The organism is Erwinia sp. PPS120 (assembly GCF_047918655.1).
GTDB classification, from domain to species: Bacteria; Pseudomonadota; Gammaproteobacteria; order Enterobacterales; family Enterobacteriaceae; genus Erwinia; species Erwinia tasmaniensis_A.
In genome coordinates this window covers 1-54,251 of the sequence record NZ_JBLREF010000016.1, presented here as the reverse complement: position 1 = coordinate 54,251, position 54,251 = coordinate 1, and the positions used below count along the sequence as shown (strand labels likewise).

44 protein-coding genes and 3 pseudogenes are annotated in these 54,251 nt (G+C 56.0%); 27 read left to right on the top strand and 20 right to left on the bottom strand.

Features of this window, described 5'->3' with window-relative positions; all coding sequences use genetic code 11:
* Positions 1-49: 49 nt before the first annotated feature.
* Positions 50-247: pseudogene (asr, locus tag ACLRGG_RS11225) on the bottom strand (acid resistance repetitive basic protein Asr); the annotation flags it as partial.
* A 281-nt stretch (positions 248-528) separates the two neighbouring features.
* On the opposite strand from asr, the pseudogene ACLRGG_RS11220 reads away from it, so the two are divergent.
* Both ACLRGG_RS11220 and ACLRGG_RS11215 read left to right on the top strand, forming a co-directional pair.
* Positions 529-1,065 (top strand): annotated as a pseudogene (locus tag ACLRGG_RS11220) (transposase family protein); the annotation flags it as partial.
* Positions 1,066-1,412: 347 nt separating this feature from the next.
* Positions 1,413-2,183 carry an N-acetylmuramoyl-L-alanine amidase gene (locus ACLRGG_RS11215; protein ID WP_416249851.1) on the top strand — a complete coding sequence of 257 codons (771 nt, stop codon included), beginning with the start codon at positions 1,413-1,415 and terminating at the stop codon, positions 2,181-2,183.
* A gap of 315 nt (positions 2,184-2,498) precedes the next feature.
* Here ACLRGG_RS11215 and ACLRGG_RS11210 read toward each other — a convergent pair whose 3' ends face one another.
* Genes ACLRGG_RS11210 through rstA form a run of 3 tightly spaced genes read right to left on the bottom strand, consistent with a single transcriptional unit; the run spans position 2,499 to position 6,043 of the window.
* Positions 2,499-3,989: a carboxypeptidase M32 gene (locus tag ACLRGG_RS11210; protein WP_416249850.1), complete on the bottom strand. Its 1,491-nt coding sequence runs from the start codon at positions 3,987-3,989 to the stop codon at positions 2,499-2,501.
* Between the two features lie 27 nt (positions 3,990-4,016).
* The gene (gene rstB / locus ACLRGG_RS11205; RefSeq protein ID WP_416249849.1) at positions 4,017-5,318 is read right to left on the bottom strand and encodes a two-component system sensor histidine kinase RstB; all 1,302 of its coding nucleotides are present in this window, start codon (positions 5,316-5,318) and stop codon (positions 4,017-4,019) included.
* On the bottom strand, positions 5,315-6,043 hold the full coding sequence (gene rstA / locus ACLRGG_RS11200) for a two-component system response regulator RstA (protein ID WP_416249848.1): 729 nt from the start codon (positions 6,041-6,043) through the stop codon (positions 5,315-5,317). Before rstA ends, rstB begins: the two co-directional genes overlap by 4 nt.
* 177 nt (positions 6,044-6,220) lie before the next feature.
* Between rstA and ACLRGG_RS11195 the strand changes: the two genes are divergently transcribed.
* Positions 6,221-6,634 (top strand): hypothetical protein, encoded by a 414-nt coding sequence (locus ACLRGG_RS11195; protein WP_416249847.1) that lies wholly within the window; start codon positions 6,221-6,223, stop codon positions 6,632-6,634.
* Here the strand turns inward: ACLRGG_RS11195 and ACLRGG_RS11190 are convergent.
* Positions 6,631-8,022 carry a basic amino acid/polyamine antiporter gene (locus ACLRGG_RS11190; RefSeq protein WP_416249846.1) on the bottom strand — a complete coding sequence of 464 codons (1,392 nt, stop codon included), beginning with the start codon at positions 8,020-8,022 and terminating at the stop codon, positions 6,631-6,633. The genes ACLRGG_RS11195 and ACLRGG_RS11190 overlap by 4 nt on opposite strands.
* A gap of 234 nt (positions 8,023-8,256) precedes the next feature.
* Positions 8,257-9,207 carry a DUF1471 family protein YdgH gene (gene ydgH / locus ACLRGG_RS11185; RefSeq protein ID WP_416249845.1) on the bottom strand — a complete coding sequence of 317 codons (951 nt, stop codon included), beginning with the start codon at positions 9,205-9,207 and terminating at the stop codon, positions 8,257-8,259.
* A gap of 520 nt (positions 9,208-9,727) precedes the next feature.
* On the opposite strand from ydgH, the gene pntA reads away from it, so the two are divergent.
* The gene (gene pntA, locus ACLRGG_RS11180) at positions 9,728-11,263 is read left to right on the top strand and encodes a Re/Si-specific NAD(P)(+) transhydrogenase subunit alpha (protein ID WP_416249844.1); all 1,536 of its coding nucleotides are present in this window, start codon (positions 9,728-9,730) and stop codon (positions 11,261-11,263) included.
* 10 nt (positions 11,264-11,273) lie between these two features.
* Entirely contained in the window at positions 11,274-12,662 is a 1,389-nt protein-coding gene (pntB, locus tag ACLRGG_RS11175) for a Re/Si-specific NAD(P)(+) transhydrogenase subunit beta (RefSeq protein ID WP_416249843.1), read from the top strand.
* A 203-nt stretch (positions 12,663-12,865) separates the two neighbouring features.
* On the opposite strand, the gene uspE is transcribed toward pntB, so the two are convergent.
* The 5 genes from uspE to dalD all read right to left on the bottom strand — a co-directional run bounded on the left by uspE (position 12,866) and on the right by dalD (position 19,125).
* Positions 12,866-13,816 (bottom strand): universal stress protein UspE, encoded by a 951-nt coding sequence (gene uspE / locus ACLRGG_RS11170; protein ID WP_416249842.1) that lies wholly within the window; start codon positions 13,814-13,816, stop codon positions 12,866-12,868.
* A 181-nt stretch (positions 13,817-13,997) separates the two neighbouring features.
* The gene (gene fnr, locus ACLRGG_RS11165) at positions 13,998-14,753 is read right to left on the bottom strand and encodes a fumarate/nitrate reduction transcriptional regulator Fnr (RefSeq protein ID WP_067701719.1); all 756 of its coding nucleotides are present in this window, start codon (positions 14,751-14,753) and stop codon (positions 13,998-14,000) included.
* A 153-nt stretch (positions 14,754-14,906) separates the two neighbouring features.
* The gene (locus ACLRGG_RS11160; RefSeq protein ID WP_416249841.1) at positions 14,907-16,196 is read right to left on the bottom strand and encodes an MFS transporter; all 1,290 of its coding nucleotides are present in this window, start codon (positions 16,194-16,196) and stop codon (positions 14,907-14,909) included.
* Between the two features lie 54 nt (positions 16,197-16,250).
* Positions 16,251-17,720, bottom strand: a complete 1,470-nt coding sequence (xylB, locus tag ACLRGG_RS11155; RefSeq protein ID WP_416249840.1) for a xylulokinase — start codon at positions 17,718-17,720, stop codon at positions 16,251-16,253.
* Positions 17,704-19,125 (bottom strand): D-arabinitol 4-dehydrogenase, encoded by a 1,422-nt coding sequence (dalD, locus tag ACLRGG_RS11150; protein WP_416249839.1) that lies wholly within the window; start codon positions 19,123-19,125, stop codon positions 17,704-17,706. Before dalD ends, xylB begins: the two co-directional genes overlap by 17 nt.
* A gap of 173 nt (positions 19,126-19,298) precedes the next feature.
* Here dalD and ACLRGG_RS11145 point away from each other — a divergent pair, with 173 nt between their 5' ends.
* From ACLRGG_RS11145 to ACLRGG_RS11120, 6 genes are all read left to right on the top strand, one after another.
* Positions 19,299-20,282 (top strand): sugar-binding transcriptional regulator, encoded by a 984-nt coding sequence (locus ACLRGG_RS11145; protein ID WP_416249838.1) that lies wholly within the window; start codon positions 19,299-19,301, stop codon positions 20,280-20,282.
* Positions 20,283-20,354: 72 nt separating this feature from the next.
* On the top strand, positions 20,355-20,921 hold the full coding sequence (smrA, locus tag ACLRGG_RS11140) for a DNA endonuclease SmrA (protein WP_416249837.1): 567 nt from the start codon (positions 20,355-20,357) through the stop codon (positions 20,919-20,921).
* Positions 20,922-21,116: 195 nt separating this feature from the next.
* Positions 21,117-22,439 carry an MFS transporter gene (locus ACLRGG_RS11135; RefSeq protein WP_416249836.1) on the top strand — a complete coding sequence of 441 codons (1,323 nt, stop codon included), beginning with the start codon at positions 21,117-21,119 and terminating at the stop codon, positions 22,437-22,439.
* A 91-nt stretch (positions 22,440-22,530) separates the two neighbouring features.
* Positions 22,531-23,904 (top strand): 2-oxoadipate dioxygenase/decarboxylase HglS, encoded by a 1,374-nt coding sequence (gene hglS, locus ACLRGG_RS11130; RefSeq protein ID WP_416249835.1) that lies wholly within the window; start codon positions 22,531-22,533, stop codon positions 23,902-23,904.
* A gap of 112 nt (positions 23,905-24,016) precedes the next feature.
* Entirely contained in the window at positions 24,017-25,549 is a 1,533-nt protein-coding gene (locus ACLRGG_RS11125; protein ID WP_416249834.1) for a carboxylesterase/lipase family protein, read from the top strand.
* A gap of 229 nt (positions 25,550-25,778) precedes the next feature.
* A complete protein-coding gene (locus ACLRGG_RS11120; protein ID WP_416249833.1) occupies positions 25,779-27,437 on the top strand; it encodes a methyl-accepting chemotaxis protein in 1,659 nt (552 codons plus the stop codon).
* Here ACLRGG_RS11120 and ACLRGG_RS11115 read toward each other — a convergent pair.
* Complete coding sequence (locus tag ACLRGG_RS11115) at positions 27,434-28,285, bottom strand: LysR substrate-binding domain-containing protein (RefSeq protein ID WP_416249832.1); 852 nt, start codon at positions 28,283-28,285, stop codon at positions 27,434-27,436. The genes ACLRGG_RS11120 and ACLRGG_RS11115 overlap by 4 nt on opposite strands.
* A gap of 117 nt (positions 28,286-28,402) precedes the next feature.
* On the opposite strand from ACLRGG_RS11115, the gene ACLRGG_RS11110 reads away from it, so the two are divergent.
* Positions 28,403-29,572 carry a methionine aminotransferase gene (locus ACLRGG_RS11110; RefSeq protein ID WP_416249831.1) on the top strand — a complete coding sequence of 390 codons (1,170 nt, stop codon included), beginning with the start codon at positions 28,403-28,405 and terminating at the stop codon, positions 29,570-29,572.
* A 22-nt stretch (positions 29,573-29,594) separates the two neighbouring features.
* On the top strand, positions 29,595-30,368 hold the full coding sequence (locus ACLRGG_RS11105; RefSeq protein ID WP_416249830.1) for a transporter substrate-binding domain-containing protein: 774 nt from the start codon (positions 29,595-29,597) through the stop codon (positions 30,366-30,368).
* Between the two features lie 47 nt (positions 30,369-30,415).
* Here ACLRGG_RS11105 and pepT read toward each other — a convergent pair whose 3' ends face one another.
* A complete protein-coding gene (gene pepT, locus ACLRGG_RS11100) occupies positions 30,416-31,654 on the bottom strand; it encodes a peptidase T (RefSeq protein ID WP_416249829.1) in 1,239 nt (412 codons plus the stop codon).
* Positions 31,655-31,704: 50 nt separating this feature from the next.
* Positions 31,705-31,884, bottom strand: a complete 180-nt coding sequence (locus tag ACLRGG_RS11095; RefSeq protein ID WP_416249828.1) for a GDFGVC terminal motif YodC-like protein — start codon at positions 31,882-31,884, stop codon at positions 31,705-31,707.
* Between the two features lie 144 nt (positions 31,885-32,028).
* On the opposite strand from ACLRGG_RS11095, the gene ACLRGG_RS11090 reads away from it, so the two are divergent.
* The 3 genes from ACLRGG_RS11090 (at position 32,029) to ACLRGG_RS11080 (ending at position 35,528) form a co-directional block, all read left to right on the top strand.
* Complete coding sequence (locus tag ACLRGG_RS11090) at positions 32,029-32,457, top strand: OsmC family protein (RefSeq protein WP_067701772.1); 429 nt, start codon at positions 32,029-32,031, stop codon at positions 32,455-32,457.
* 172 nt (positions 32,458-32,629) lie between these two features.
* Positions 32,630-33,874 (top strand): aromatic amino acid transporter, encoded by a 1,245-nt coding sequence (locus ACLRGG_RS11085; protein WP_416249827.1) that lies wholly within the window; start codon positions 32,630-32,632, stop codon positions 33,872-33,874.
* Positions 33,875-33,935: 61 nt separating this feature from the next.
* On the top strand, positions 33,936-35,528 hold the full coding sequence (locus tag ACLRGG_RS11080) for an ABC transporter substrate-binding protein (protein WP_416249826.1): 1,593 nt from the start codon (positions 33,936-33,938) through the stop codon (positions 35,526-35,528).
* Positions 35,529-35,803: 275 nt separating this feature from the next.
* On the opposite strand, the gene ACLRGG_RS11075 is transcribed toward ACLRGG_RS11080, so the two are convergent.
* Together ACLRGG_RS11075 and ACLRGG_RS11070 are read right to left on the bottom strand one after the other, a co-directional pair.
* The gene (locus ACLRGG_RS11075; protein WP_416249824.1) at positions 35,804-36,988 is read right to left on the bottom strand and encodes a sugar transporter; all 1,185 of its coding nucleotides are present in this window, start codon (positions 36,986-36,988) and stop codon (positions 35,804-35,806) included.
* A gap of 389 nt (positions 36,989-37,377) precedes the next feature.
* Entirely contained in the window at positions 37,378-38,313 is a 936-nt protein-coding gene (locus tag ACLRGG_RS11070; protein WP_416249823.1) for a VirK/YbjX family protein, read from the bottom strand.
* Positions 38,314-38,581: 268 nt separating this feature from the next.
* Here ACLRGG_RS11070 and ACLRGG_RS11065 point away from each other — a divergent pair, with 268 nt between their 5' ends.
* From ACLRGG_RS11065 to ACLRGG_RS11055, 3 genes are all read left to right on the top strand, one after another.
* Positions 38,582-39,463 (top strand): NAD(P)-dependent oxidoreductase, encoded by an 882-nt coding sequence (locus tag ACLRGG_RS11065; protein WP_416249822.1) that lies wholly within the window; start codon positions 38,582-38,584, stop codon positions 39,461-39,463.
* A gap of 177 nt (positions 39,464-39,640) precedes the next feature.
* A complete protein-coding gene (locus ACLRGG_RS11060) occupies positions 39,641-40,123 on the top strand; it encodes an RrF2 family transcriptional regulator (protein ID WP_416249821.1) in 483 nt (160 codons plus the stop codon).
* A gap of 296 nt (positions 40,124-40,419) precedes the next feature.
* On the top strand, positions 40,420-40,755 hold the full coding sequence (locus ACLRGG_RS11055) for a helix-turn-helix domain-containing protein (protein ID WP_067701801.1): 336 nt from the start codon (positions 40,420-40,422) through the stop codon (positions 40,753-40,755).
* Here the strand turns inward: ACLRGG_RS11055 and ACLRGG_RS11050 are convergent.
* Complete coding sequence (locus ACLRGG_RS11050; RefSeq protein ID WP_416249854.1) at positions 40,654-40,995, bottom strand: hypothetical protein; 342 nt, start codon at positions 40,993-40,995, stop codon at positions 40,654-40,656. The genes ACLRGG_RS11055 and ACLRGG_RS11050 overlap by 102 nt on opposite strands.
* Positions 40,996-41,274: 279 nt before the next feature.
* On the opposite strand from ACLRGG_RS11050, the gene ACLRGG_RS11045 reads away from it, so the two are divergent.
* From ACLRGG_RS11045 to ACLRGG_RS11025, 5 genes are all read left to right on the top strand, one after another.
* Positions 41,275-42,348, top strand: coding sequence for an isopenicillin N synthase family dioxygenase (locus tag ACLRGG_RS11045; protein ID WP_416249820.1), 1,074 nt, complete (start codon positions 41,275-41,277; stop codon positions 42,346-42,348).
* Complete coding sequence (locus ACLRGG_RS11040) at positions 42,345-43,157, top strand: MetQ/NlpA family ABC transporter substrate-binding protein (protein WP_067701809.1); 813 nt, start codon at positions 42,345-42,347, stop codon at positions 43,155-43,157. Before ACLRGG_RS11045 ends, ACLRGG_RS11040 begins: the two co-directional genes overlap by 4 nt.
* Complete coding sequence (locus tag ACLRGG_RS11035) at positions 43,154-43,969, top strand: methionine ABC transporter ATP-binding protein (RefSeq protein WP_416249819.1); 816 nt, start codon at positions 43,154-43,156, stop codon at positions 43,967-43,969. The genes ACLRGG_RS11040 and ACLRGG_RS11035 overlap by 4 nt, the downstream gene beginning before the upstream one ends.
* Positions 43,959-44,630, top strand: coding sequence for a methionine ABC transporter permease (locus ACLRGG_RS11030; protein ID WP_345827534.1), 672 nt, complete (start codon positions 43,959-43,961; stop codon positions 44,628-44,630). Before ACLRGG_RS11035 ends, ACLRGG_RS11030 begins: the two co-directional genes overlap by 11 nt.
* Before the next feature lie 83 nt (positions 44,631-44,713).
* The gene (locus tag ACLRGG_RS11025) at positions 44,714-45,727 is read left to right on the top strand and encodes an AI-2E family transporter (protein ID WP_416249853.1); all 1,014 of its coding nucleotides are present in this window, start codon (positions 44,714-44,716) and stop codon (positions 45,725-45,727) included.
* A 57-nt stretch (positions 45,728-45,784) separates the two neighbouring features.
* Here ACLRGG_RS11025 and ACLRGG_RS11020 read toward each other — a convergent pair whose 3' ends face one another.
* Positions 45,785-46,522, bottom strand: a complete 738-nt coding sequence (locus ACLRGG_RS11020; protein WP_416249818.1) for a CDP-diacylglycerol diphosphatase — start codon at positions 46,520-46,522, stop codon at positions 45,785-45,787.
* 541 nt (positions 46,523-47,063) lie between these two features.
* Here ACLRGG_RS11020 and ACLRGG_RS11015 point away from each other — a divergent pair.
* From ACLRGG_RS11015 to ACLRGG_RS11005, 3 genes and pseudogenes are all read left to right on the top strand, one after another.
* A complete protein-coding gene (locus ACLRGG_RS11015) occupies positions 47,064-47,558 on the top strand; it encodes a ribonuclease domain-containing protein (protein ID WP_416249817.1) in 495 nt (164 codons plus the stop codon).
* 1 nt (position 47,559) lies between these two features.
* On the top strand, positions 47,560-47,835 hold the full coding sequence (locus ACLRGG_RS11010; RefSeq protein WP_416249816.1) for a barstar family protein: 276 nt from the start codon (positions 47,560-47,562) through the stop codon (positions 47,833-47,835).
* Positions 47,836-47,884: 49 nt separating this feature from the next.
* Positions 47,885-48,708, top strand: a pseudogene (locus ACLRGG_RS11005) (serine hydrolase); the annotation flags it as partial.
* A 200-nt stretch (positions 48,709-48,908) separates the two neighbouring features.
* Here ACLRGG_RS11005 and ACLRGG_RS11000 read toward each other — a convergent pair.
* Positions 48,909-51,299, bottom strand: coding sequence for a virulence factor SrfC family protein (locus tag ACLRGG_RS11000; RefSeq protein WP_416249815.1), 2,391 nt, complete (start codon positions 51,297-51,299; stop codon positions 48,909-48,911).
* Entirely contained in the window at positions 51,296-54,247 is a 2,952-nt protein-coding gene (locus tag ACLRGG_RS10995) for a virulence factor SrfB (RefSeq protein ID WP_416249852.1), read from the bottom strand. The genes ACLRGG_RS11000 and ACLRGG_RS10995 overlap by 4 nt, the downstream gene beginning before the upstream one ends.
* Positions 54,248-54,251: the final 4 nt, after the last annotated feature.

The window sequence follows — 54,251 nt, the reverse complement described above, 5'->3', positions numbered from 1 at the left end:
CTACACCTCAAGGCCGTCGTCGGCAGCGTCAGATGTGTATAAGAGACAGTTTCTTAGCCGCTTTTTTGTGTTTTTTATGATGCTTAGTCGTGGTGGTCGTTTTAGCCGGTGCAGCGGTAGTTGCAGCAGGCGTTGCAGCAGCAGTTGTAGTGGTGCTGGCTGGTGCAGCAGTTGTGGTTTCAGCAGCGAAAGCAACTGAAGACATACCCATTGCAGCGGCTACAACCAGAGCAAATAATTTTTTCATTGCAAAACCCTCAAATGTTAGTTCACATGTCAGCCCACTGCGGGGCCGGTAGGAGAACTATATGAGAAGGGACGGAGGCTTTCAGTGAGTGATTGGTATCGGCGTGTAACGGATTGTACAACGGCCTTGTACGCATTGTACCAGGGCGCCTGAAATGTATTAGTTGCGACTTGATCTGAAATGACCTTGAAAGGTTTAGAGTTACCGGTTTTGATATGGGTGTCAAATCCTTATACAAAACACGAGTTAACTCTCATGCTCCATACTAACTATCCCGTTATGAAAACGCCGTGGTTAATTATGCTGTTGCGTTCCCTGCTCATGGCCAACACCGGACCAGCAATGAGCTGCGTAAACAGGGCGTTTTTATCTCAGGAAGTGGCGTCCGTTCTGTCTGGCTGCGCCACAATCTTGAGAATTTCAAAAAACGCCTGAAAGCGCAGGAAGAAAAAGCGGCCCGTGAGGGTATCGAACTGACCAAAGCCCAGATAGTTGCACTGAAACGAAAAGCCAGCGATGACGAGGTCTGCGGTGAAATCGAAGCTGCTCATCCGGGTTATCTGGGATCACAGGACAGGTTCTACGTCGGTAATCTGAAAGGCGTCGGTCGTATCTGTCAGCAGACGTTCGTTGATTCTTACTCAAAGGTTGCTCACTGTAAGCTGTATGTCACCGCCGACTAATGGTATCTGCGAGAGGTTTTCCACAGGACGATACTGAACGAGTTTTATCAGGTGACGTTCCGTAAAAAATTGTATGGTGATCTCGATACATTACAAACAGATCCTGATGAATGGCTGGCTCACTCTAATAATGAGTGAACCCATCAGGGAGAAATGTGCTGTGGCCGGACGCCAATGGAAACATTAGCTGCAACCAGCGCTGGTCTCAGACCCACAATATCTGCATATGAACCTGCGTTTACCATCCTCGACCTGCACTTCATTTTTTTCAGCCCACAATAATTGAAAAAGGAAACTTTGAGGAAAAATGGGAAATGAGCAAAGCTGCCAACTGCCACTATAGATTCACAGGCCTTTTACTTAACAAACCGTGGTTATTGTCACAAAAAATCCGCAGAGATAACTCCGCACTAACATGGTATACATTTTGTTGACATACATGCTGCTATCAATAGATTGCACATCAATAAAAGGAGTTACCTATGTACCCAATTGATTATAACAGCTATCGTTCGGTAAAAGGTTTCAATCGTCGTGTTCGTTTCCTTGTTATGCACTACACTGCTGTCGATTTTAAAGCGTCAATAACCGTTTTGACCGGGCCTTCGGTAAGCGCTCACTATCTCGTTCCTGATCCTTCAGAAAAAACTTATATTGATGCAGGTTTTAAGGAAATGCGTATATTCAACCTGGTTGATGAAAATGAGCGTGCCTGGCATGCTGGCGTAAGTTCATGGGCCGGGCGCAGCAACCTGAATGATACCTCCATCGGGATTGAGACGGTTAATTTGGCCAGTGATAACAACGGCGTGTTTGTGTTCCCCCCCTATAACCCGGTTCAGACAGATGCAATCAAGGAACTGGCCGCCAATATTCTGCAACGATATCCTGATATTACGCCTGCGAATGTTGTCGGACACAGCGATATTGCCCCGGGGAGAAAAAGTGATCCAGGGGCTGCTTTCCCGTGGAAAGAACTTTATGACGCAGGTATCGGTGCATGGTATGAGGAATCGACCATGCAGCACTATCTGATGCACTTCAATAAGTCGCTACCATCTAAAGTAGATATTATTGCTAAGTTAAGAACATACGGATATGACATCTCAGATGCCGTAACAGAAAGCGGATACAGAAATTTGATCCGGGCATTTCAGCTTCACTTCCGACAAAAGAATTATGATGGTGTCGCTGATGCTGAAACAGCGGCAATTCTTTATGCGTTAGTGAACAAATATTTTCCGAAAAAATAATTTTACTTTTGTAAGTTTATCATGCCGCTGTTGGATGATTCCATCAGCGGCTAACTCCACTTCCATTGCGTTACCTGAAAGACGTCCAGAGCCAAATCTGGAATGTTACAGTCCTATTGATCTCATTCCGGAATATACGCGGACATTATCTACCTTTGGTATATAGCTATGAACGGTCTGGCTTATTACGTCTCATCCGGTAAACGCGCCCGCGATGAGGCGCAGCTGGAACTCGCACTGACAATAGTGGCAATGGTTCGGCGACAGGAGTGAACAAAGCGGCACCGCGCCTGCGACTGCCGCTTAACTAAAGGCTCAGAGGCCGTTCAGGTAGCGATTTTCCAGATGCTCACGGAACCACCGTGGGTTAAGGTCTTCCCCGGTGGCATTTTCAATCAGCTGTCGTGTGCTGAAACGGCTGCCGTGCTGCCAGATATTCTGTGAAAGCCAGTCGAATACCGGCTGGAGATTGCCCTCACGGATCAGCTCGCTTACCTGCGGCAGGGCCTTTTTGACGCCCTGGAACAGCTGGGCCGCGTACATTGCACCGAGCGTGTAAGTAGGGAAGTAGCCAAAGGCGCCATCGGTCCAGTGAATATCCTGCATACAGCCGTCACGGTAGTTCCCAGTGGTATCCAGCCCCAGCAGTGCCTGCATTTTTTCCTGCCACAGGGCCGGAATGTCCCCGACCTCAACCTCCCCCGCAATCAGCGCGCGCTCAATTTCATAGCGCAAAATGACGTGGGCAGGGTAGCTCACCTCATCGGCATCGACCCGAATCAACCCCGGCTTCACCCGCTGATTCAGCGCGATAAAGTTTGCGGGTTCCAGCGCAGGCCCGTCACCCAGCAGCTGTTTAACGTGTGGCAGCAGCAGGTTGAGAAATTCAGCACTGCGCCCCAGCTGTTTCTCAAAAAACAGGCTCTGAGACTCGTGGATGGCGGTTGAGCGGGCGAGGGCGACCGGCTGACCTGCCCACTGCTTTGGCAGATTTTGTTCGTAGCGTGCGTGACCGGTTTCATGGATCACGCCCATCATCGCGCTGATAAACTCATTTTCGTTGTAGCGGGTGGTGATGCGAACGTCTTCGGGAACGCCGCCACAGAAGGGATGGCTGCTGACATCAAGGCGGCCAGCATTGAAATCGAAGCCCAGCTGTTTCATTACGGCCAGAGCAAGATGCTTCTGCGACTCGACGGCGAAGGGGCCTGGCGGCAACGCCACCTGCTCCCGCGACTGTTGTTCAACAATGCGCTGGAGCAGTTCCGGTAGCCAGCTCTTGATGTTGCCGAAGGTTTTATCCAGTTTGGCGCTGGTCATGCCCGGCTCAAAGACATCCAGCAGGGCATCGTAGCGGGAACAGCCGTTGGCCTGCGCACGGATTTCAGCTTCCTCGCGGCTCAGCCTGACGACCTCCTGCAAATTTTCAGCGAAACCCTGCCAGTCGTTGGCAGGACGCTGCTGACGCCAGGCGTGTTCACAGCGCGAACCGGCAATGGATTTGGCTTCTACCAGCGAGGCAGGGAGCAGCGCAGCCTGCTGATATGCACGGCGCATCTCAAACAGATTGGCCTGTTCAACATCGTTAAGCGGGGTTTGTTCGGCTTCGTCCAGCCACTGACCCACCTGCTTTGCGGTCAGAATTTCGTGCTGAAGCACGCTCAGCTCAGCCAGTGCGGCGCCGCGTGGGGCGCTGCCGCCCGGCGGCATCATGGTCATCATATCCCATCCGGCTATGGCAGAAAGATGCCCAAAGCGGGAGAGGCGGGTAAAGGTTTTTGTCAGATTCTCATAGGCACTGGACATGGGGTTCCTTGCTATCAACAGGCGCCGTCAGGCAGCGCGGGGAGGCGATAAGGGTAGATCAACGGGCCAGCAAAAGCGAACGCTGGCGCCACCGAGCGGGCTGGTATCAATTACCACGTAGCCGCCAAAGGCCTGCGCTACCGAATGCACGATAGCCAGCCCAAGGCCGCAGCCGCCCGTCGCGCGGTCGCGGCTGGGATCAAGGCGGACAAAGGGTTCAAATACCCGCTCACGTTCGTCAGGGGGAATACCGGGGCCGTCATCCTCCACCTGCAGGCAGGCGGTATTACCGTCAAACCACAGCCCGACGCGCAGCTGCTGATCGGCATAGCGCAGCGCGTTGTTCACCAGGTTATCCAGAACGCGTTCCATCAGGCGGGCATCGGCCACACCGTGGTTTTGCCGCTGCGGCATCTCCAGCGCAATTTCCACCTCAGGATGAACCGATCGAATATCATCAATACGTTCAGCCAGCCACTCTGCCAGGTCCAGCGACTGTAAATTTAAATCCACCTTCGGGCGGTCGAGCCGCGCGTAAGTCAACAGCTCTTCGATTAGCGCTTCCAGCTGGCCAATATCGCGATTTAACGCCGCCGCCTCGACATCCGTCAGATTATCGCTCATCTCCAGCCGGTAGCGCAGGCGCACCAGCGGCGTGCGCAGCTCATGGGCAATCCCGTCAATCAGCTGCTTCTTACTGGCAACCAGCGTGTTGATGTTATCCGCCATCTGGTTAAAGGCCACGCCCAGCCTTACCAGGCTGGAGGCGCTGTCGAAATGAATGCGTTCATCCAGATGCCCCTGACCAAAGCGCTGCGCGGCCGACTCCAGCCGCAGCATATCTTTCCAGTGGGGCCGCATCCAGATAAACACCGGCAGCGCCAGCGAAATGCCGATAAATGCCAGCAGCACGATATCCAGAATGCGCATCTCATGCAGGAAAAAAAGATAGGGGATCGGGCCGACGGCCAGCACGTAATGACTGCGCGGGATATGCTGCAGAAAGGTATATTCATCATCCAGCGCCACGATTTCACCGGCGCGCAGGCGGCGCAGGGTAGTCGGGTCGAGCTGGTATTTGCTCATTGGTTCTATATGTAGCTTAAACGACAGGTTGAGCTCCAGATTATCAATGGTCTTGTTCCAGTCGCGCGGCGGGATCTCCCGCAGTTCACTGCGCATCAGATAGAGCGAGCTTTTCATCAGATCGTTCATCGACTCTCGCCCGGCCCGCTCAGCGGTGAATTTGTATACCAGGCCAACCAGCATCGCCATCACCAGAAAGCAGACGAACAGCAACAGATAGAACTGGATAAAAAGCTTTTTCATTCTGCATCCCAGGCGTGTGGCGCGAACAGATAGCCTTTATTACGAATCGTTTTGATTCGGTAGGGTTCCGTCGCGCTGTCCAGCAGCTTTTTGCGCAGGCGGGAAATGGCCACGTCTATACTGCGATCCATTCCGTCATAGCTGACGCCGCGCAGCGTTTTCAGCAGGGCGTCGCGGTTCAGCGTGCTGCCCGCGTGGGTAGCCAGCTCCCAGAGTAAATCAAAATCGGCGGTAGAGAGGGGGATAATCTCGCCGCCCAGCATCACCTGTCGGTTAAGGGGGTCTATGGAGAGTGTGCCAAAGCGCAGCGCCTTTTGCCCGGTTTGCGCCGGCGCAATATCGTCGCTCTGGGTGGACACGCCGGCCTGACGCAGATGCAGCCGCAGGCGCGCCAGCAGAACGGCGGGCGGGGTGGTTTTGAGAATGTAATCATTGGCGCCCATTTCGAGCGACAAAATATGGTTCATATCGCTGTCCAGCGACGTCAGCAGCACTATGGGGCCTGACCAAATCTTGCTGGTACGCAGATCGCGGCACAGCGTCATACCATCCTTGCCCGGTAGCATGATATCCAGCATCACCAGGTCAGGGTTGGCCTCGGCGATTGTGGCTTCGGCGCGGTCGCCCCGGCTTTCCACAATCACCTCAATGTCATGGCGGTTAAGATAAGCGGCAATCAGCTCGCCAACGTCCTGATCGTCTTCAACAAATACTATTCTGTTCATCGGTTTTTTTATCTGAGAAGGGAAAGTAAGATTACCCAATGTTTACCGTGACTACTATTACCCGCGGCTAAATAATGCTGGATATATAGTATATCCCCTTTAAACTATGCCATTATATTAGCAGGGTTGTTCTGACAACTTACCGGATAACACGTACCAGAGAAAGGAGCATAAAGGGTGTCGGATAAAGAGCAGACCTCTGCGCTGCACATTAACCATATCTGCCTGAATTATACGGATTTTCTCTCCGCATCCTGTAAAAAACGCTGGAGCTTCGTCGACGCCATCTATGGCGTGATGCCCATCTTCGGCATGGTGACGAAAAACTCGCCCGATCTGCCCACAGCGCCTTCTGAAAGACTTAAGGCCCTGGCGTTACAGATCATTTCTACCCAGGTCAGTGACGAAATTAACATCGCCCGATTGATAACCCTTGCTGAACAACAGCATATCGACGCCTTTGATATTTTGCTGCCGTATACGCTCTCCGAGCAGCAGCTTGACGTCATCCGCAGGGAGTACGTCAAACCGCTTAACCTTAACCAGCATAATGACTGCTTAACGGTAAGAGTGCCCGCCTTTTCCCATTAATGCATCAGCGTCCACAGGGCAGGGGCTGAACCTGCCATCAGCAGCACGATAGCCACTCTTTCCATGCCATTCAGTCTTTTGCCCCCGCGGCCACCGCGGCGCGCGAACAGAAAGAGCAGGGCGCCAGGGGCGTACAGCACTACCGACAGCAGCAGATGCAGCGGGCCAGAGGCATACAGCAGCCAGAGACCATAGGCCGTAGCGCCCACGGCTATGGCGGTAACCATCGGCCTGTTTAGCGAGCGTGAGACCTTAATCAGATACACACCCACCAGCAGATAGGGCACCAGAATCATTTCAGACGCGATATTCAGCAGGGTGTTGTAATCCGAATGAGTGAGCCAGATCAGGATCAGGCAAATCTGTACGCTGCTGTTGGTGAGCCAGAGTGAAGCAGAGGGCGCGCCACGCGCATTTTGCTTCGCCAGCGAGCGGGGGAAGGCGCCCTGTCCGGCTGCCAGCATAGGCACTTCTGCTGCCATAATCGTCCAGCTCAGGTAGGCGCCGCAGACGGAAACCACCAGCCCGATAGCAATCACCACGTCCCCCCAGGAACCGATCAGACGCGTCATCAGGCCCGCCATCGAAGGGTTACGCATCTGTGCCAGCTCGGCACGGGGCACAATACCCAGGGAAAGGAGGGTAACCAGCAGATAAACCAGCAGGGCTGTTGTTACCGCCAGTAGCGTTGCCCGGCCCACATCTTTTTTGTTGCGCGCGCGTGCGGAGACGACCACCGCCCCTTCAACGCCGATAAAGACCCACAGGGTGATCAGCATGGTGTCTTTCACCTGCTGCCAGACCGGCTTGCCGAGCTGAATGCCGCTAAAATCCAGCCTGAAACAGTCAAGCTTAAACGCCGCCACCGCCAGCACGATAAACAGCCCCAGCGGGACAAGCTTGCCCAGCGTTGCCACCAGATTGATGCTGGCCGCCGTCTGTACCCCGCGTAATACCAGCCAGTGAACCAGCCACAGCAGGAGGGATGCGCCAAGCACCGCCTGCCAGGTATTGCCGTCGCCAAAGACGACGTGTCCCGGCGAATCGGTGAAAAAGCTCAGCGCAGAAAAGACGATAACCAGATAGGAGACATTGGCGATAACCGCGCACAGCCAGTACCCCCAGGCGGAGCAAAAGCCTACGAGTTCACCAAAGCCCTCTCTGGCATAGGTATAGATACCGCCGTCCAGCTCCGGTTTGATCCGGGTAAGGAGCAGCAGCGCCAGAGAAAGCAGAATAATCCCCACGCCGGTTATCGCCCAGCCAATCAGCAGCGCCGCCGGGCTGGCTACGGCAGCCATATTTTGTGGCAGGCTGAATACGCCAGCGCCAAGCATTGAACTGAGTACCAGCGCCGTAAGGGCGGTAAGGCCTAATTTTTTGTCCAAAAAAACGTCCCAATAGCAGAATAAAAAACCATGTTCAGCCTGATGTTGCGATTTTGAGCGACCAGGGTGCAGCAAAAACGGCGTTTTCATCTGAAACAGGCTGGCGATTTTACGGAGTGAGGAGGTGAGATGCAATGAGACCGGGGGTGAAAGGTGCGTTTTTATGCATATTGCATGCGAAAATTATGCAATAAAAAGTAAAGACGGCGGGGCCGCCGTCTTTACCTGCTGAGCTTATTTAAACAGATCGGCCGAAACGGTCAGGTTACCGCCGCTCTGATTCGACCACTGGCGGGTGATGTGATAATACTTCGCTCCTTTAGCGATCGCTGCACGGCCTACCGCTTCCGAAATCTCGGTTGGAGTACCGAAGTGTCCGGTGAAGGTTACACTGTCATAGGGCTGCATCTGTGCAGCGGTGATGGCACTTACTTCCTGTACGCTTTTCCCTTCCGGCGTTCTGACGGTATAGCGCTCGCCGGTAGATGACTGAGTTTCATAGAAACGGCCAACCTTGTTGCTTGGCGTTTCAGAAGAGGCGACCCCTGGGATCTGCACGGTTTTAGCGGCCGCGCCCCCTGCTGCCAGCGCGGCTTTACCCGCCTGTGAATCCGCTGGCACCGCGTCCGGAGACTGTACGCGGCGGGCTGGCGCATCTTTCTTATAGATATAGGCCGTTATGTACTGGTTGCCACCGCTGTTCGCGTCGACCTGACGGACGATAAAGAACGAGGCCGCGCCTTTTTTAGTGGCTGCTTTGGTAATGGCATCGTTCACATCGGGCTGGCTGCGATAGAAACCGCTAATGGAAACGGTGTCATACGGCTCAAGCCGATAGGCTTCAGCTTTAGTCAGCTCACGGACGCCATTGATGATGCGGTCTCTGTTTTTAACCGCAACCGGTGCATCTGCATGATAGATGTCCGCCACGATGCGCCAGTTGCCGCCGTTGCCGTTAGTATCGTTAATTCCCTGAATAAAATAGGAAGCAGCGCCCAGTTCATCAGCACGTTTAGAGACGGCTGCACTGGCCTCATTGATCGCATTAAAACGACCCGACAGGGCAATACGGTCAAATGGTTTCAGCGAGGCTGCCTTTTCCGGTGACAGCTCCTGTGCCGCATGCGCGGTGAGTGAAATGAGCGACAACAGGGCTGATGCCAGAATGGTGTTCTTCAGCTTCATAGAAATAATCCTTCGCCTTACGCAAAAAATGAGTACAAAAACGTGCTGGACTCTTGATGTGTAACAGATTAGCAGCCGATTATTGCATGTAATAATACATTCTGTCTCAGCCATTTTGAGCGAAAGCTTATCGCGGGTTTATCCTTCACGGGCAATAAAAACGGTGGGAGTTCAAATCACCCCGCCCGAAAGGCCTTTACCATAAATACGGGTTATTGTTACCAGTATTAAAGTTAATTCATTGTTAAATCATATTTTTTAAACGTTAAATATTCCACTTTACCGTTTTGCAAGCCAGCACACTGTGCCCCATAAATGCGTAAATTCAGTCAGTAAATAGCGTTTTTGGTACTTGCCTCTGAATTTTTATATGAAATCATCACAAACAGTCGGGTGCTGGCTGGATCGCAGGACATAAATTAAGTAGTTTATAAACAGTTTGATACAGTTCCTTTTATGGCTCGCGGGCCATGACTGACCGAACTCACCATCATCCCCATTGTTGATGAAAAGGAATATTATGTTAATCGGAATACCCAGAGAACGATTGCCCAACGAAGCGCGAGTCGCTGCCACGCCGAAGACGGTTGAGCAGCTGCTGGCGCTGGGTTTTAGCGTTGTGGTAGAGAACGGGGCTGGCAAACTGGCCAGCTTTGATGATGCTGCCTTTGTTGCTGCCGGTGCCACCCTGGGTGACACGCACGCGGCCTGGCAGGCAGACATCGTGCTTAAGGTAAATGCGCCAGACGACGATGAAATCGTGCTGACGCGTAAAGGCAGTACGCTGGTGAGTTTTATCTGGCCCGCTCAAAATCCGGCACTGCTGGAGAAGCTGGCGGCTCGTAACGTCACCGTGATGGCAATGGATGCGGTGCCGCGCATTTCGCGTGCGCAGTCGCTGGATGCGCTCAGTTCCATGGCGAATATTGCCGGTTATCGTGCCATTGTTGAGGCGGCTCATGAGTTTGGCCGCTTCTTTACCGGGCAGATCACCGCCGCCGGTAAGGTGCAGCCCGCCAAAGTTATGATCATCGGCGCAGGGGTGGCCGGTCTGGCCGCCATTGGTGCGGCAGGCAGCCTGGGGGCGATCGTTCGCGCCTTTGACACCCGCCCGGAAGTGAAAGAACAGGTACAGAGTATGGGCGCCGAATTCCTCGAACTCGATTTTGAGGAAGAGGCGGGTAGCGGGGACGGCTATGCTAAAGTGATGTCCGAAGCCTTCATTAAGGCTGAGATGGCGCTGTTCGCCGCCCAGGCTAAAGAGGTGGATATTATTGTCACCACGGCGCTGATCCCCGGTCGGCCCGCACCGAAGCTGATCACCGCTGAGACGGTCGCCCTGATGAAGCCCGGCAGCGTCATCGTCGATCTTGCCGCCCAGACCGGCGGTAACTGTGAGCTGACCGTGGCAGATTGTGTTACCACCACGGACAACGGCGTTAAGATTATCGGTTATACCGATCTGCCCAGCCGTCTGCCTACGCAGTCCTCCCAGCTGTATGGCACCAACCTGGTGAATCTGCTCAAACTGCTGTGTAAAGAGAAAAACGGCGAGATTACCGTCGATTTTGACGACGTGGTTATTCGCGGCGTGACGGTGATCCGCGAGGGAGAAGTGACCTGGCCTGCGCCGCCGATTCAGGTCTCTGCGGCACAGAAAGCCGCTCCTGCTGCTGCCAGCACGCCGGAAAAAGTGGAAGCACAACAGCCGGCCTCGCCGCTGCGTAAATACGCGCTGTTTGCGCTGGCCATTATCCTTTTCGGCTGGTTTGCCAACGTGGCGCCGCCGGCGTTCCTGTCGCACTTTACCGTTTTTGCGCTCTCCTGCGTAGTAGGTTACTACGTGGTCTGGAACGTCAGCCACGCGCTGCACACCCCGCTGATGTCGGTAACCAATGCCATATCGGGCATTATTGTGGTGGGCGCACTGTTGCAAATTGGACACGGCGGCTGGGTCAGCTTCCTCTCCTTTATCGCCGTGCTGATTGCCAGCATAAATATCTTCGGTGGTTTCACCGTCACTCAGCGCATGCTGAAAATGTTTCGTAAGAACTAAGGGATAATCAATGTCTGGCGGATTAGTTACTGCAGCATACATTGTTGCCGCAATTCTTTTTATATGCAGCCTTGCCGGGCTGTCGAAACATGAAACGTCAAAGCAGGGGAATCTGTTCGGCATCAGCGGGATGGCCATTGCGCTGCTGGCAACCATACTGGGGCCGGACAGTGGCAGCGTGGGCTGGATTATCGTCGCGATGATTATCGGCGGTACCCTCGGGATCCGTCTGGCGAAGAAGGTTGAAATGACCGAGATGCCAGAGCTGGTGGCGATTTTGCACAGCTTCGTCGGCCTCGCCGCGGTACTGGTCGGCTTTAACAGCTATCTCGATCACGCGCCTGGCATGGATACCGTGCTGGAAAATATTCATCTTACCGAAGTCTTTATTGGCATCTTTATCGGTGCGGTAACCTTCACCGGTTCAATCGTGGCGTTTGGCAAACTACGGGGCAAAATCTCGTCACGTCCCCTGATGCTGCCTCACCGTCATAAGCTTAATCTGCTGGCGCTGGTGGTCTCGCTGTGCCTGCTGATTATCTTTGTGCGTACTGACAGTACGGCGACGCAGGGCTTTGCGCTGGTGGTAATGACCCTGATTGCGCTGGCCTTCGGCTGGCATCTGGTGGCCTCCATCGGTGGCGCAGATATGCCGGTAGTGGTGTCAATGCTGAACTCCTACTCGGGCTGGGCGGCGGCGGCGGCAGGCTTTATGCTTAGTAATGACCTGCTGATTGTCACCGGGGCGCTGGTGGGCTCCAGCGGGGCGATCCTCTCTTACATTATGTGTAAAGCGATGAACCGTTCGTTTATCAGCGTGATTGCGGGTGGCTTTGGTACCGACAGCAGCTCAACCGGTGAAAGCGAAGAAGCAGGCGAATACCGCGAAATCGACGTGCAGGGTACTGCCGAGCTGTTGAAAAACTCCAGCTCGGTCATCATCACCCCCGGCTACGGCATGGCCGTGGCGCAGGCCCAGTACCCGGTAGCTGAGATCACCGCTAAGCTGCGCGCGCTAGGCGTGCAGGTGCGGTTTGGTATCCATCCGGTTGCCGGTCGCCTTCCGGGCCATATGAACGTTCTGCTGGCGGAAGCGCGCGTCCCGTACGATATTGTGCTGGAGATGGACGAGATCAACGACGATTTCAGCGATACCGATACGGTACTGGTGATTGGCGCTAACGACACGGTAAACCCGGCCGCGCAGGACGATCCTCGCAGCCCTATTGCGGGGATGCCGGTGCTGGAGGTATGGAAGGCGCACAACGTGGTGGTGTTCAAACGCTCGATGAATACCGGCTATGCCGGTGTGCAGAACCCGCTCTTCTTTAAAGAGAATACGCAGATGCTGTTTGGCGATGCTAAAGCCACGGTTGAAGCCATTCTGAAAGCGCTGTAGCGGATAGGGTGCGGAGTGCCCTACGCTGGCCTGGATGCCTTTAATCACTTTACCTGCGTAGTAAGGCACCACAGCAGTTTGATAAGGTTGTAAAGCTGGAAACAAAAGGGAAATGCTTACGCATTTCCCTTTTTATCATAGCTTCTGCGATTTAAAGCGTCTGCGCTATCCCACACCGCTCTTATCCTGCATCTTCACATGCGTTAATCGTCCGAATCGTCATCCAGCTCAATGGGTGACACAAAACCCTCGGGTTTAATGGCCAGCAGGTCGCAGCGAAGGTGATCGATAACCTGTTCTGCGGTATTGCCGAGGAAGGCCGCTGACAACCCGGTACGGCCAATAGTACCCAATACCACTACGCCTGCGTCAAGCTGCTCTGCCAGCCCGGGGATCACGTCCTCCGGCAGGCCTTTTTCAACGTGGGTGAATTTTTCATCGATGCCAAACTGCTGGCGCAGGGCCTTCATTGCCAGCAGGTGCTGGCCGCGAATGGCGTCGTTATACACGCTGGGATCAAAGTCGGGCAGCTCAATAGCAATATTGATCGGCGTAACGGGGTAAGCGCCAATGAGATGGACATCGGTATGATTAACCATCTCCGCCAGCTCCAGCGTCTCCTTAACCAGCCGGGTATTCAGCGGGTCGTGATGCGGTTCCTCGCTGGCCAGGTTAACGGCAACCACGGCTTTACCCCCTTCCGGCCAGGGCTGATCCTTTACCATCCACACCGGGCAGGGACACTTACGCAGCAGATGCCAGTCGGTTGGGGTAAAGACCACCGACTGGAGCCTGTCATGCTGATGGGTCATCTTAAGGACCAGATCGTAATGGCCGTTCAGTACTTCCTGGATAATCGCTTCAAAAGGGCGGTTATGCCAGACGACTTTAATATCAATCGTGACCCCGGCATCCAGATAGGCCCTGGCCTGTTCACGGATCCATTCAGTTCGCTGACTTACCACGCCCTGGCGCATTGTGGAACGTTCATCAGGAGAGAGCAGCGTGGTCATCTCATAGGAGAAGTCATAAATTGGCAGGAAGGCAGTAATACGGCCTCCCAGGCGCTGATTGAGGTAGACAGCACGTCGGAGCGCGGGCTGGTCGTCCTGCTGAGGATCGATAGCCACGAGAATGTTTTGATACTTAGCCATAACGGTTTCTCCATACACTGAGCGTGTCAGCTTAAAGATAGCCTAATCAGGTCAGGGGAAGAAGTTAAAAGTTATAGCGGGATCAATATTATAACAATTAATCATAAGGCTGCTGGAAAAGACAGAAGGCGGGGGATGAGGCTAAGAAGGCGCCGGGCTGGCAGGCCAGCCCGACGAAGGGTCAGGCGATAGCGCGACTCTGACCGGCAAGCTCTGCCAGCAGGTCGTGGTTTTCGATCGTAATATACTTACCCTTTACCGCCAGCATACCGCTTTTCTGGAAGCGACCCAGCAGGCGGCTGATCGTTTCGACCGTCAGTCCCAGGTAGTTACCGATATCACCGCGAGTCATGGTCAGACGGAACTCGCGCTGCGAGAATCCACGCTGTCCAAAGCGGCGTGACAGGCCGTAAATGAACGCAGCGAGGCGCTCTTCGGCATTTTTCTTCGACAACAGCAGGATCATCTCCTGATCGCCCTTAATCTCGCCGCTCATCAGACGCATCATCTGCTGACGCAGGCTGGGCATCTTTCCGGAGAGGTCATCAAGGGTTTCAAAGGGGATCTCACACACCATGGCGGTTTCCAGCGCCTGAGAGAAGCTGGGATGCTCGCCCATGCTGATGGCATCAAAACCCACCAGGTCGCCCGCCAGATGAAAGCCGGTGATCTGCTCGTCGCCCTGTTCGGTGATGGTATAGCTCTTAATGGTCCCTGAGCGAATAGCATAAAGCGATTTCAGCTCATCGCCTGCCTTAAACAGGGTCTGGCCTTTCTGGATCGGTTTTTTGCGTTCAATGATGTTATCCAGCTGATCGAGCTCGTGTTCGTTCAGCGTGAAGGGGATACAGAGCTGGCTGATGCTGCAATCCTGACAGTGAATAGCACACCCGCCAGACTGAATACGCCTGCTGATAATACGCTTTTCAGGGATCATAGTGATACGCTCGACTGATTATTGACTAAGGTCAATTTTAACATTTTTTAGTTACAAAAAGGAACTCATCAGAGCAGTTTTAGCCACATTAAACAAAAGGGATAGCCCGTGTTGAGGCTATCCCTTTACATAACTCACTGATTCTAAGCAGGACTACTTGTTTTGTAACGGAACGGCTTCGCCATAGCCTTTTGCCCCCTGACTGGCCGGGATGCGTGCGGGCTGCTCGACGCGGATAATTAGCGTCAAAATCCCCGCAAACAGGTAGAGGACGGTGTAGGTCCAGACCACGCCGACGATATCAAAGAAGGGCAGCACCAGTGACGCGATTGCTGGCGCAAGGAAATTACTGAGGCCTGCCGAAAGATTATAGATCGAGACCGCTGCGCCTTTATGCTTTGGCTCCAGTACCGGGAAGACGGCGGTCATCGGCACAAATGCCGCTACGGTAATGCCCAGCATCACCGCGGGTATCATCGCGACCCAATAGTTATGGCCGAAGGTGACAGGCAGGTAATAGAAGGCGAGGCTCGATATCGCACAACCCAGGCAGCCAAACCAGCGTACCTGGCGGATCCAGCCAATGTACTCCCCGAGCACGCCCCACATAATATTGGTAAAAATAGTGATGAAGAAGAACACCGCCCAGATTTGCAACCACTCGGACATGGTAAAGCCCAGCCTGCCAACAAACAGCATGGGCATAACCACCGCAAAGCCAAATAGCGAAAGCGTGTTAATGATGCGGATCAGACAGGCCAGAAAAATATTACGATTGGTGAACAGGATCGTGACTGCCCGCGACAGTTCGGTGAGTTTTTCCCGCGTGGAGAGGTTAGCTTTCTCACTTTCTCCCCCGACGTTGCGCAGCAAAAACATCGCCATCAGGCCGCCAGCCACTACCCAGGCAATGGCAAACCACAGCGTACCCGTTTCTCCCATCCAGGGGATAGTGAAGCTGGGCAGATAGCTACCGACGCAGCCTATGCCAATCGAATACATTGCCCAGAACCAACCCATCGCGGAGGAGAGCCGGTGTTTTGGAACGTTCTGTACGACCAGCATCACGAATGAGTATATAAACAGCGGATAGGCCAGGCCGCGAATGCCGTAAAACAGCAGCATCAGTGGATAGTTGCGCATTCCCAGTCCCAGGGTCATAAACAGAATATGCATAATCACCCACAGGAAAAAGCCGATACGCATAGCACGCTGCGGGGTGATAATTTCTGCCACCACCCCGGAACTCCACGCTGCCAGTGCGGCTGCGGCGCCATAGAGGGTAAAGACCAGCGCCGACTGGGACGGGGTAAAGCCCATATCGGTAATATGTTTGGACAGAAAGGCCATTTCAAAGCCGTCGCCGCTCATAAACACGGCTATAGCGATATAGCCCCAGAACAGAGAGAGCGGCAGTCCGAACCAGTGTTTTTCTGATTTCATGGTAATTCCTCTGATGCATGCAGGGCCCGGACGAACATGGCGGCCGGGTAGAGTTTAGAAACCGAGTGCGCGGGCCTCGCGCTGTTGTTGATAGAGCAGCCGGAAGTGGGCAAGGCGTTTTCGCAATATTAACTGGCGTCCCGCATCGGGCAGATACCGTTTCAGCTCCGGCGGTTTGCGGCAGACGGTGGACTGCTCCCCGCCATCTGCCAGCCAGCCGAGCCGCGCGGCACCGAGCGCGCCGCCGGCTTCACCGCCCTGGTGCGTTACAATGGGCAGGTCCAGCACGTCGGCCATCAGCTGTGCCCACCAGGGACTGCGGGCGCCGCCGCCCATCAGGGAACAGCATTCCAGCGAGGTGCCCGCCTCAATGAGCACTTTCATGCCGTCGGCCATACCAAAGCTCACGCCCTCCAGCACCGCATAGGCCAGCGCGGCGCGCTGCGTGCTGTGCGTCAGGCCATGAAAAGAACCGGTGGCATCGGGATCGTTATGCGGCGTGCGTTCGCCTGACAGATAGGGCAGAAATAGCGGAGCGATCTGCTGCTCTGACAGACTTAAGGTCGCCACTTCAGAAAGCAGCGTCGTTTCAGATGCACCCAGCAAATCACACAGCCAGCGCAGGGCGCTGGCGGCGGTCAGCATCACGCTCATCTGGTGCCAGCGGTCCGGGATGGCATGGCAAAAGGCATGGACCGCCGAGGCGGGGTTGGGGCGAAAGCGATCGTTGACGGCAAACAGCACGCCTGAGGTTCCCAGCGAGATAAAAGCATCGCCGGGTTCCACTGCGCCAATGCCCACCGCGCTGGCGGCATTGTCACCGCCGCCGCCAGCAATAATTACCTCTTCGCTCAGCCCCCAGTGTCGTGCCAGTTCAGCCTTAAGCTTGCCAGCTGGCTGCGAGCCCTCGACGAGGCGGGGCATATGGTCTCGCGTCAGACCGCAGGCGTCCAGCAGGCTGTCTGACCAGTCGCGTCTGGCCACATCCAGCCACAGCGTACCGGCGGCATCGGACATCTCGCTGATCTTTTCACCGCTCATTTTCCAGCGCAAATAGTCTTTTGGCAGCAGTACGCTGGCGGTCTGCGCGAAGATCTGCGGTTCATGCCGGGCAACCCAGAGCAGCTTAGGCGCAGTAAATCCTGGCATGGCGAGGTTGCCCGCAATAGCCGCAAGGTCAGGAGCCATCGCCGTCAGCTCCTTGCATTCCGCCGCGCTGCGGGTGTCGTTCCATAAAATACAGGGGCGAAGCACGCGGTTATCTCTGTCCAGCAGCACCGCACCGTGCATCTGGCCTGACAGGCCGACAGCGCGGACCTGCGACCAGCTGTCGCCCACTTTCTGCCGCAGTTCACCTATCGCCTGCAGAGTCGCCTGCCACCACTGCGCCGGGTCCTGTTCTGACCAGCGCGGATGGGGGCGCTGCACGCTCAGTCTGGCCCCGGCGGTGGCGACAACGTCGCCACGATCGTTAATCACCAGCGTCTTGATTTCCGAGGTTCCGGCATCAATTCCCAGATACATAATCGGCTCCCAGGTCGTTTACCGGCTGTGGCAGTTTTGCCCACTCGCTCAGGCCTGCGACGGTGTTCTGTAGCAGGGTGGCGAATTCCGCCTTATGGGCAAGGGGACCAAACAGCGTTTCATCGCTGGCAAAACGCGCCAGCGCATCATCCTGGCTTAGCAGGGCATGCAGTTCGGGCGCATTGAGCGCGCCATCCTGGTAGGCATAGGGCAGTGCGTCGACGTGCCAGCGCTGGAGGAAAAGGAAGAACAGAGCGGGTAGTACCGCCGTTGCACGCGGCGTTTCGCCGCTGGCGTAGCGTTCCATCAGCGTGGGGGTGATGAAGCCCGGTATTTTCGAGAGGCCGTCGGCCGCCACGCGCTGGTTGGTGTCGCGTATCCAGGGATTTGCAAAGCGAGCCAGCACCACATCACGATACTCTTCAAGATTTAGCGGGCTGGGCAGAAGTGAGGGAATAACATCCTGCGTGACATACTCCCACGCCATCTCTTTGATCTCCGGGGTTTGCGTACTCTGATGGATGCAGAGCTGCCCCACCAGCGTGCCCGCCCAGGCAATGCAGCTGTGGCTGGCATTGAGAATACGAATTTTCGCCTCTTCCCAGGGCAGGACCGATTTCACCATTTCGACGCCGACATGTTCCAGCGCCGGACGGCCAGCCGCGAAATCATCTTCGATGACCCACTGAATAAACGACTCGGCCATCACCGGCGCGCTGTCGCGAAACCCGGTGGCCTTCAGTACGCGTGGTGCGATATCGGCGGTCGGCCGGGGTGTGATGCGATCGACCATGGTATTGGGCGACGTCGTCTGGTCGCGCACCCAGGCGCACAGCGCCTCTTCTTTTCGCAGCGAAAGGAATGTCAAAAAGCCCTGACGGAAACGTTCGCCGTTATGCCGCAGATTGTCGCAGTTCAGCAGAGTGACCGGATTACCGTGTGCGGCCATCCGCGCCAGCAGCACGCGGGTCAGGGCGCCATACAGGGTACGCGCTTCACCCTTAACATCGGCCTGAATATCGGGATGCTGAGCATCAAGCTGATGATTGTTATCCAGATAGTAGCCGCTCTCCGTCACGGTAAAAGCAATGACGCGTGTCGCCGCATCCGCCCCCTGAGCAACCATTGCTTTCAGTTCCGCATCCCAGGGGACAATGGTTCTGATCGACCTGATTTTTTCATAGGCGCGGTCCCCTTCAGGCGTCACGGTCTCCAGGACATACTCCCCTTTCTGCGCGGTCAGCGACGTCAGCAGCGGAACAGCGTCGTCGCGGATGTTGCTCAGGGCAATATGCCACTCGCTATCCCCCTGTTCGCGCAGGCGATGGAGATACCAGGCCTGGTGGGCGCGATGGAAAGAGCCAGCACCAATGTGCATCCAGACGGAATGGGTTGAAGCGGTCATCGTAATCTCCTGTTAATTGGGCATTTGCTCGCACCAAGAGCTTTTGCCTGATGGGGCTATAGCCTGGTGGTAAACTGTGCTGTTGTCTGCGGAACCGATCACACAATTTGCTTTTGCCCAAGAGCTGGGCAATTATTCAGAGTAAGCTGAGAAAAACGTTGCAGAGTACAAGCATGAGCAAGCACGACAGGAAACTGGATCAGGCCGCCCGGGCCGCCTGGCTGTACTACATCGCCGGGGAAACCCAGCACCAGATTGCCGACAGGCTGGGAGTTTCCCGCCAGGTGGCACAACGTCTGGTCGCCATGGCCAGCGAGCAGGGACTGGTGAGCGTCACCATTGCGCATCCGGTCGCAGACTGTATGACGCTGGCCGGGCGCCTTAAAACGCGCTTTAACCTTGAATACTGTCAGGTGGTGCCATCGTCAGGTGCGGGGCCTGAAGGGCTTCAGCAGATGATTGCCGTGGCAGGCGCGGAGGTCATGTGTCAGACATTAAAGCGCGAAACACCACAGACCATCGCCGTGGGATCCGGCAGAACGCTGCGCGCCACCATTGAGGAGCTGCCGCTGTTCGATCGTCCGCAGCATAGCTGCGTCTCGCTGATTGGCGCCATTGCCAGCGATGGCTCCTGTACCCGCTACGACGTACCGCTGTGGATGGCGGAGAAAACGCAGGGTCGCTATTTCATTCTGCCTGCGCCGCTCTACGCCGACAGCGAACAGGATCGCGCGCTGTGGTGTAACCACCGGATCTATCGTACGGTCACCGAGAAAGCCGCGCAGGCGGATGTGCTCTTTGTGGGGATCGGGCAGGTTGCGCCCGGCTGTCCGCTCAATGTCGACGGTTTCATCAGCGACGATCAGGTTGCCACTCTGGAAAAACAGCAGGTCGCAGCCGAGATGCTCGGGCATTTCATCGGTGAGGACGGGCAGCGGGTTAGCAGCGATCTGGATGCGCGGCTCACCAGCGTCAGGCTGACCTCTGCCACCTCACGCAACGTAATTGCTTTCGCCGGCGGGCAGGAGAAGCATCGGGCAATTTGTGCCGTCCTGAAAGGGGGATGGATTTCAGGCCTGGTGACGGATGAAGAGAGCGCCAGATTTGCCCTGGCGGAAGAGGAGCAGGGCAAGACGCTCACCCGGAAGATTTGCTAAACTTGTCTGGCCGTTATTTTCTTCCCCCGTGAGGAGCCCTCCGCCTCACGCTGACCCCATCGGAGGCATGCCATGACAAATCCTGACGATTACGCGCTGTTCAGAGAGGCAGTAGGAGACGTTACGCCGCTGAGTGAGGGTGAGAACGTTCTCTGGTTAAAACCTCCCGCCCTTGTCACCCCGCGAGCGCCCGTCGACGACTCGCCGGATAATCCGCTTATCGACAGCCTGACCGAGCTGCTGTCGCTAACCACCCCGCTGGAATACAAAGCCGAAGGGATACAGCAGGGCGTACTGGACAAGCTGCGGCAGGGGAAGTATCGCCCTGAGGCCAGCCTGAATTTGATCCGCCAGCCGATAGAAACCTGCCGTCAGGCGCTGTATCAATTTATGCGCCAGGCGGAAAAGGACAATATTCGCAATCTGTTAATTATTCATGGTAAAGGCCGGGATACGACCTCTCATGCCAACATTGTACGCAGCTATCTTTCACGCTGGCTTCAGCAGTTTGAAAACGTCCAGAGTTTCTGTCACGCACAGGTACAGCACGGAGGAAGTGGGGCCTGCTACGTGGCGCTGCGCAAAAGTGAACGTGCGCGCCTGGATAATCGTGAGCGTCACGCTAAACGCAGCCGCTGAATGAGTGCCGTGAAGATATTTACCCTGAGTGACAACGTCACAAATTAACAGCGTTTCTGGTATGACAAGGATTACCGCACCCAAAATGGCCCAATTAATTCAGGAGAAATAGCGAGCAATCCGTTATCATAGCCGGCACTTTTTTTGGGGTCACCGCCAGCCGATTGTGATCCGCCGGAACCAGGGAGCGATAACGTGGAAAGCACCGCCGCGATTGATGTACGAACCTTGATTAATGAGGGCAGCTTAAGCCGCTATCAGCAGCGCATTATCCTGCTCAGTTTTGCCGTCGTGGCGATGGACGGCATGGATATTGCGCTGATGGGGTTTATTGCCCCCGCGTTAAAAACGGCCTGGGGCATCAGCACCCAACAGCTTGGGGCGGTGATTGGTGCCGCGCTGGTGGGACTGGCGCTGGGCGCAATGACGGCGGGTCCGCTGGCGGATCGCTTTGGCCGCCGGGTAATTATCATTAGCAGCGTGCTCTTTTTTGGCCTGTTAACGCTGGCGACGGCGTTTGCCAGCAATCCTGAGCAGATGATGCTGTTCCGCTTTCTTACCGGGCTTGGCCTGGGCGCGGCCATGCCAAATGTAGGCACCCTGGTCGCAGAATACTCCCCGGCACGCAGGCGCGCCTTTCTGATCACCGTCGTATTTTGTGGCTTCACCTTCGGTGCAGCAGCAGGTGGCTTCGCCGCGTCCTGGCTGATCCCTACGGCAGGCTGGCATGCGGTACTGATTTTGGGCGGCGTGCTGCCGTTAGCCATCGTTCCCTTTTTGCTGAAGTGGCTCCCGGAATCGGTGCAGTTCCTGCTTTCACGTCAGGCGCCTGCTGCGCAGATCCGTCAGATAGTCGAACAGATGGCACCGGGAACAACTGGGCCGGACAGCCACTTTGCCTGCGGTGAAAAACAGCCCGACCGGGGCGCGGTCGCCCTGGTACTGACGCGTCCTTACCTGTTTGGCAGCACTATGTTGTGGTGCGGCTACTTTATGGGGCTGTTTCTGGTTTACCTGATCGGCAGCTGGCTGCCGACGTTGATAAAAGACATGGGGATGACGGTGACGCAGGCGGCGCTGGTCACCGCCGTATACCAGGCGGGGGGAACGCTGGGCTCGCTGTTTGCGGGCTGGATGATGGATCGATTCAATGCCAGTCTGGTGCTGGCGGCGATCTACTTCGTCGGTGCGATCGCCACGGTAGCGATTGGCTATGTTCCTGCACATACGCTCACGCTGAGCCTGGTGGCCTTTGGCAGCGGTTTTTGCCTCAACGGTGCCAATACCGGAATGAATGCGCTCTCTGCCAGCTACTATCCCACTCACGCCAGGGCAACCGGCTCCAGCTGGATGCATGGCGTAGGCCGGATAGGCGCCATTCTTAGTGCCTTCGTTGGGGCGCAAATGCTGGCGATCGGCTGGCATATCACCGAGGTCTTTACCAGCCTGGCTATCCCGGCAGTGCTGACCACGCTGATGCTGCTGGCAAAATATCGCTATGGCTACCGTCGCGATTAGCTCTGCCGGATCACAGTTTGCTCATTTTTTTCTCTGTGCCGCTAAGTTTCCAGTAATCTGAGCGCATTCCCGCAGCAGAAAAGGTCAGACGATGGCAGATTCATGGGTTTCAGCAGACAGCATCCGCGCCGGGTTCGCCAGCGCGATGTCGGATATGTATCAGCGGGAAGTGCCACAGTACGGCACGCTGCTGAAGCTGGTCGCGCAGGTGAATAGTGAGGTGCTGGAACAGGATCCGGCGCAGAAGCGTCAGCTGATCGCCGCCGGGGAGCTTTCCCGTCTCAGCGTGGAGCGCCACGGCGCCATCCGCGTCGGCACGGCGGCGGAGCTTTCCACGCTGCGCCAGCTGTTTGCCATTATGGGCATGTTTCCGGTCGGCTATTACGATCTCTCCCAGGCCGGCGTGCCGGTGCACTCAACCGCCTTCCGGCCCATCGACGATCGCGCACTCAGCCTTAATCCCTTCCGTTTATTTACCTCGCTGCTGCGTCTGGATCTGATTGACGATCCCCTTCTGCGGGCGAAAGCCAGTGAAGTGCTTGCCGCCCGGGATATCTTCACCGCTGACTGTCGTGAGCTGATTGCCCTTCATCAGCGGCAAGGGGGGTTCAGTCAGACACAGGCCAGGGCCTTTATCCATGAGTCGCTGGAAACGTTCCGCTGGCATCAACAGACAACGGTTGACAGTGCCACCTATCAGGCTTTAAGCCAGCAGCATCGTTTGATTGCCGATGTCGTCTGTTTCCCCGGCTGCCATATCAATCACCTTACGCCGCGCACGCTGGATATCGATCGCGTGCAGGCGCTGATGCCCGGAGCGGGGATCAGCCCCAAAGCGATTATCGAAGGCCCGCCACGACGCCGTGTGGACATACTGCTGCGGCAGACCAGCTTCAAAGCGCTGGATGAAGCGGTTAGCTTTACCGATTGCGAAGAGGGTACGCATACCGCGCGCTTTGGCGAAATAGAGCAGCGCGGTGTGGCGCTAACCGTAAAAGGCCGCGCACTATACGATCGGCTTCTCAGGGAAGCGGGCTCCAAAGGTGACAACGTCACACATCAGCAGCGTCTGACGTCGGCATTCACGACTTTTCCCGATGACGCACGTCTGCTCCGGCAGCAGGGTCTGGCGTGGTTTAACTGGGCACTGACGGAGGCAGGTGAGGCCAACCCCGAAGCCATTGCCGCTGGCGCAGGCCGGGAAGAACTGATCGAACGTGGGCTGGTTGTTGCTACGCCGATGATTTACGAGGATTTTCTGCCGGTCAGCGCGGCCGGGATATTTCAGTCGAATCTGGGGGATCAGGGCCGCGTTCAGATCCAGGGAGGGTCAGAACGCGGAGTATTTGAAAACGCCCTGGGCGCAGCCGTTGCTGATGAACTTGCCCTTTATCAGCAGCGCGAGCAGGAGAGCCTGCGGCGCTGCGGTCTGATCCCTCCGGTCGGTCAGGATGCCGAGAAATAATGCATCCTGCGTCCGTCGCGGCGTTTAAGCATAATCTGCAAATAACGCGCTTAAGTGGACTTTGGTCCTGGGTCTGCAAATACTATTTAGCAGACTTTTTACAGGTGAAATAATGAAAAACGCGCGTTTTATAAGGACCGAGACGGCGGAAGGCCGCCTTAAAGGGGAACAGGAGAACGAGGTGTGCGTGTTTCGCGGCATACCTTATGCGGCACCTCCGGTGGGCTCACGTCGATGGCAACCCCCGAAACCGGTCCAGCCCTGGCAGGAAGAGCGCGACGCGACGCAGTGGGGCAACGCCAGCTGGCAGAATCGTGAATATTGTTCAGCCATTGGTGGGGGGGATCCCGGTTCACTGAGTGAGGACTGTCTCTATTTAAACGTCTGGTCACCTGACCTTACACCTCAATCTCCGCTGCCGGTAATGGTATGGTTCCACGGCGGAGGATTCTCCCTTGGCTCCGGCGGACTGCCACCCTATTTCGGCCTGCCGCTGGCCGCGCGCGGCGTGGTGGTGGTGACGATCAATTACCGGCTCGGTCATCTGGGTTTTTTTGCCCATCCGGCGCTGGACAAGGAGTACCGGGCAGGCGAATACGTAAACAACTTCGGCCTGCTCGATCAAATCGCCGCTCTTCAGTGGGTGCAGCGCAATATCTCAGCTTTTGGCGGTGATCGTGACAACGTCACAATATTTGGCGAATCCGCCGGTGCGCGAAGCGTCCTTACCCTGTTTGCCTCCCCGCTTACGGAAGGGTTGTTCCACAAGGGAATTGCGCAAAGTGCCTACACGCTTGGCGATATGCCGCGCGAAAAGGCGTTAAAGAACGGCGTGGCGCTGGCTGCCCATTTTACGTTAAAGGATGCCACGGCACAGCAGCTACGCGCGCTTCCGGCGGAGGCGTTTTATCAGCTGGACGGCGTGATGGGCAGCGGACCGGTGGCGATAGCGGGCGATCGGGTACTGCCCGTGCCGATGCTTGACGTATTTAGTGCTGCCCGTCAGCACAAGCTGCCATTGATGATCGGCAGCAACAGCGATGAAGCCAGCGTGCTGGGCTATTTTGGAATCGATCCGGCGAAGGTGATTGCCGGTATCCGTAAAACGCAGCGCATTGGACTGCGGTTACGAATGATTCGACTGCTTTACAGCGGTATCACCGATGACAGCGAGCTGGGCCGTCAGGTAGCGCGTGATATGACCTTCACCACCATGGGACACCTCGCCGCGCTGGCGCAATGCCGTCGGGGTGCGCCCGTGTGGCGCTACTACTTTGACTACGTCTCAGAAAATGCCCGGGAGATCTATCCGCACGGCACCGCCCACGGCAACGAAATCCCCTATACCATGGATACGTTAACGTCCCTTTCCGCACAGAGCGGGGAGCCACCTTTTAGCGATGCTGACCGCGCGTTTGCGCAAAAGGTCAGCGAATACTGGCTGCACTTCGCCCGCGATGCTTCCGCGTCATCAGTGATGCTGGCCGGTGAAGTGGTATGGCCTGTCTGGCAGCCAGCGCAGGATGAAGTGATGCGCTTTGGTGAGCAGGGGCGCGGCCTTATCCGACTGGAGAAGCGATTTATGCGGCGACGCACTCAGCTCTTTCGCCTGCTGATCAGCAGGATGGTACGGTTGGAGGGATGATTAATTAACAAAATGGCCACTTTAATAAAACAGGTTTACGTTACCTGTGCCTAACCTTCCAGGAATAAACAACTTTAACTACAGGTATTTAACAAAATATTACCTCAGCTAACGTTCTGAGCCATATAGAAAATTAACTCATACTTTGCCCGCGTGTGCCGATAAAAGGAGTTAAGCGTCCGTGAAATCAGGACGAAGGATTCAGTATTCCTTTAGCGTTGGAGAAGTTATGAGATTGTTAAAAGATTTTACCGTCCGAAGCGTTATGCTATGGGTCCTTGGCCTGTTCTGCCTGCTGTGGCTGGGCGTGGGGCTGTACAGCGTCTATTCACTCAGCTCGGTAGGCAAGGGGAATGAGGTCGATCGCCTGCTGGTAAACCAGATGACCACGCTGAGTAAGGGTAACGATCAGTATTTCCGCTTTATCACTCGTCTTACCCGCGCCGTTGAGTCACGCCAGGCAGGCAGTGCTTCCGCCGCAGCGGATATGGCTTCCGCGCAAAAGGCCCTCGACAGCATGGCAGCCCAGCTTGCCAGTTTCAAAGCCGAAGCGCCCGGCCCGCTTAGCCCGGCCTATGCCAGCGCGGTGATCGCCAGCTGGCAGAAGCTACTGGATGAGGGTGTTCTGCCGCAGATGCACTTTGCCCAACAGCCGACTCTGGACGAATTTCGCCATCATGCTGCCAGCGTCACGCCCGCACTGAGCCGCGGCTTTGGCGTAACCGTGGATAAATTTAACCTTGCCGCTGGGGAAAAGCTGGATATCACCCGCGTTACGGTGGACCATCTCACCAACGTCACCAAAATGGTGATTGTGCTGGCGGTCATCATTGGCCTGCTGATTTTGCTGTTTACCGACCGCTATCTTGTGACTATCCTGGTACGCCCGCTGGAAGGCATACGCCAGCACTTTCGGGAGATTGCCGGGGGCGATTTGAGCCAGCCAATTGAGGATATTGGCCGTAACTGCGTAGGTAAACTGGCGCCACTCCTGCGGGAGATGCAGGAGAGCCTGCGTAACGCGGTAAGCGCAATTCGTCAGGGTACGGACAGTATTTATCGCGGCGCGACGGAGATATCCTCCGGGAATAACGACCTCTCGTCGCGAACCGAACAGCAGGCAGCGGCGCTGGAAGAAACGGCCGCCAGCATGGAACAACTCACCGCCACGGTGAAGCTCAATGCCGATAATGCCCGCCAGGCCAGCGAACTGGCGCAGAGCGCTTCGATCACCGCCGGGAAAGGCGGTAAGCTGGTCGCAGATGTGGTCACCACCATGAAGGGGATTACCGGCAGTTCGCATAAAATTGCTGAAATTACCAGCGTGATCAACAGCATCGCTTTCCAGACCAATATCCTCGCGCTGAATGCGGCCGTCGAAGCCGCGCGGGCCGGTGAACAGGGGCGCGGTTTTGCCGTAGTGGCGAGCGAAGTGCGTAATCTGGCCCAGCGCAGCGCCGGTGCGGCGAAGGAGATTGAAACGCTGATTGCAGACTCCGTGAGCCGCATCGACAGCGGATCGCGTCTGGTTGGCGAGGCCGGTAGCACCATGGATGAAATGCTGAAATCGGTGGGCGAAGTCACGGAGATCATGAAACAGATCGCGTCGGCCTCTGAAGAGCAGAGCAAAGGGATCTCCCAGGTCGGCACGGCCATTACTGAAATGGATAGCGTAACCCAGCAGAATGCCTCACTGGTTGAACAGGTCTCTGCCGCCGCCAGTTCGCTGGAACGTCAGACCGAGGAGCTGACGCTGTCTGTCTCCCGATTCCGGCTTTCTGCGGGGACAGATGACGATCGTCGCGCGCCGCCTGCGGTCAGAGTTACGTCGCCTAAGCCCGTCACTGCCGCCAGGACAGTCGCTGCCGATGAGTGGGTCTCTTTCTAAGGCTGATGACACAGCCACGCCACCACATCCGCAAGATGGGGTGGCGCCTCTTCCTCCGGGCGCTGGATCAGGCTGTAGACCGCGCCCGTCTTCACCGTTTCATGAAAAGGCGCCACAAGCCGTCCCATCGACAGATCGGACTGAATCAGGCTGATATCGGCCATTGTCACGCCAAACCCCTGGATAGCCGCACCGATCGCCAGATCCATGGTATCGAAATGCTGGTTGCGTTTCATTACCAACTCCTGATGCCTGTCGGCCAGCCACAGTGCCCAGTCCCGGCCATCGGCGGTAGGATGCAGAAAGGTAAAACCGTTCAAATCTTCCAGCGACAGGCCGTTTCCGGGCAGTAACCCGGGAGCCATCACCGGTGTCAGTACCTCCTCAAACAGGCGGTATCCCGACACCGCTGGTGCGCCATAAAGGATAGCGGCATCAAAATGCCCCAGCCCTGTCCCGTGTTCAACCGTGGTGGTCAGGGCGACATGCAGTTCGGGACGCGCCTGCTCCAGCGCCACCAGCCGTGGCACCAGCCAGCGCATTGCACAGGTGGGCGCCTTAAGACGCAGGATTGTATGCCGGGTGCTGGCCTGTTCAGCGGCCTGGGTTATCTGCTCAAATCCACTTTTGAAAGACGGGAGCAGGCTGCTGCCCTGCACGGTTAGCCTCAGCCCGCGGGCGTGCCGCTCAAAGAGGGGGAACCCCAGCCAGTTCTCCAGCGCGGCGATTTTACGGCTTACCGCCCCCTGGGTAATACACAGCTCCCGTGCCGCGTGGGTCAGATTAAGGTGGCGTGCAGTCACAATAAAGGTATGAATGGCGTTTAATGGCAGTGGACGGCGGGGCATAGGGTGTCTCAGAGCAATGTCGAAAAGTCATAACTATTATGACAACAATTCGCTTGTCGCCTCAAGGGTCCTCACGTTGAATAAAGCATCGCGTTTTCCTCAGTGACCGGAGCCTTAATGACTATCCTCTCAGCCGTGCCTCAGCGATCGAAACTGCCGGACGTCGGTACGACCATCTTCTCGGTGATAGGCCAGCTTTCGGCGCAGCATAAGGCGATAAATCTCTCGCAGGGCGCGCCGGATTTTCCCTGCGATCGCGCCCTGATCGAGAGTGTGACCCGCGCGATGGAGCAGGGACATAATCAGTACGCGCCGATGACCGGGCTGCTGTCGTTAAAGGAGGCACTGGCAGACAAGGTTAAGACCCTGTATGGGCAGCAGTACGACACCGCCAGCGAAGTGCTGATTACCGCCAGCGCCAGTCAGGGGCTGTATGCCGCGATCGGCGGGCTGGTTCACTCCGGTGACGAAGTGATATTTTTCGAGCCGGCCTTTGACAGCTACGCGCCGGTGGTGCGGCTGCAGGGGGCTACGCCAATTGGCCTTAAGCTGCATCTGCCAGATTTTACTATCGACTGGGATGAGGTGCAGGCGGCTGTCACTTCGCGCACCCGCATGATTATCATCAATACGCCTCACAATCCGAGCGCTCAGGTGCTGAGCCGTGAGGATCTTGACCAGCTGGCGAAGATCCTGCGCAATACCGACATCGTAGTGCTTTCCGACGAAGTATATGAACATATCCTCTTCGACGGGCGTCAGCATCAGGGCATGGCAACCCATGCCGAACTGGCGCAGCGCAGCGTTATCGTTTCATCGTTTGGGAAAACCTTTCACGTTACCGGCTGGCGCGTCGGTTACTGTCTGGCACCCGCCGAACTGATGACGGAGCTGGTTAAGGTGCACCAGTTTATGATGTACGCCGCAGATACGCCGATGCAGGTCGCTTTCTCGGCGTATCTTCGTCACCCTGAAAACTACCTGGAGCTGGGGGGATTTTACCAGCATAAGCGCGACCTGCTGGCTTCGCTGCTGAAGGCATCACCTTTCCGCCTGCTGCCGTCGGCGGGATCCTTTTTTATGCTGGCAAGCTATGCAGAATTCAGTGACCTGCCGGACAGTGAAATGGTAAAAAAGCTGATTGTTGAAAACGGCGTGGCGACCATCCCACTCTCGGCCTTTTATACCGACGGCACCGACAATAAACTCATTCGTCTCTCATTCGCTAAAGATGAAGCCACGCTGCGCGCGGGCGCCCAGGCGCTGTGCCAGGTAAAGCCGCGCTAATAATAATTATCAGGGGAAGTTGATGAAAAAGCTGAATGCACTGTTTGTCGTTGCGGGTCTGATCTCCTCAATGTCTGCCGTAGCGGATACGCTGAGGTTTGGGCTGGAGTCGGAATATCCCCCATTCGAGAGCCGCAATGCGGCGGGCGAATTACAGGGATTTGATATTGAACTGGGGAAAGCGATTTGCCAGGCGGGAAATTTTTCCTGTCGCTGGGTGGAAAGCAGTTTCGATGCGCTAATTCCGGCGCTGGCCGCCAGAAAATTCGATGCCATCAACTCGGCAATGAACATTACCGAGGCGCGGTTGAAAAGCATCGGTTTTACCCGCCCGATCTACCGCATTCCCAGCCAGCTGATAAGCCGCAAAGGGGCGGGGCTGGCACCTGATGTTGCAGCGTTAAAGGGCAAAACGATTGGCGTATTGCAGGGTTCTGTACAGGAAACCTACGCCAGGAAGCATTGGGAACCGCAGGGCGTAACTATCACCGCCTTTCAGGACCAGAATCAGGTCTATAACGACCTGCTCGCCGGCCGCCTGGACGGTACGCTGGTGATGTCAGCGGCGGGTCAGTCCGGCTTTCTCGATAAGCCCCAGGGCAAAGCCTATGGCTTTGCGGGCAAACCGGTGGAAGACCCGCAGATCCTGGGTGTCGGCATAGGATTCGGTCTGCGTAAAGACGACGCCAGGCTGAAACAGCAGCTGGATGCGGCCATCGGCAGGGTGCAGGCTGATGGCACCGTCACCCGTCTGGCGGCGAAGTTTTTCCCGGGTATTGATGTTGCGGTTAAATAGCCTGGTCTGACGGGGTTACGCCTGGTTTTCAACGCGGCCGGCAGGCCTCAGCAACTTTTCTGAGCCGCCAGCAGGCAGAGCTTCTCCGCGACAAGGTATGACTTAACGAAGGAGGGGATCGGTAAAAACTCAAACTTTGAGTGGAAGTTGTGCGCGCCGGTGAAGAAATTAGGGGTCAGCAGGCCTTTCGCGGACAGCGCGGCCCCGTCGGTGCCGCCGCGCATGGGCGTGATTTTAGGAGGAATATCCAGCTGTTCCAGCGCGGTCAGCAGCAGATCGATCGCCCGCCGATCTTCCCCGATCGCGTTGCTGATATTGCTGTAGGTATCGCTAATGTTCAGGCTGACTTCGCCCGTTGGATACTGTGCGGAGATCAGTGCCGCGACCTCGGCCATCTGCTGCTTGCGCTGCTCAAAGGAGTGCAGGTCAAAGTCCCGAATCGACGCTTTGACCCGTGCTTCACTGGCGTTAGCGTTCATCTCGTTAAACCACACGTAGCCCTCGCGGCCCTCGGTATGCTCAGGCGTCTGCTGGCGATCAAAGTGGCCGATATAATCCAGGGCCATCAGCAGAGGGTTAACCAGTACCCCCTTGCCGGACATCGGATGTGCCGTCACCCCGGTGAAAAGCAGTTCTGCCGAAGCGGCATTGAAGTTCTCACAGACCACTTCCCCCAGCTCGCAGCAGTCAATGGTCCAGGCGAAGTCAACGTTAAAGCGGCGCTCCAGATCCAGCGCCTTAGCGCCGCGCAGGCCAATCTCTTCATCCGGCACGAAAGCGACGACGATATCCCCGTGCGGCGCATCCTGCAGATTTTCCATCAGCGTCATTACCACCGTGACCGCCGCTTTATTGTCCGCGCCCAGCACGCTGGTTCCGTCGCTGAAAATAATTTCCTGCCCCAGATAAGCCTCGATCTCCGGGTGTTCCTCCCGGCGCAGCCAGATATCCTGTGCGGCATTCAGGCAGAGATCGTTGCCCTCGTAGCGCAGCGTCTGCGGATGAATATGGGGCGAGAGGCCGACGTCAACGGTATCAATATGGGTGATAAAGCCGATGCGCGGCGCAGAAGGGCAGTTACCGGGCTTAACGGCGGTGACCGTGGCGAATTCGTCGATAACAACGTCCCGCAGACCCATCGTCCGCAGCTCGCTGGCCAGCAGCTGTGCCATATCATGCTGCCCGGGAGTGCTGGGCAGCGTGGTCGCCGCGGCATTGCTCTGGCTGGTGACGGCAAGGTAGCGATAAAAACGGGTGGTAAGCTGTTCGGCCAGGCGCTGCGACATTCAGGCACTCCCTTATGGATTGGTGAAAAGAGAAAATGGGGACAGGGAGCTTAGCACACGCCGAAATCACCCTCTTCGTGATAGAGATTGACCGTATCAGCTGCCACCTCAATGGCTTTCTTTTCGGCATCATCAACGCGTGCGCAGGTCAGGGTGGTATCACCTGCCTGCAATACAACCATCTTAGGACCGCCGCTTTTTGACTGAACGATATCACCTTGCGTAAACATACATCGATTCCTTACAGGAGAATGAGATTAAGTAGCAACCTTCTAAGTAATGGTCAAAGAACGGCCATTTGCAAGTTCAGCCCGAGCGAAGTGCTGAGAAGCTACTATACTGAATCCCATTGATAAACACACAGGAGGATAATCATGACCATTCATAAGAAAGGGCAGGCACACTGGGAAGGCGATATCAAAAAAGGCAAAGGCACCATCACCACCGAAAGTGGTGCGCTGAAAGAGCAGCCTTATGGTTTTAATACCCGCTTTGAAGGTAAACCCGGTACTAACCCCGAAGAACTGATTGGTGCCGCTCATTCGGCCTGTTTTTCTATGGCGCTTTCACTGATGCTGGGTAACGAAGGCTACGTGCCAGAAAGCATCGACACGGTGGCGGATGTCTCACTGGATAAAGTGGGTGACGGCTTCAAAATCACCAAAATTGCGCTGGAAAGCCAGGTAAAACTGCCGGGTATCGACAGCGAAACTTTTGATAAAATCATCAATCAGGCCAAGCAGGGCTGTCCGGTGTCTCAGCTGATTAGTGCTGAGATTACGCTGGATTATAAGCTGAACTAACTGCCGTCAGGTTTATTTCCCCGCCCGTTCCGGCGGGGTTCATTTCCTTCCCGTTATTCATTACTCCAGCCATCCCCTGAAGAATCAAACCTTATCCCCAACGGCTTTTTGTGGCAGGATACGCGTGCCTGCGTAACAGGTCATAACAAGTTCATTTCACAAAGGTTTGTATATGTCAGATTCTGCCATTTCTGCGCGTCGCCCCTCCGTATGGTGGGGTGCCATGATTATCTGCGGCACGGTAGTGGGCGCGGGGATGTTCACCCTGCCGGTGGTCATGGCCGGGGCGTGGTTTGGCTGGTCGGTTTTGGCGCTGCTGGGCAGCTGGGCAAGTATGCTCTTTTCAGGCCTGCTCTTTCTGAAGGCTGCCCGCTACTACAAGCCCGGCACGGGCTATGACACCCTAACCCGCGACCTGCTGGGCGCGCGGTGGGCGACGATAAACGCCATTAGCATTCTGTTTGTGCTCGGTATCCTGACCTATGCCTATATCTCCGCCAGCGGCCCGGTTTATCAGCACTCCCTGAACCTGGCGGGCCTGTCGGTCACGCAGGGGGAGGCGAAAATTCTTCTGACCTGCTGCGTGGGGGCAGTGGTCTGTCTGGGGACAAAAGAGGTCAGTCGCCTGATGACCATTTGCCTGTTGGCCAAAATCGCGCTGCTGGTGATTCTCTTTGGCGGCTTACTGCTGCAGGTGAAACTGCCCGTGCTTCTTAATAGCGAGGGAACCTCTGCCACATACTGGCCCTACGTATTAGCGGTGGTGCCGTTCTGCCTCGCTTCGTTTGGCTACCACGGCAATATTGCGGGGCTGAATCAGTACTACGCGGGCGATCGCAAGCAGGTAGGGAAAGCCCTTCTTTTTGGTACCTCACTGGCGCTGGTTATCTATCTGTTCTGGCTAACCGCGACGATGGGAAACTTACCCCGCGCTGAATTTCCGGCAATTATCGCAAAGGGGGGAGATATCGAGGCCCTGTTGGAGGCCCTGCACAACCACCTTCCGGCGGGGGGGCTTCAGCTGCTGATGAATGTCTTTTCTCATTTTGCCGTACTCTGTTCCTTCCTCGGCGTCACCTCGGGTCTGTTTGATTTTATCGCCGACAGGTTAAAACTCGGGCGCTCGTTACCGCAAAGGTTAAAGGTCTGCGCGCTGACCTTTCTGCCTCCGCTGCTGGCTTCGCTGTGGTTCCCCGACGGCTTCCTGGCCGCCATTGGCTATGCCGGGCTGCTGGCGACCGTCTGGGCTGTCTTAATCCCGGCGTTTCTGGCGATTAAGGCCCGGCAGAGGTTCTCGCCGGGCGTGGCACGCAGCAGGTGGGAAAAAATAATCATCGTTACCGTCATCGCTTTTGGTACAGTAAATCTTGCGGCCTGGCTTTTGAACAAAGCCAGCCTGCTGCCGCTCTATCAGTAATTAACTCAGACAGGGGAATAGTGGTTGCGTCAGGGACAAAAATCATAACGCGAGGGTATCAATGAAAAAGTCGGTATTGCGCGCGGCGGTTGCTGCGCTGGCGCTGGCCACTGCCTCCGGGGCGGCGGCGAAAACGCTGGTCTATTGTTCCGAAGGTTCACCAGAAAACTTCAATCCGCAGCTTTATACTTCCGGCACCAGCGTGGATGCCAGCGCGGTACCCATTTATAACCGGCTGGTAGATTTTAAGCCGGGCACGACCAGGCTTATCCCCAGCCTGGCAGAGCGCTGGGACATCAGCCCGGATGGCAGGATCTACACCTTTCACCTGCGCAAAGGCGTAAAGTTTCAGAGTAATAAAGCGTTCAGGCCCACACGCGACTTTAACGCCGACGATGTGATCTTCTCGTTTATGCGCCAGAAAGATCCGCAAAACCCCTACCATAACGTCTCGAACGGCGTCTATTCAAACTTTGAAAGCCTTGAGTTGGGGTCGCTAATCCAAAGTATTGAGAAAGTAGACGATAACACCGTGCGCTTTACGCTGGCACATGCTGAATCCCCCTTTCTTGCCGATCTGGCGTGGTACTTTGCCTCGATGCTCTCGGCAGAATACGCCGATGCGATGTTAAAGGCCGGCACGCCGGAGAAGGTGGACAGCGATCCGATCGGCACCGGACCTTTTGAGCTGGTGCAGTATCAGAAGGACTCACGCATTCTTTTCCGGGCGTTTCCTGACTACTGGCAGGGCAGAGCAAAACTAGATCGGCTGATCTTCTCCATTACGCCGGATGCGTCGGTACGCTTCGCACGGCTGGAAAAAAATGAATGCCAGGTGATGCCGTTTCCTAATCCGGCAGATCTGAAACGCATCGGCGAAAACAAAGATATTACCCTGATGCAGAAGGCCGGGCTGAACACCGGGTTCCTGGCCTTTAACACCCGTAAACCGCCGCTGGACAATGTGAAGGTGCGTCAGGCGTTAACGATGGCGATAGATAAAACGGCGATTATTCACGCGGTGTTTCAGGGAAGCGGCACCGTAGCGAAAAACCTGCTGCCACCCGGCGTCTGGAGTGCTGACCAGGACCTTAAGGATTATGATTACGATCCCGAAAAGGCCAAAGCGCTGCTAAAAGAGGCGGGCATCGCCCCCGGCACCACAATCGATCTGTGGGCAATGCCCGTCCAGCGGCCTTATAATCCTAATGCCCGTCGAATGGCGGAAATGATTCAGGCTGACTGGGCAAAAATCGGCATCAAGGCCAATATCGTCAGCTTCGAATGGGGTGAGTACCTTAAACGGGTGAAGGACGGCGAGCATCAGGCCGCGCTGATGGGTTGGACGACGGCGACGGGCGATCCCGATAACTTCTTTGGCCCGCTGTTCAGCTGTACCTCGGCCAACGGCGGCTCTAACTCATCAAAATGGTGCTATAAGCCCTTCGATACGCTAATTAGCGCCGCGCGCGTGGAGCCTGACCATAACAAACGCATCGCGCTGTATCGTCAGGCCCAGCAGATGATGCACGATCAGGCTCCTGCGGTAATGATTGCCCACTCGACCATCTTTGAGCCGGTGCGCAAAGAGATCAGCGGCTATCAGATTGATCCCTTCGGCAAGCATATCTTCTATGGCGTTGATATCAAATAACCCTGCGGGGAGTCAGTAACCGTACTCGCGGCGCAGGCTCTGGCTCTCCTCCAGCAGCTCTGCACGCTATTGATTACCGCCATCGGTACGCGGCTGGCACCGGGTTATTATTTGATGCTGCTGGCGTTAATCAGCGGCTGGACGCTGTATAAAAGCCAGAGTCACCTGAAAAACTAAGCGGGAAGAGGCGGAAGGCGGGCTATGCCGCAGAGGCGGAGAAGTTGTCCGGCATAGGGTGGTGCGTACCATGCTGTGCCGGACAAAGAAGGGAAGAGTTAACCGTTGATACGCAGCTGCGGGTAGCGTTTCATGCTCCAGGCACACCACAACAGCGACAGCAGGCCAATGCCGCCTCCGACATAGCCAATATTGACCATATCCAGATGCAGGCTGACCTGGTTACCCAGCAGCGCTCCGCCGCCGATGCCAAGATTATAAATTCCGGACATCAATGACATCGCCACATCGGTTGCATCCGGTGCCAGCGCCAGAACCCTGACCTGCACCGCCAGGCCGATAATCATCATCGACATGCCCCAGATAATACACAGGATGGAGATCGCCACGCTGTGGGTCACGGCCAGATAAAGACTCAGCATACAGGCCGATACAAGGAAGATGGCGCCCAGCAGGAAGGTAGCCGGATATTTATTGCCCAGCGAGCTAAACAGTATGCTGCCCAGGATACCTGCCGCACCGAATATCAGCAGCAGGAAAGTCGTGAAATTATCCCCCATTGAGGCGACACCCTGAATAAACGGCTCAATATAGCTGTAGGCGGTATAATGCGCGGTCACCACTACGGCGATCAGCAAATAGAGCGACACCAGCGCCGGGCGCTTAAATAGCATCGGCACGCTCTTCAACGACCCGGTATGTTCACTCGGCAGCTTCGGCAACAGCTTAATCAGGCACAGCAGGGTGATCAGCGCCACAATGCCGATAATGCCAAAAGTGATACGCCAGCCAAGGTACTGGCCAATCAGGCGACCAATCGGCAGTCCGAGTACCATTGCCAGTGCGGTCCCGGTTGCCAGCATGCTTAACGCCTGCGTCTTTTTCCCCGCCGGTGCCACGCGAATCGCCAGAGAGGCGGTAATGGACCAGAAAATCGCATGCGAAAAAGCGATTCCGATACGCGACACCACCAGAATATTAAAGCTCCACGCAAAGGTGGACAGTATATGGCTGGCGATAAACAGCGTAAAAATACAGGTCAGCAGCAGTCGCCGTTCAATTTGTCGGGTCAACAGCATCATTGGCAGCGACATCAGCGCCACCACCCAGGCGTAGATCGTCAGCATCAGCCCCACCTGCGCCGTCTTCATTGAGAAGCTGGTGGCGATATCTGACAGCAAGCCAACCGGAGCAAATTCGGTGGTATTAAAAATGAATGCAGCAATGGCTAACATAATGACGCGTAGCCATGCCGTTTTACGTGAAACGGTAATTGATTGCATTGAGGTAAACGACTTGTTGATAGAAGGTTAATTCCGTAGTAACGAAATCAAGAAAAAGAGCGCATATTGTGTTTTATTTATCTGTCAGATGACATCAAAATATTAACTTTTTTGTAAATCAGAATAACAGTCCTGCGCTGGGCGACTTGATGCCATCTGGAATAGTATTCCATCTGTAATCCCTTTTAATAGCGAATAAAACGCTGAATTCATCAGAATCAAGAGTATAGACAGGATCTGGAATTATACCAGCTGGATATTTGCGTAAGGGCAGCCATCAAAAAGTAAGTATATTGATGGGATGCATGGCAGAAAGAGATGTCGGCTATCGCCCCGGCTGTCCGCTATTTAACGGGGTGATAACCGCACTTATTGACGCGTTGGGATCGTTAGCAAATCAGCCCGGCCTGGAGCCGATCGAGCAGGTCATAGCGACGGCGATATTCCGCACGCTTCTTACTGGCGATTTCACTCTCAGGCTTGCGTTCCAGCCGTAACGGCAGGGCAAAGAGCAGGGGAGTCACCGGCTCTGCCCCAATGGACTGCCAGAACTCGCTGTAGCTGGCCAGAAACACGGCTCGCTTCTTACGCTGGTAGCGAGCGCTCTGATGAATATGCCCCTTGTCGCTGACCGCCAGGATCCGGGTAATGCCGTTGGCAGTAAAAATCAGCTGCAGCGCCTCAAGCAGCAGACGTTTGGGAAACAGACCGTAGCAGGATTTAGTCGCCTGTCTGATCAGCTCGTGGGGAATATGGCTGTCCGCCCCCTGAAGGCCACCGATAAACAGGGTTTTCTGCTGCGGATAGTCAATCACTGAGAAGGTGATGCGAGCCAGGGCGGTACCCTCACGCAGCAGTGACAGCGTGGCTTCTCCTTCCTTGTCAAACTTCACACCCCCACCGAGGGTAATGCTGTAAGCGTCACCCTCTTTACCGCTAAAGCAGCACAGGGCGGTAGTGTCGCGCGTACTCAGTGCCTGGCGCAATTCGGCATTTTGCAGCTGTTTAACCCAGGTGTAGTGCGCATTAATCGCCCTGAAGCGTTCGGCCGCTGAAAATTGCACGGCAAGATAGGGACGGTGAATTTTACCCGGCAGACGATCCTGCACCTTCAGCACACCGGCAATCAGCGGATCGCTGGCAATACGATCGAGCCATTTCAGCGTCAGTACCGGATGAAAGCAGGAGCGCCATAAAAATTTCGCGCGGAAAATGCCTTTATCCCAGGATTTTCCTGGCCGAAAACCGCCGGAAACAAGGGAAAAAAACAGATCGCTACCACGATCTGGTCGGGCGGATAACACAGTTAGCGGTTGATCGATCATGATTTATTCTGGCTCACAAGTGGCTCTGTCTGACGAATGCTCGCATTCAACCACGCCAGGCATTAACCAAACTTCAACAATAAAAAAACACTCGCCTCCGCACCGGGTTTGTTGAGCATAAGTTTAAGCTGCTGTTGTTTACACCCGCTTACCAAAACTCCGGGGGCGTTTACTGGCGCAAACCGGGCAATTCATGGCGCATTGCGCTACCCTGGAAACTGGGGTCGCCGCGTGGGTTGCCCTCTTTCAAACATAAGGATGTCATCTGATGAATCAACGTCCCTCTGTTGCAGTATTGGGATTGGGCGCAATGGGCCATGCCTTTGCCGCCAACTTACTGAAAAATGGCTTTACTACCTCGGGCTGGAATCGCACCCGTTCGCGTGGGGAAGATCTGCAAAGCGCTGGTCTGCGGCTGGCTGACAGCCCACAGGAAGCGGTCAGCCAGGCCGACGTGGTCATCGTGATGCTGGCCGACGCCGACGCCACGGAAAGGGCGCTGGAACAGGCACAACCGGCCCTCAGGCAGGGCGCAATAGTGGTGCAGATGGGCACCGTCGGCGTGGCGTGCACCGACAGGCTGATCGCAGCCTTCGCTGAACAGCGACAGGATATCCTGTATCTTGACGCGCCGGTATCGGGGACCAAAACCCCGGCTGAAAATGCCCAAATTGTGGTGCTGGCCAGCGGCGATCGTCAGCGCGCCGCCGCCATTGAACCCGTCTTCTCCGCCATCGCAAAAGGCACCAAATGGCTGGGCGAGGCTGGCGCAGCATCCAGAATGAAGCTGGTAGTGAACGCCTGGCTTATCTCTATGGTGCAGGGGCTGTCTGAAAGCACCCAGATGGCGAGAGAGTTTGGTTTCAGCCCGGACGACTTCTGGTCAGTGCTGGAAGGCGGGCCGCTGGCCGTACCTTACGTGAAGAGCAAGCTGGAGATGATCAAGGAAGGCCATTACCAACCCCAAATGCATCTCACCTGGGCGCTGAAGGATGCCAGGCTCGCGCTCGACGCCGCGGAACAGAGCGCGCTGCCGGGACTGAATCTGATTGCCGATGTCTGGCAGGAGGCGGTAGAAGCGGGCTACGGTGAAAAAGATCTCTCGGTGGTTTATCAGTATTTAAGTGAAAAAACGTCGAAAGGCCAATAACCGCCTGTTTTTCAGGGTGATAACGGGGAAAGCAGTAATCGCTAAGCGTGTCTCTTCTAAAATGCAACAATATTTGTTATATTAACAGCAGGTAGTTAATTATAGTCGACTGATTTTTAATGCTTTTTATGAAGAGTTTCGATCTGCCGATCAACAGCTGAAAGCAAGGATCTGAACATGCTTGATATTCGTTTTCCTACGGCCCTGCAAATGGTGCTGTGCGTGGCCGAGTCGGAGCGGGAAGGTAAACGCAGCACCAGCAAAATTCTGGCCATGGGGCTTGAGGCTAACCCAAGCTTTGTGCGCAAGATGATGGTGCCTCTGACCCGTGATGGCATTATCGTGTCGACGCTGGGTCGTTCCGGGACTATTCGCCTTGGTCGACCCGCAGAGGCGATTTCGCTCTGTGATATCTATACCTCGGTGCTGGAAGATAAACCTCTGCTGGCAGGACGACCTGAGGTGCCGGCCCGCTGTCTGGTCAGCGCAAACGCCTGCTGGTTCTTTAAAGAGCTGGCGCGCGAGGCCGAACAGGCATCACTCGACGTGCTGGCGAAATGGACGGTGGCGGACGCGTTGCAAGAGATCCATATGCGTGACAGCCGTCATCCCGAAGGCAGCTGCGAGCCGCAGAAAGACTCTGAAAATGCGGCTATCTGAGTTCCTCTTCCATCTCCATTGACTGGTCGCGCCGCTAACGCTATGCGGCCTTTGCGGTTATTGCCTGTCCGTCTGGTTAAAACAGTTTGCGTATTTCCCCAGGGTTAGCTTCAGCCCCTTAACCTAAGATCCTCCTGCGTTACCGATCGCATTTAATGCAACAATTAAACTTGCATTAAGGCGATCTCTCCTTTACCGTAACTAAGTGCATTCGTTAAAGTTACCTTTTACCCGCGTCCCTAAGGGATTTCAGCCCTGACGCGTGAGTGAAAATAAAAAACCAGAAGGGGAAAGCAATGAGTCACGATGATTTTATTAACGATCTCGTTAAGTGGATCGATACCCACATTGAAGGGAAAATGGATCTTGATACCGTTGCCGAACGTGCAGGGTACTCAAAATGGCACCTGCAACGGATGTTTAAACAGCACACCGGCTACGCGCTGGGCGAATACATTCGTGCACGCCGCCTGAAAAAATCAGCCGAGCGGCTTGCACGGGGCGCGGAACCTATTCTGGACGTGGCGATTTCATTTGGGTTTGACTCTCAGCAGTCCTTTAACCGCAGTTTCAAACGCCAGTTTGGCCAGTCTCCCGGAGCCTGGCGTCGACAGGTTCAGGTTTGTGCCTGATTGACCCACTAATTTGATGCTCTCTTCATGGGGTGAGTTCGCCCGAATGGCATCAACGATCCCCATGCGCTCCGCTACCACGCGGCCTGCGCCGCAAATATCAATCGTCTGACCGCCATCGCGAAATCCTGGCGCCCGCTCAACAACGGTAACGTCCATACCCTGACGTGAGAGCCAGTAAGCCAGCGTGGGGCCGGCAATGCTGGCGCCGGTGATCAAGACCCTGCGCGTCGTTTTCATGGTTTTTCCTTATTTGACAGGACAGGCAGGCTGTTTTGATAAACGGCGATAACCTGTGCGAGAACGCGATCTATGTTAGTTAAATTCCCGCAAGCTTAGGCCAGGCCCCCATCGCTTTCAATCGGGGGAAAGCCCCCCGGACTTAGCTTATTCAGCTATCAGTTAATCATTGCTGTATTTCATATTTCATCCGGACGCTAAAAACCGCAATAGTGCCTGTCAGTCCGCGGTCGGATGGCGAGGGTCGCCATCTCACGCAGTTTATCTCCTGGAGGTCAGGTGGAACACGTCACATCATTACCTATTCTGGATCTCTCACATCTTGACGGTACGGCTGAACAGCAGCAGGCCTTTCTCGATCGGCTGAGTCAAAGCGCGCGCGAAGTGGGTTTTTTTTACCTGATTAACCATGGCGTGGATCCCGCGCTCTCCGCCAGGGTTCAGCAGCTCTCACGGCGCTTTTTTGCGCTGCCGGATGAGGAAAAAGAGCGGGTCGCGATGATCCACTCACCGCACTTTCGCGGCTACAACCGTGCGGGATCGGAAATCACCCGCAGCCAGCCCGACTGGCGCGAGCAGTTTGATATTGGCGCCGAGCGGGAAGCGCTGCCGCTAGCCCCAGGCGAAGCGGGCTGGAAGCGACTTCAGGGGCCCAATCTCTGGCCGGCAGCGCTGCCCGAGCTGCAAAGTGAGCTACAGGCCTGGCAGCAGCAGATGACCCGCATGTCGCTGCGGCTACTGCGCGCCTTTGCCGAAGCCCTTTCGCTGCCCGATGACGCCTTCGACGGACTGTATGGTGAAAAGCCCAATGAACACGTTAAGCTGATCCGTTATCCCGGCAGGACGGGTGATGAGAGCGGGCAGGGCGTTGGGGCACATAAGGACTCCGGGTTTCTCAGCTTCCTCCTGCAGGATAACCAGCGCGGGCTTCAGGTTGAGGTTGAGTCGGATCGCTGGGTTGATGCGCTGCCGCTGCCCGGCGCGTTTGTGGTTAACATCGGTGAACTGCTGGAGCTGGCGACTAACGGCTACCTGCGCGCTACCGTCCATCGCGTTATTTCCCCGGCAACGGGTAGCGACAGACTGTCGATCGCGTTTTTCCTCGGTGCCCAGCTGGACGGCGCCGTACCGGTTTATCAGCTGAACGAACAGCTCAGTCAGCTGGCGCATGGCCCGGCCAGCGATCCGCTCAATCCGCTGCTGCGGGAGGTGGGCTGGAATTATCTGAAGGGCCGCCTGCGTTCGCACCCTGACGTCGCAGCCCGCTGGTATGGCGACCTGCTGACGCAAAAAATTGATCAACCCATTGAGCAACATTCGTCAAACCGATCGCATAAGGAGCCTTCTCTATGACTCGCCACGCCGCCGTTAGCCTCAGCGGGCTCGCCCTGTTAATTTCTCTCTCCTTTACCGCCCAGGCGGAGGAGGCGCTGCGGGTCGCAGCCGATCCGGTTCCCCATGCGGAGATCCTGAACTATGTGAAAAAAATCGACCCCTCCCTCAACCTGAAAGTGATTGAGCTGACCAGCGGGGTCAACGCCAATGAACTGCTGGCACACGGCGACGTGGATGCTAACTATTTCCAGCATGTTCCCTATCTGCGCGAGCAGGAGAAGGCGCTGGGACAGACCTTCCGCGTTGCGGCGACCGTACATATTGAGCCGCTGGGGATCTACTCCCACAAGATTAAAACCCTTAGCGCACTGCGCGATAATGCCAGCGTTGCGGTGCCAAATAACGTCACCAATCTCAGCCGTTCGCTCTACCTGCTGCAAAAAGAAGGCTTGATCAAACTGAAGCCAGGCTATGACGACCCGGCAAAAAATCAGGCAACGCCGCAGGATATCGCCAGCAACCCGAAACATCTGAAGATCCTGGAAGTGGAGTCACCGCAGATCCCCCGGGCGCTGGACGATGTTGACCTGGCGGTGATCAACGGTAATTACGCCCTGGAGGCCGGCCTGGTGCCAGCCAGAGATGCGCTCGGTCTGGAAAGTTCGCAGCATAATCCCTATGCCAACATTTTGGTCACCACGCCTGCCCTGGCAGGGGATGCGCGTATCAAGCGCCTGGCAAAGGATTTGCAGTCAGAGCAGGTGGCCGAATTTATCCGCCAAAACTATAAGGGATCGGTGATCCCGGTTACGGGACAGCCGCAATGATCAGACTCGACAGGGTGTCAAAACAGTATCCGGGCGCGTTAACTCCGGCGCTGCAAAACGTATCACTGACGCTGCGGCAGGGGGAAATTACCGGCATTGTGGGGCGCAGCGGCGCCGGAAAAAGTACACTGATCCGCTGTCTGAACCTGCTGGAACGACCTGATTCAGGACGGATCCTGTTCGACGAACAGGATATCACTCTGCTCACGCCCGGGGACCTTCGGCGACAGCGGCAGCGCAGCAGCATGATCTTCCAGCACTTCAATCTGCTTCATTCCCGTAACGTCGCTGACAATGTGGCGGTACCGCTGGAAATTGCGGGCATGTCGCGCACACAGCGCCTGACGCGCGTTGCGGAGCTGTTGGACCTGGTGGGGCTGAATGAAAAAGCCCGTGCGTTTCCCTCCCAGCTTTCCGGCGGTCAGCAGCAGCGGGTCGGCATTGCCCGGGCGCTGGCAGCAAGGCCCGACTATCTGTTATGCGACGAGGCGACCAGTGCGCTCGATGCGGAAACCACCCAAAGCGTGCTGGCCCTGCTGAAGCAGATCAATCAGCAGTTTGGCCTGACCATCGTGATGATCACCCACCAGCTGGAAGTGGTCAAAGCCGTCTGCGATCGCGCGGCCCTGCTTGAAAAGGGGCGTCTGGTGGAAGAGGGCGCGCTGCGCGACCTGCTGATGGATCCCCGGTCAGCGCTGCGTGACTCCCTGCTACAGGGTGGCCATGATGAGCAGGCTTTTCTGCGCCGCCACGGGCTGACGTTTGGTCAGGAGCAGGTATGGACGACGAGGGAAGCACGCTATGCGTATTAGCCTGGAATGGGACAGCTTTTTTGCTCTGCTCGGGCAGGCAACGCTTGAAACCCTGTATATGGTGGGCCTGGCGGGCGGCCTGACTCTGCTTATCGGCCTGCCGCTCGGCGTGTTGCTATTTGTCAGCCGTCGCAACGGTCTTTACCCGCTGCCCTGGATCCATGCCGTACTGGGCACGCTGGTTAATATTGGGCGCTCTTTGCCTTTCGTCGTGCTGCTTATTGCGCTGATCCCCTTTACCCGCCTGGTGGTCGGTACCACCCTGGGCAGTACGGCGGCGGTGGTACCCATTGCACTGGGCGCCTTTCCCTTTTTTGCCCGTATCGTTGAGAACGCGCTGGATGAGGTTGAAAAGGGAAGGACGGAGGCGGTTATCGCCATGGGAGGCACCCACTGGCATGTGATCGCTAAGGTGCTGCTGCCGGAGGCACTGCCCGCCATAGTGGCCGGTATTACGCTGACGCTGGTGATGCTGATTGGCTTCTCATCAATGGCGGGCGTGATCGGGGGAGGCGGTCTGGGCGACCTGGCGATCCGCTACGGATACCAGCGCTTTAACCAGCAGGTTATGGTCGGCACGATAGTGGTGCTGATCGTGCTGGTGCAGGGCGTGCAGATGCTTGGCGACCGCGTGGTTCGTTCGCTGGCGCATCGTCGTTAAATCGACCGCAAAATGCAGAGGACCTTGTATACTGTCTGAATTACATCGGATTTTTAATATTTCAGACAGGAAGCGTCATGAAGATGTCTCAACTGAATAAACGGGGGCTGTGTCAGGCCGCCAGCTATATCCTGGTATTTATCGCGCTGTTTATGATTTTTCCGCTGCGGCTGCTGCCATGTTTTCTCGCCGGATTTATCGTTTATGAAACGGTGCTGGCGCTCACCCCCTGGGTGGAGAGGTTGGTGAAAGGTCCGCTGGCGCGGTGGATCATTATTTTTTCCCTCACGCTGGTGGTGGTGCTTGGTCTGGCGCTGGGGATCACCAAGCTGATTAGTTATCTGCTGCATGACTTCCAGAATCCCGCTGCTTTCCACGCAGCGGCCAGCAAGCTGCTGGAGGACGCACAGCGCACGCTGTCGCCAGTGGTTACCCGCTATCTTCCCGCCGATATTGATGAGCTCCAGCATCAGGTGGTGACCTGGCTGCGGGAACATCTGGTGGTAGTGCAAACCTTTGGTCGTACCGCTGCTCATACCTTCGCCACCATGCTGATCGGCATGCTGCTGGGGGCGATCGTTTCCCTGCGGGTCAGCAGCGATGATGCGCATCAGGCTCCGCTCAAGCAGGCGCTCCTTCAGCGTCTGACGCTGCTGGCGGCGTCGTTTCATAACGTGGTCTTTGCCCAAATCAAGGTATCGCTGGTCAATACGTTGCTGACCTGTGGCTTCCTTTTCGGCCTGCTGCCGATGTTTGGCCTGCATTTTCCCTTCGCGAAAACGGTCGTGGTGTTAACCTTTGTGGCCGGGCTGCTGCCAATAATTGGCAACCTGATCTCGAATACGGTGATTATCCTGATTGGCCTGTCAATTTCGCTGGAGGCTGCGCTAATCGCGCTTATTTTCCTGATCGTGGTGCATAAGCTGGAGTATTTTATTAATGCGCGTATTTTTGGCACCCGCATCAATGCAAAAACCTGGGAGATCCTGCTGGCGATGCTGGTTTTTGAATCTGCCTTTGGGCTGGCTGGGGTAGTGGCCGCCCCGGTCTATTATGCCTACCTGAAAAGTGAACTACGCCAGACACGGCTGATATAGAAGCGGCGGTTAGTTTTATCTGCCTCAGTATCGCAAGACGCTGAGGCAGATAAGACGTTATTGCGCCAGTGCGCAGGTATGATCCTGCAATTTTTCTGCGCCAATGCGTTTTTCTAATGTACCCGATGCTTCGAGGATCATAAAGTTATCACTATCAAGATTGACAACTGCGAAGGTAGAATATAGTAGTTCACCGCCATCCGCTGCAACCTTGTCACTGACATCTTTAAAAATATTTCGATTTTTTAGCTCAGAAAATGATAGTTTTTTATAATTAAAGGTATAAGTTTTGAGCGGTTCAGGAAAGACGTGCCAGTCATTGTCGATATTTTTAACATCCATGCGGTCCAGCGCTTCGCGTACAGGCTGAGCCAGGCATGAAATATGGACATGCAGCTGATCCTGTGAACGCGTATTAAGCGAGTTAACGGTAAGTGAAATATCCTGCTCCCTGACTTTTCTGTCAGTTTTTTCCGCGACAAGATCGCGAGCCTCCCATGAAAGATAAATATAGTTAGGCTGATTGTCTGCAAGCAGCTGTTCATCCTCAATGCCCGTTATTTGCTTCGTCGGCAGTAACAGATACTGGTATTTATCGCTGTCGCCTTTATAAATAACGTAGCCATCATGCTCATCCACCAGGCTACAGGGAGTATATTTTCCGTCTGCCTTATACTGAGGCTCACACTGATTGTGCACTTTATCCCATAAGATATCTCTGTCAACTGCATGGGCTACAGAGAGAAATGAACCGGATAGCAGCAATACGGAGAGGGCCTTTGAGGTATTATTCATAATATGTTATCCAGCTTAATTGTGTTACTGAATTATAGTTAGTCATCTTTTTTATTCCATTGATGAGGTGTTATAATAGGATGCTAAAATAACAGTAATTAACATCAGCTGTTTTAAATAATAAACGTTCCCTGGTGCATTAGGTTGCCGATATTTACAACTGTCTTTTGGTTAATAGTGATCAATCATTAACCATTAACCATTAATGAGTGATTAGTAATTAGTGAGTAATGATTGATCATTAGTAAGTAATGATAGTTAATCTCTGATATCTGGTTAGCGTAGAATAATGTGGTGCTTTTTATGATAAACCAGACATAAGCATGTGAAGCTTACCGGATTTTATGACGGCGTCCTATTTTATTGTTAAATACAATATGGTCGTTACGACTTATTCACCGAAAGGATAAAATATGCCATCTTTTTGAGGCGAGGGGCGGGGTAAGCAGTGAGTTTCTGCCCCGCTGACGGAGCACCGGAGAAACCCGACGCAGAATAAAAGAAATAGACGAAAAATATTTGCTCAGGTTATGATTTCGCAATGAATAAAAAACTGATAATTGCGGCTGTTTTAGCCATCGCAGCGACCGCCGTCGGGCTTCACCGGCCTGCAACAACGCCGGTCGCCAGACAACATGCCTCACACTCCTCTCAGGAGAGGCGCCCTGCGGGCAGTGAGGCCAGTACGTCATCGCGTGATGACATCAGCGCACTGACGCAGCAGCAGCGGGTGGCGGGCTACCTGCATCAGCACCAGCAGCTGCCGCCCTTGTACCTGAAAAAAAGTGAGGCCAGGCGTCAGGGCTGGGATCCCGCACGAGGTAACCTCTGTGAGGCGCTGCCGGGGCGGGCCATCGGCGGCGATCGCTTTTCTAACCGCGAAGGGCGCCTGCCAGACGGGCAGGGACGGCGCTGGTTTGAAGCCGACGTTAACTACCAGTGTGGCCGTCGCGGTAGCGATCGTATGCTCTATTCCAGCGACGGGCTGATCTACGTCACCCGCGATCATTATCGCCATTTTGAGCAGGTAAAGTGAGATGAAAAGCGTCAGCTTTGATTTTCGTACCATTGCGGATATGAATGACTTCTACCGTCAGTTCGCCGCTAAATTTGCCCTGCAAGAGGGCTTTGGCGCTAACCTCGATGCGCTATGGGACGCGCTCACGGGCAGCATCGGGCTGCCCGTTCGCATCACGCTTCACCATCTGGCCGCACATCCCCATGCCGCCCGGTTTGATGCCGCCGTTGCGGTCATGCGTGAGGCGCAGGTGGCGCTGGAAGGGGAACTGGAGCTGAGAACAGGTAAGTCCTGACCCCGTATCAGGCGCAGGCTCAGTTTCAGTTTGGGATAAAAATAAGACCATGGAGGAAAGCACAATGATAAATTCCCTGCATTGCACGATGCTGAGGGCTGTGGCGCTGCTCACCTTACTTCTCGCCAGTCCGCTCCTGTGGGCCTATACGCCACAGGAGGCGGCGGTTATTCAGCAGAAGCTCGCCGTTCTGGAGAAAAATGCCGGAGGACGTCTGGGTGTTGCGCTGATCGATACCGCTGACAATTCGCAGTTTGCCTGGCGCGGCGACGAGCGCTTCCCCCTCTGTAGTACCAGTAAGGTGATGGCAGTTGCGGCCGTGCTGAAAAAGAGTGAGGTGGACGCCAATCTGTTGCAAAAGCGGCTGGCGATCAAAACGTCCGGGCTGGTTAACTATAATCCCATCACCGAAAAGCACCTTAACAGCGGCATGACCCTGGGCGAATTAAGCGCAGCGGCGCTACAATACAGCGATAATACGGCGATGAACAAGCTTGTTGGGTATCTGGGTGGACCGGCGAAGGTCACCGACTATGCGCGTTCACTGGGGGATGCTCTCTTTCGACTGGATCGCACGGAGCCGACGCTGAATACCGCATCCCTGGCGATGCCCGCGATACGACAACGCCGGTGGCCATGGCTGACAGCCTGCGTAAACTGACACTGGGACACGCATTGAAGGCTGCGCAGCGTACCCAACTGGTCGAATGGATGAAGGGAAATACCACTGGCCCGGAAAGTATTCGCGCCGGTCTGCCGGCCACCTGGTCGGTGGGGGATAAAACCGGCAGTGGTGACTACGGCAGCACCAATGATATCGCCGTTATCTGGCCTGAAAACCGCCCCCCAATAATCCTGGTGACCTACTTTACCCAGCCTCGCCAGGATGCGTCCAGCCGAAAGGACGTGCTGGCTGCAGCCGCCAGAATTGCCGTCGGGGGGCGATAAGCCGTATCGGTGAGATAAGCGGCCCGCGGCGGCCGCTGTTGCTGACAACAGCTGTTAACAACCTGTCTGTTGCTGAGATCATAGTTATCGTTGCAACTTATCTATCGCAACGCGATCGGATACCCTTAAGCCCCGATCTGTTGCAAAACAGCCGCCAGCTCGTCACGGTGCGCGCTGCTTATCTCGCGCGCGGCAGACCAGCCTGCATTTAGCATAATGGTTTCATTCAGCCCAACCAGCCAGTCATAGATATAGTAGGCGGCGTGATTATTGGGCTTAAGGGCCAGCCGGGTCAGACGCTGACCGGGCCCAAGGCTGGCAGTCTGAGTTTCCGGTTTGGCGAAAATTTTTTGCCCGCGATTGATCCGGCTCGCCGGGCGCTCCGCTTCAGCAACGTGCTGAAAGCCCAGCCAGGCAACAAAATCACCCAGCACGCTCAGCGCACGGGACACCTGCCGATCGGCGATCATTTCTGCCGGGGTGCCGGAGGCGTCATGGTCGGTGAGCAGGGTAGCGAGCGAACCTTCAATATCCAGCCTGATACTGGCGGTTATCAGCTCGCTGGTCAGCATCTCCAGCGTGGTTTTATTCACGCCCAGCAGCGTCAGCAGCAGAGCGCTCTCGGGGAGCTGGCGGAGCAGATTGATCCAGTGAAGGTAAACCTGACGGGCAAACTCCGTTTCCGGCTCTTCGGGGGGCGGCGCGTCTGTCGGGTCAATCAGGCCGGACAAAGGTTCATCGCTGAGCAGGTCGATGCTCATACCAATACCAAAGGGGTCGTCAGCGCTGGGGATAAGCGTTTTGGATGGTGCCCGACGGGCCGGGCGCTGCTGCAGGAAAAGGTGGCGCAGCGTTTCGCGGTCGGGCAGCAGGCGTTCCAGCAGTTCGCCATGCACGCCAGTGCGCGACTGCAATGCCTTAAGCAGCGTTTCTGCCACGCGCAGACGCGCTTCTGGCTCCTCTTTATCAGAGGCCTGGAACCAGCGTCCCAGCAGGTTGTCGGACAGCTCACGGCGCACTTCCTCGCGCTGCGCCTGTAAACGCATCAGCTTGCTTTCGCGGCGGACCTCCGTCACCAGCCAGCCAGCCATACGGCCAATGTCTTTCTCATCCATTGCCAGCATGGCTCCCCAGGCATCGCCGGGGTTGCCGACATAACGCTGGACGGCGGCGTCATAGTTCTGACCGTGGGTAATACGCTGATCGAAGGGCGTTAGCGCCCAGATCAGTCCAGGTTTCCGCCCGCTGCGCGCCTGGGCATTTTCTCCCTGAGTCTGCTTAACCCAGTTATCCAGTATGCGGCCCACCCTGGGCGTATCCGCGCGCTGCCCGACCGCGCTGCAAACCATCAGCAGGCAGATATCCTGGTGCTCAGCGGCACGGGTCAGCAGGTAAGGGCGCTTGGCGGTCAGGAAGCGCAGCGCCAGCTCATGGTGCCGGTCGTCTGGCAGAACAGCTGGCTCTTCGAATCCGGGGTAATCCAGCAGATCCACCTGCTCGAAAAGCGTTTCACGCGGTGCGCTGTAGAACGGCAGGCGCACCTCACGCCCCAGCAGGGTCAGCTCTGACAGCGCCACGTTGACCGGCTTCAGCGCGCGACCCTTTTTCTGCGGTACGACCTGAATCACCGGATCGCTGGCGGTATTAAAGTAGCGCAGCCCTTGACCGTTAAGAAGAGTGACCGAAGGATCGTCCAGCACGGCGAGCGGCGCCAGGACATCCGGCGCGCAGGAGAGGTGATGCAGCACATGCGCCAGCTGACGGTAAAGGGCGGTCAGCTCGCTGTCTTCGCCCCACAGCAGCGAAAAAAGACGCGCACGATCGTCGACGCTGAGCACTGGAGCCAGATCAATCGCCTGCGGCCAGAAATGCGTTTCCAGCGCCTTATTGACGCAGAGCGGGTTGGCCGACAGCCGATCCCACAGGGCAACAACATCATTGCGGCTCATGCCGTCAGTCTCTGCGGGCTGTCGTGACATCGACAGCGTTTGCAGACGTTCACCGATCTGTGCTTCATCCATGCGGATCGGCTGCTCACCTGCGCGCCGGGACCAGGCATCGGCCAGAATGCTAACCAGCGCCTCCTCATTAAGCAGCGCCAGCTTAACCGGCCAGCCGTTATCCACCTCCACCTGCTGCCCGGTATAGCGGGTCACCAGCGTACCGGTCTGCTGCTGAGGATTGAGAAGCGTTTCGTCAAGCGTGGCGGCCCCTAAGGCAATTTCCAGCCGGCCTTTTTCGCTGGCGGCCAGAGCGTTAATCAGCCAGGACTTGCCAGCCTGTGACAGGCCAAATAAGCCTATTGCACAGGCTTGCTCTGCCGCAGCGGCAAGGGCGGAGGCCCGGTTATGTTGTCGTCGCAGGCTGACATTAAGCGGGTCAGCCTCCATATTCAGGCGCGGCGAGGTTTCGCGCGCGCGCGCCAGCCACTCCGTCGAGAGATCAATTCCGTGGGTAATGGCATCCAGTTGTTTTCCAAACTGCGCCGCCTGCTGTTTTGGCGTTAACGGTTTCATTTCTTGTATACGCTCCCGCTGTCAATCCAGTAATGAGTCAGGCCCGTACCGCTGTTTGCCAGGGTATTTAACTTCAGCCGCAGATGTTCGGGCGGCACCCGCGTACCGTCATCCAGCGTGGCTTCAGCGATTTCAAATCGTTCCGGGGCGGCGTTATCCGGGCCTTTTGTCGCCGCCAGCCTGATTTTCAATACTTTATCACCCGCCACGCTGCGCGCCAGCGCCGGATCGGCAATAGTCAGGGAATAGAGTGGCGATGCAGGCCAGCGGTCATTATCCAGCTGGCGGAAGCCCAGCGTCAGGGTGCCGCGCACCTGGAAGCGCTGACGGGGATCGAGGGTAAAGGCTTCATTATCCAGATCGATGTCGGCGTACCAGACGTTGTCGCTGCTCAGTGCGCCGCTGCCGTCCAGCATGCCCAGATAGCGAATGGTGGAGTAAGGCTGAAAATCACCGGCCTTAAACCAGAAGTTAGCCAGGCGCAGATCCAGCGACAGCAGGCAGAGCATCGCGCCAACCGCGGCGGTGGATTTTGGATTCTCAATCCGCCCCTGTTTATTAAAGGGATACCAGTCACTGGTGTGATAACCATCCAGCGAGAGAATGCGGCTGACCGGCAGCGGCTGAAGATGGCGAAACAGCGCCTGCACGCCGGGGAAGCGCGAAGGGCGGCCGGTCAACAGCAGTACGTCACAGTCATAGACCGCCACCACTTCAGACATCGAGCGCAGGCTGTGGGTGATGTTCATCCTCTGGGAGAGAAACTCCGCATGCAGCGCGCTGAGTTTCACCACCAGCGGCACCCGCAGGATATCAAATTCCTCCGACCCGCCCGGCAGTTCACGCTGGACCTCGCGATTGATATAGTCGAGCAGTTTCTCCGTTGGCGGCTGGGCCAGCAGCTCGCCCATGCGCGCATCAACCTCCGCGTTCAGCTCCAGCGGGTCGAAGCGCTCATAGGCTTCAAGAATCGTCTGGCCTGCCGGCATAAAGATTTGCAGGGTGGCCTGCTGGCGAAGCGTTGACTGACCGTCCAGACGACCTTCATGACCAAACAGACGGGTCATGACGCCCTCCGGATTAGCCATGCCGGCCTGTTTAAATGCGGTTTGCAGCGCCGGCAGCACATACAGCTGAATCACGTCCAGCAGGATATCGTCCCCGGCCAGCTTAAAGCCTTCACGAAACAGCAGGCGCGGCATAATTTTTACGTTATTACCCACGCCGTCATCCAGTCGGTACTGGGTGATCGCCAGATCGGTGGTACCGCCGCCAATATCAATTGAGGCGATACGCAGCGTTTTACCTGGGGCTTCATCGGCTGCCCGCGCGCGGTCAGGGCGAGCCATGCTGATGAAGAAAGCCTCGGCGCGACCGCCAAAATTCACCTGGGTTTCATTATACAAATAGACCATCTGTCCGCAGGTGGCTTCATCCCACTCCATCTGCACTTCCGGCACCGGTACCCTGCTTTTCGCCTTATCGGCGGCGCTGCTGAAATCATCGTCAGCCGGGTGCCAGCCCAGGGATTTCCACACCAGCGCGATCGCTTCGTGCATGCGGCGGCGGAAAATTTCACGCTCGGGCTTCGGCATCGCGGAGGGCAGCGTGAGAATAATATTGCGCAGCTGACGCGGCGCGCTGCTGTGCAGCATCTTCTGCCGCTGTGCCGGGCTGTTCATTTGCATCAGCGCCTGAGCCAGCAGCTCAGAGAGCATAAAGCTCATTACCGAACTGCGGCTGTACTGTGGCGAGAAGACCGGCAGACGATCCTCCAGCGGCTGGTTATAGAGCGGCTGGCCCTCATCATTGACCAGACTGGTCAGCGGGATGGCAGTCGCCGGTGGCTCCTGGGCCGCGCTGCCCGGCGTACGGCTAAAGCGCCAGCCCGGCGTGTAGATCTCTTCGTCCCACAGATAACGACGTGGGCTGGAGATGCCGGTAGCGCCCTCCGTTCCCAGCCGCTGAAGCGCCAGGTGGCTGGCCTCGCGGCCGACACGGGTGATCGACGGCCAGATAAAGGCGTCATCGCGCCCGCTCTCCACCGAGAAGTTTTGTTTGCCAAAGCTGGCCTGGGCGAACTCTACGCGGCTTTCAAACAGTTCGTTGTAGACCTGATGCGGCGCGCTGAGGCAGCGCAGATGCAGCTCGTAGGTGTGTTTCAGTCCCTGAGGATCGTCAGGATGATCTTCCACCATAATTCCGCAGGTGTGTGAGTTACCTACATCCAGGATCAGATCGACCGTGATCGCCGGTTCCTGTAGCGTGGCGGCGCTGATTTTCAGCTCGGGTAGCACCAGCTGGTGACCCAGCATATGCAGTATATTCAGGTAGTGCGCCTGATACTCAAACTCGCGCAGGGCGGTGCGGACATTCACCTGTGGGCGCTGTTCGATTTTCGCCACCTGCTGGCTGAACACTTCGCGCAGCCAGCCATCCACCCAGGTGTGATCGAGGAATTCCCCCAGCTCTTCGCTGCGGTGAGCCAGCGCAAAACTGACGCCGGACTGGGCATCGCTCTCATTCAGCGCCAGTGACTCATCCTCGCCCTCGGGCCAGGTACGTGTTTCAAATGCCAGACAGACGCGGTGCGTTTTACCATTCTGATCGGGCTTATCCAGCGCGATGATCTGCACACGCGCCCAGTTATCCGGGCCGCCGCTAAAGCTGCGCGGCGGGTTGAATCGGAAAAAGGGCAGCGGCAGCCATATCCCTTCCAGCAGCGATAAAGACTGCTCAAGAGGAAAGCTGAATTCAGGCTTAACCACTTCCGGCATGCCTCCGGCCACCACCGGCAGCAGATATCTGCCATTCTGCGCGTTGAAGTTCAAACGCAGCAGCGGACCGTTGGCCGTCTGGCGCACAAACTTGCCGGGCATTTCAGCATCCAGCATCGGCGTCAGGGAAAAGTCGAGGAACTGAATGCCACTGTTCTGGATCAGCGTCATATTC

What these genes read in the sequence shown, in the direction of transcription:
- ACLRGG_RS11105 (WP_416249830.1), top strand. Translation starts at nt 29,595, where the DNA reads ATGAAAAAGCTGAATGCACTGTTTGTCGTTGCGGGTCTGATCTCCTCA.
- uspE (WP_416249842.1), bottom strand. Translation starts at nt 13,816, where the DNA reads ATGGCTAAGTATCAAAACATTCTCGTGGCTATCGATCCTCAGCAGGAC.
- dalD (WP_416249839.1), bottom strand. Translation starts at nt 19,125, where the DNA reads ATGACCGCTTCAACCCATTCCGTCTGGATGCACATTGGTGCTGGCTCT.
- ACLRGG_RS11015 (WP_416249817.1), top strand. Translation starts at nt 47,064, where the DNA reads ATGAATAAAAAACTGATAATTGCGGCTGTTTTAGCCATCGCAGCGACC.
- ACLRGG_RS11065 (WP_416249822.1), top strand. Translation starts at nt 38,582, where the DNA reads ATGAATCAACGTCCCTCTGTTGCAGTATTGGGATTGGGCGCAATGGGC.
- smrA (WP_416249837.1), top strand. Translation starts at nt 20,355, where the DNA reads ATGACAAATCCTGACGATTACGCGCTGTTCAGAGAGGCAGTAGGAGAC.
- ACLRGG_RS11055 (WP_067701801.1), top strand. Translation starts at nt 40,420, where the DNA reads ATGAGTCACGATGATTTTATTAACGATCTCGTTAAGTGGATCGATACC.
- ACLRGG_RS11030 (WP_345827534.1), top strand. Translation starts at nt 43,959, where the DNA reads ATGCGTATTAGCCTGGAATGGGACAGCTTTTTTGCTCTGCTCGGGCAG.
- rstB (WP_416249849.1), bottom strand. Translation starts at nt 5,318, where the DNA reads ATGAAAAAGCTTTTTATCCAGTTCTATCTGTTGCTGTTCGTCTGCTTT.
- pntA (WP_416249844.1), top strand. Translation starts at nt 9,728, where the DNA reads ATGTTAATCGGAATACCCAGAGAACGATTGCCCAACGAAGCGCGAGTC.
- ACLRGG_RS10995 (WP_416249852.1), bottom strand. Translation starts at nt 54,247, where the DNA reads ATGACGCTGATCCAGAACAGTGGCATTCAGTTCCTCGACTTTTCCCTG.
- ACLRGG_RS11080 (WP_416249826.1), top strand. Translation starts at nt 33,936, where the DNA reads ATGAAAAAGTCGGTATTGCGCGCGGCGGTTGCTGCGCTGGCGCTGGCC.
- ACLRGG_RS11025 (WP_416249853.1), top strand. Translation starts at nt 44,714, where the DNA reads ATGTCTCAACTGAATAAACGGGGGCTGTGTCAGGCCGCCAGCTATATC.
- ACLRGG_RS11110 (WP_416249831.1), top strand. Translation starts at nt 28,403, where the DNA reads ATGACTATCCTCTCAGCCGTGCCTCAGCGATCGAAACTGCCGGACGTC.
- hglS (WP_416249835.1), top strand. Translation starts at nt 22,531, where the DNA reads ATGGCAGATTCATGGGTTTCAGCAGACAGCATCCGCGCCGGGTTCGCC.
- ACLRGG_RS11145 (WP_416249838.1), top strand. Translation starts at nt 19,299, where the DNA reads ATGAGCAAGCACGACAGGAAACTGGATCAGGCCGCCCGGGCCGCCTGG.
- ACLRGG_RS11010 (WP_416249816.1), top strand. Translation starts at nt 47,560, where the DNA reads ATGAAAAGCGTCAGCTTTGATTTTCGTACCATTGCGGATATGAATGAC.
- xylB (WP_416249840.1), bottom strand. Translation starts at nt 17,720, where the DNA reads ATGTATCTGGGAATTGATGCCGGAACCTCGGAAATCAAGACGCTGGTG.
- ACLRGG_RS11020 (WP_416249818.1), bottom strand. Translation starts at nt 46,522, where the DNA reads ATGAATAATACCTCAAAGGCCCTCTCCGTATTGCTGCTATCCGGTTCA.
- ACLRGG_RS11040 (WP_067701809.1), top strand. Translation starts at nt 42,345, where the DNA reads ATGACTCGCCACGCCGCCGTTAGCCTCAGCGGGCTCGCCCTGTTAATT.
- ACLRGG_RS11000 (WP_416249815.1), bottom strand. Translation starts at nt 51,299, where the DNA reads ATGAAACCGTTAACGCCAAAACAGCAGGCGGCGCAGTTTGGAAAACAA.
- fnr (WP_067701719.1), bottom strand. Translation starts at nt 14,753, where the DNA reads ATGATCCCTGAAAAGCGTATTATCAGCAGGCGTATTCAGTCTGGCGGG.
- ACLRGG_RS11095 (WP_416249828.1), bottom strand. Translation starts at nt 31,884, where the DNA reads ATGTTTACGCAAGGTGATATCGTTCAGTCAAAAAGCGGCGGTCCTAAG.
- ACLRGG_RS11035 (WP_416249819.1), top strand. Translation starts at nt 43,154, where the DNA reads ATGATCAGACTCGACAGGGTGTCAAAACAGTATCCGGGCGCGTTAACT.
- ACLRGG_RS11125 (WP_416249834.1), top strand. Translation starts at nt 24,017, where the DNA reads ATGAAAAACGCGCGTTTTATAAGGACCGAGACGGCGGAAGGCCGCCTT.
- ACLRGG_RS11210 (WP_416249850.1), bottom strand. Translation starts at nt 3,989, where the DNA reads ATGTCCAGTGCCTATGAGAATCTGACAAAAACCTTTACCCGCCTCTCC.
- ydgH (WP_416249845.1), bottom strand. Translation starts at nt 9,207, where the DNA reads ATGAAGCTGAAGAACACCATTCTGGCATCAGCCCTGTTGTCGCTCATT.
- ACLRGG_RS11120 (WP_416249833.1), top strand. Translation starts at nt 25,779, where the DNA reads ATGAGATTGTTAAAAGATTTTACCGTCCGAAGCGTTATGCTATGGGTC.
- pepT (WP_416249829.1), bottom strand. Translation starts at nt 31,654, where the DNA reads ATGTCGCAGCGCCTGGCCGAACAGCTTACCACCCGTTTTTATCGCTAC.
- ACLRGG_RS11075 (WP_416249824.1), bottom strand. Translation starts at nt 36,988, where the DNA reads ATGCAATCAATTACCGTTTCACGTAAAACGGCATGGCTACGCGTCATT.
- ACLRGG_RS11115 (WP_416249832.1), bottom strand. Translation starts at nt 28,285, where the DNA reads ATGCCCCGCCGTCCACTGCCATTAAACGCCATTCATACCTTTATTGTG.
- ACLRGG_RS11215 (WP_416249851.1), top strand. Translation starts at nt 1,413, where the DNA reads ATGTACCCAATTGATTATAACAGCTATCGTTCGGTAAAAGGTTTCAAT.
- ACLRGG_RS11085 (WP_416249827.1), top strand. Translation starts at nt 32,630, where the DNA reads ATGTCAGATTCTGCCATTTCTGCGCGTCGCCCCTCCGTATGGTGGGGT.
- ACLRGG_RS11050 (WP_416249854.1), bottom strand. Translation starts at nt 40,995, where the DNA reads ATGAAAACGACGCGCAGGGTCTTGATCACCGGCGCCAGCATTGCCGGC.
- rstA (WP_416249848.1), bottom strand. Translation starts at nt 6,043, where the DNA reads ATGAACAGAATAGTATTTGTTGAAGACGATCAGGACGTTGGCGAGCTG.
- ACLRGG_RS11060 (WP_416249821.1), top strand. Translation starts at nt 39,641, where the DNA reads ATGCTTGATATTCGTTTTCCTACGGCCCTGCAAATGGTGCTGTGCGTG.
- ACLRGG_RS11090 (WP_067701772.1), top strand. Translation starts at nt 32,029, where the DNA reads ATGACCATTCATAAGAAAGGGCAGGCACACTGGGAAGGCGATATCAAA.
- ACLRGG_RS11160 (WP_416249841.1), bottom strand. Translation starts at nt 16,196, where the DNA reads ATGAAATCAGAAAAACACTGGTTCGGACTGCCGCTCTCTCTGTTCTGG.
- pntB (WP_416249843.1), top strand. Translation starts at nt 11,274, where the DNA reads ATGTCTGGCGGATTAGTTACTGCAGCATACATTGTTGCCGCAATTCTT.
- ACLRGG_RS11070 (WP_416249823.1), bottom strand. Translation starts at nt 38,313, where the DNA reads ATGATCGATCAACCGCTAACTGTGTTATCCGCCCGACCAGATCGTGGT.